The organism is Nocardioides sp. YR527 (assembly GCF_900101045.1).
Classification (GTDB): Bacteria; Actinomycetota; Actinomycetes; order Propionibacteriales; family Nocardioidaceae; genus Nocardioides.
On sequence record NZ_FNFN01000011.1, the window covers coordinates 1 to 55645 of the forward strand.

Below are 55645 nucleotides of genomic sequence, written 5' to 3' on the forward strand. Positions count from 1 at the left end.
CGGATTCGCCTCAGCAACCGCCTCCAGGGAAGTGGTGACCGCGACCACCGCCCCCAGCACAGGGTGTTGGGGCTGTTGCAGCATGGTCATCACGGTCACCTCCCGACGTACGAACTCAAGGGTTTCTGCCCGCGCAGAATCCCGGTTGGTTCGCTGGTCTCGGAGGCCCGGCAGTACGGGCTATTACTTACCCTCGCAGCTCAGCGTGCACGCCCCTGGTTCCCCTGGATTACCCCACACCCGATGTCTCCCGGGTGGATGGGGCACGCCTCTTTCGAGGTGGTCGGCCTTCACGTTTACGCCTGCGCCGAGCCTACCACGCAAAGCAAAACTAGTGAACCCAGTCAGGGACAGGTATCCCAACCAAACCCAGACCGTCGCTGGAAGTCCGCAAGACAGCCAAATGGCACCCAACCCAGACACCCTGCTTCTAAATCTCCCAACCCAGACAACGTATTGGCCCCACCCACGCTGGAAGGCAACCCATTCAGCCAGCCAGCGCAGCCCTGGCCATCACGAGGCGGTCGGCGCAGCGTACGGGCATGGTCTCCCAGTAGTAGGGGAATGTCATCAGCGCGATGAAGAGGGCCCAGCCCCGAGCGCGGAGCCAGGTGGCGTCGTCGATGTCGAGGAGCCCGCGGAACTCGTCGCGGCCGGCGGCGTCGAGGAGCTCCCAGGCGCAGATCAGGTCGACGGTCGGGTCGCCGACGGAGAGGGCCCCGAAGTCGAGTACGGCGGTGAGACTGCCCTCGCGGGACAGCAGGTTCTCGGCGAGCAGGTCCCCGTGGACCCAGCGCGGCTCGGCGTCGGCCGGGGGCAGGGCCATCACCTGCGCCCAGACGGTCTCGACCGCGTCCAGGTCCAGGTCGAGCTCGGCGAGCTCGCGACACTCCTTCAGACGGAACCGCACATCGGCGTCGAAACCGGCGATCGCCTCGCCGCGGTACCAGCGCAGCTCGGGATCCGCGAGCGCCTCCTGCGGCACCTCGGTCCGCCGGAGCCCGGTCACGACCCCGGCCAGGTCCGCGGCGGTCACGTCACCGGCACCCGGTCCCGGCTTCTCGCCCTCGAGCCAGCGCACCACGCTCCAGCGCTCGGGATAACCGAACCCCGGCTCGCCGACCGCCGTCACCTCCGGCGTCGCCACCGCGAGGTTGGCCGCGAATCCGGGAAGCCGGCGGGCCTCCTGTGTGATCGTGGCCGATCCGCCGGGCTGGCGGGGGAGGCGTACGAGATGCTCCTCGCCCAGCCGGAAGAGCCGGTTCGTCGACCCGGTCGAGTCCAGCGGGCGGAGTGGAAGATCTGCGTACGCGGCGAGGTCCCGCCTCAGCAGGGACCGCACCAGGTCCTCGTCGATCGTCAGCTCGTCGTCGTGCATCTCGGCGTTCATCGTCGCTGAGCCAACCACGTCGGCGCCCCGCGGCGCGCATGATTTTCGCGGGCGTCAGACGAGGGTGAGCGAGACGCGGGCGCGGTCGCCGACCTGGAGGTCCTCGCGGCGGCGTACGTCCTTCTTGATCGGCAGCGCATAGCCCTCCTGACCTGGGAAGACCGAGGTCCTCCAGGTGGTCGTGCCGATCCGCGCCTCGACCTTCACCGAGCCGAAGCCGCGAGGCGGGCCGGTCGCGATCGACGCCTCGCGGATCTCCTCGGTGACCTCGGGCGGAGCGGTCACGAAGATCCAGGCGTCTGTCTCGTCCTTCCACGGCCACAGCTCGGCCTCGAACTCCCAGGTCTCCATGCGTCCATCCTCCCCCGGAAAGTGCTGGGTCGCCTGCTCGGTCGCGGACTAGGGTGCGGCCATGGCTGACCCTCGCTCCCTCGCCCAGAGACTCTCCGACACCCGCACCCGTCTGGAGAACGACGTCGACCTGTGGATCGCCTCCGCGCACGACGACCAGCCGTGGCTGGTGCCGATCTCGTTCGTGTGGTGGGAGGGCGAGATCTGGATCGCGAGCATGGGCGGAGCGCGCACCCAGCGCAACCTCACCGCCTCCCCGGTCGTACGTCTGGCCCTCGGCGAGCTGCGCGACGTCGTGATCGTCGACGGTCGCGCCGAGGTCGAGCCGATGGAGCGTACGCCGAAGCGGGTCCTGGAGATCTACGCCGAGAAGCAGGGCGGCGACCCGAGCAGTTGGGCGGACAGCCTGATCCGCGTCCGGCCGACCAAGGTCCAGGCCTGGCGCGAGGAGAACGAGCTCGAGGGCCGCCACCTGATGCGGAACAGCCGCTGGCTGGACGAGGGTGGGTCGGATGGAAGCTGAGGTGCCGCTGACCGAAGACGCCTTCCGGGCGCTCGCCCGATCGTCGCCGTGGCGCTTCTCCGCGCTGCACTTCACCTGGCGGACGCGGGACGACGGCGACGTCGAGTGCTGGTTGCGCAGACCTGGTTGGCTCCGCGTGCGTGACGCCGCCGGGGATCGAGTGGTCAGGGGCGAGGACCCGGTGGTCGATCCGCGGCCGGTCCTGCGGGCCGACGGTCTCGTGGAGAGCCGCCCGCGGGCCTACACCCACGACATCGACGACCCGATGTGGAACAACTACCTGTTCGTGTCGATGCTCGATCCCGAGGAGCTCTCCGCCGACGTCGTGCTGAGCGACCTGCGTTCGGAGGCCCGAGCGGGTCGGGAGACCTGGTGGGCGAGGGCGGTGCCCGGGGAGGAGTACGAGCCGCGGTGCGGTTGTTGTCCGCTGCTGTGGTCCTGGGTCTCCGACCGGGACGAGTACGGCGATGGCGACCCGGGTTGGGAGCCGTCCGCGGGGACGGTCTACCCCGAGGCGTACGACGTCGCGCTGGACGTGGCGACCGGGATCGTCGTGCAGCTGACCCCGGTCGGAGGCTCACGGCCCGATCTCGGCTTCGAGACCACGATCCATGAGGCAGAACTGTCGGTGGTCTCTGTTTAAGTGGGTGGTGAGGACGACATCCGATCCAGACGGAGGAGATGTCATGACCATCAGCACGACCATCGATGAGGAGATCGAGCGGCTCGAGGAGGAGCTCGGCGAGCGGCCTGCCTGTGAGTGCAGCTGCGGCAGCCCGGACAGCGACGCGGAGCCTTGTGGCGAGGTGGCGGCGTACGCCGTGACCGTGCTCTGTCCCGACGACCGGTGCACCCACACCTATCTGTTGTGCCGGGAGTGCCGGGACCTGTGGGTGCAGAACTGTCCACCCCCTCACCAGCTCCGCGTCGTTGCGCTCGGGTGAGGCTCATGCCACCGGCACCACCCAGACGTCGGCGACGGACGGGTCGTAGTCGGCGCCGGTGTCCCGGAACCGGATCCGCACCGAGCCGTCCGCGGTCTGCGCCGAGGGCTCCACCAGGAACTGGTGGGTCATCGTGCCCTGGCCGCCGCCTGTGCGGGTCAGGTCGACGCTGTGCGCGACCTGACCGTCGAGCTCGACGTCGTAGGTCTTGCGTCGCGCACCGTCGAACGTCTCGACGATGCGGACCACGAACGATCGGTCCGTCGGCACCGCGGCGTCGAACTCGAACCAGCCGCCGGGGTAGGAGGAGTGGGTGTAGCGGCGGGTCAGTCCGGCCTCCTGGTTGGTCCCCGACCGCTCGGAGGCGGTCAGTCCGTGCGCTGTTTCCGAGGTCGCCTCACCGAGGTCGACATGATCGGTCGACGCCGACGGTGGCGTCGCGAGTCCGACGGTCACGGTGGCCGCCGCCTGCTCAGCTGCTGTGGCTCCGGTCGCGAGGGTCAGGGACACCGGGCCGGCGACGACGGTCTGCGGCACGACGACGTCGACCTCGACATCAGCGTTCTGACCGGCCGGGATCTCGTAGCCGACCGGCTCCGCGGACCAGCCGGCAGGGCCGGTCAGCGACAGCTCGCCGCGCTGGGTGACGTCGCTGCGGTTGTGCAGCGTGGCGGTGATGGTCGCGGTCCGTCCGCCGTCGACCGACGCCGGCGTGCTCGACGTCGCGGTGATCTGCACCCCGGGTCCGACCATCAGCGTGCCTCCCACCGGGAGCGTGGCGGTGCCACCCGAGCGGCTGTAGGACAGCTCGCCGTTGAGTTCGACGGGCCCGACAGCGGCGTCCTCCGGCACGGTGACCTCATAGGCGTGCTCGACCTGTCCGCCTGTCGGCACGGTGTCGGCGGGCGCGCCGACCGGTTCGGCGGTCCATCCGTCCGGCACCTCGAGCGACGAGGCCACCTCCTTCAGCGACTCCTTGCCGGAGTTGTCGACCCGCACCGACACCTCGACGACATCGCCGGGGAGGACCTCCTCGTCGGGGACCCGCAGGACGGCGACGGCGCCGACCAGCCGGGCCGAAGCCCGCGAGAGACTCTTCTCGATCGCCGTCAGCCGGTCGCGCAGACCTGCAGCGGTCGCTTCGGTGAGCATGCCGTTGTCGGCGTACATCTGGACGGCGCGGTCCAGGTTCGCGGCCGCCGCGAGGGCACGATGGACCGCCTCGGCGACCCGCTCCTCCTCGGCGTCACGAGCGGCGAGATCCCATGCCTTGGCGATCTCGCCGCGCAGCAGAGCCGTCCGCTTCGCGAGGTCGCGCTCGGCGGCACGGCCCGCGGGGCCCTCGAGGCTCAAGGAGGAGACCTGCGCAGCCGTCGCGGCAGCCGCCGCCCGGGCGGCGCCGAGGTCCCCGAGCGCGGGAGCTACCGCGAAGCTGTAGTCGCCGGATCCGACCTCGAGAACGACCACGCCCTCGTCCTCACGCACGAACTCGACGTCCCGCGAGTCCTCGATCGGGGAGCCGCCCTCGGTGACCGCCCAGCGGTTGGCGGCCGGGATCCGCACCTCGGCGGTCGTGTTCGCCGGGACCGTCACCTCGAGGCTCATCGGCCCGTCGTCGGTCGCCCACGCGCTGCGTACGGTGCCGTACGGGGTCTGCAGGCTGAAGTCGACGTCGTCGACACCGTCGCCCGGCTCGGGCGCGATCGTGATCCTGCGGTAGCCGGGCTCAGCGGCCGAGACGCCGGCCATGGTGCGATACATCCACTCGCCGACGGCGCCGTAGGCGTAGTGGTTGAAGGAGTTCATGCCCACGTCGTTGAACGTGCCGTCCGGGTTGATCGAGTTCCAGCGCTCCCAGATCGTGGTGGCGCCCTTGCCGATCTCATAGCCCCACGACGGGTAGTCCTCGTGCTGCAGCAGCCGATAGGCGATGTCGGTGCGCCCGGCTTTGGTCAGCGCCGGCAGCAGCCCGTCGACACCCAGGAACCCGGTCGAGAGGTGGTAGTCACGCCGCTCGAGCGTCTGCACGAACTGGTCATAGACCGCCTCGCGTCGATTCTCGGGCTCGAGATCGTTGGTCAGGGTGAGGATGTACGCCGTCTGGCTGTCGCCCTTGACGGATCCGTCAGCAGCGATGAAGGCCTGCTGGTACGCGGCCCGGATGGCCTCGTAACGAGCCTGGTATGTCGCGGCGTCCTCGTCGTTGCCGACCGCCTTCGCCATCTGCGCGAACTCGCGGGTGCTCTTCGCGACGAAGGCCGTGTCCAGGACGTCCGCGGGTGTCGGGTCGTCGAGGTTGAGCCAGTCCAGGTAGCCGCCGGCGGAGCGGATGTGTCCGGTCGAGTCGGCGTCGAGGAAGTCGACGTAGCGCTTCATCATGTCGTAGTTCTCGGTGATGACGCCGGTGTCGCCGTAGGCCTGCCACAGCGTCCAGGGCACGTGCACGCCCGCGTCCATCCAGCCGGCCGACTCGTAGCCGCCGTCGAAGCGACCCGGGACGACCGGGGCGACGCCGGGCAGCGATCCGTTCGGCCGCTGGGTGTCGCGCAGGTCCTGCAGCCACTTGGTCAGGAACGACTCGGAGTCCATGTTGTAGACCGCGGTCCGGGCGAACACGTTGATGTCGCCGGTCCACCCCATCCGCTCGTCGCGAGCCGGGGTGTCGGTCGGGATGGAGAGGAAGTTGCCGCGCATGCCCCACACGATGTTGCTCTGCAGCCGGTCGACCAGCTGCGAGCTGGTGTCCAGCGTGCTGGCCAGATCGCCGTCGGTGCCGACCACGACGCCCACGATGTCGGAGGCGTCGGGCGCTTCGTCCAGCCCGGAGATCTCGACGTAGCGGAAGCCGTGGAAGGTGAAGGACGGCTCGTACGTCTCCGGCTCGTCCGACCCGAAGGTGTAGGTGTCCGTGGCCTTCGCGCTGCGGAGGTTGGCCGTGTAGAGGGTGCCGTCGGGGTTGAGCACCTCGCCGTGTCGGATCGTGACCGTCCGGCCCTTCTCGCCCTGCAGGGTGAGGCGGACGTGGCCGACCATGTTCTGGCCGAGGTCGTAGAGGTAGACACCGTCGGTGGGCGAGTCGATCCGCTCGGCGGTCTCCAGCTCCTCGGTGACACGTACGTCGACGGCCGTCTGTGGCTCGAGCACGTCGGTCGGCTCGTCCCTGACGGTGACGTCGGCCCAGTCCTGGTCGTCAAAGCCGGCGCGGTCCCAGCCCTCGACCTCGGCCGCTCGGCGGGCGTCGTACCACTCGCCGTCGAGGAGGTCGGCCTCGCGGGTCGGGCCGCCGGTGGTGCGCCAGCTGTCGTCGGTGCGTACGACCTCGCTGGTGCCGTCGGAGTAGTCGACGACGAGCTCGGCGATCACGGAGTTGGCGGTGCCGTAGACGTCGGTGCCGAACATCGCGACCTTGCCGGAGTACCAGCCGGGTGCGACCTCGGCCCCGAAGACGTTCGAGCCTGAACGCACCAGACCGGTCACGTCGTAGGTCTGGTAGTCGATGCGCTTGTCGTACGCCGTCCAGCCGGGCGCCAGCTCGGCGTCGCCGACGCGCTCGCCGTTGAGGCGCAGCTCGTAGACGCCGCGCGCCGAGGCGTAGACGCGGGCGCGGGTGATGCTCTTCTCGCCCAGGTCGACCTCCTTGCGCAGCAGCGGCACCGCGTCGTCGCCGCGCAGCCAGGCCTCGCCGCCGGCGTTGTCGACCCGGAGGCCGTCGGCGGTGACGGTGCCGGCGGTGAAGGTGCGGTCGCCGGTGGGGAAGTCGGTGTCCACGAGGGTGGCGCCACCGGCGCTGGTGACGGTCACGTCGTGGACCAGTCCGTGCTCGGCACCGTTGGTGCGGAAACCCATGACCCCGGGCCCGGCGAAGGTGGCATCGGTGCGCTGGTCGAGCTGCTCACCGTCGATCGTGGTCGTGATCGTGTCCCCCGCGACGGTGATCGCGTAGTCGTGCTCGGCGGCGAAATCGAAGCCGCTCGGGACCGGCTTCGCGGGCAGCACGGAGTAGCCGCCGTTGCGTTTCACGTGGGGACGGAGCGCGTCGTCGGACTCGCTGAACTGCCACATGTAGGCGTTCTCGGTGTTCTCGCCACGGAAGTAGACGCCGAGCGCTCCGCCGATGTCGGAAGCGGTGAACTCGATCGTGTAGTCCGTCCACTCCGCGCCCGGCTCAGCAGTCTCCGCGCCGATCCAGTCCGCGGTCCAGGGCTCCTCGCCGAGACCGGTGGCGAACGTCGCCGGATCGCTCCACGCCGAAGCGACGCCGTTGTCGTCCCAGACCCGCACCGACCACACGTAGTCCGTGCGCGGCTTCAGCGCGGGCCCGGCGTACCGGACGTCGACGGACTGCCCGGAGCGCACCTTCCGGCTGTCCCACACATCGGGCGTCCGGAGCTTCCGCTCCGAGGACGCGACGCGGATCTGGTAGGCCTTCTGGGTCACCCCGCGCCGGTCGGACTCGAGCTGCCAGCCCAGCGTCGGGGCGGTCGTGGCGATGCCGAGCGGATCGGCCAGTGCGTTCGTACGCAGCTCGTCGACGACCGGGACGGCGTCGACCTTCCCGCTCACGGGCGGTTGGACGGCACCCGCGGCGAGTGGTGGCAGTGAGGGGACGAGGACGACGGCGAGGGCGGCCGTGATCAACCCGGCGACATGAGGGCGCACGCGAAACTCCTGAGGTCGAGGAATTGAAACGCTTCAGGGAGTATGGTGTGCGTCACGCTTTGCGTGCAGTGAAATGGCCTCATCCGGCCACGGACAACGATTCAACGGCCGTGGGTTGGCCGCGAGCTCAGGAGGTGAGGTCGCCGAGGGAGTCGGCGTCGACGATCCGGTACGCATAGCCCTGCTCGGCCAGGAAGCGCTGGCGGTTCTGGGCGAAGTCGGCGTCGACGGTGTCACGGGAGACGATCGTGTAGAAGTGCGCGGTCTTGTTGCCGTCGCCCGGACGCAGCAGGCGCCCGAGCCGCTGGGCCTCCTCCTGGCGGGAGCCGTAGGCGCCGGAGACCTGGATCGCGACCTCGGCCGAGGGCAGATCGATGGAGAAGTTGGCGACCTTGGAGACCACCAGCAGGTCGATCTCGCCGGAGCGGAAGGCGTCGAAGAGACGTTGGCGTTCCTTGACCGACGTCTTGCCCTCGATCACCGGAGCGTCCAGCGCGGCGGCGATCTCGTCGAGCTGCTCGAGGTACTGCCCGATCACCAGGGTCGGCTTGCCGGCGTGGGACGCGACGATCTCCTTGACCACGTCGATCTTGTGGTGCGTGCACGAGGCGATCCGGTAGCGCTCGTCGGGCTCGGCGGTGGCATAGACGAGCCGCTCGTCGGCGGGCAGCGTCACGCGCACCTCGACGCAGTCCGCCGGGGCGATCCAGCCCTGCGCCTCGATGTCCTTCCAGGGTGCGTCGTAGCGCTTGGGCCCGATCAGGGAGAACACGTCACCCTCGCGCCCGTCCTCGCGTACCAACGTGGCGGTCAGGCCGAGCCGGCGGCGGGCCTGCAGGTCGGCGGTCATCCGGAAGATCGGGGCGGGAAGGAGGTGGACCTCGTCGTAGACGACCAGCCCCCAGTCGCGGGCGTCGAGCAGCTCCATGTGGGGGTAGGCGCCCTTCCTGCGCGTGGTCAGCACCTGGTAGGTGGCGATCGTGACCGGCCGGATCTCCTTGACCGATCCGGAGTACTCGCCGATCTCGTCCGGGGTCAGTGAGGTGCGGCGTACGAGCTCGTCCTTCCACTGCCGCGCGGAGACGGTGTTGGTCACGAGGATCAGGGTCGTGGCCTGAGCCAACCCCATGGCGGCGGCTCCGACCAGCGTCTTGCCGGCGCCGCAGGGGAGCACGACGACCCCGGAGCCGCCGTGCCAGAACGACTCGGCCGCCTCCGACTGGTAGGGACGCAGCGTCCAGTCGGTGGTGTCGAGCGCGATCGGGTGCGCCTCGCCGTCGACGTAGCCGGCGTAGTCCTCGGCCGGCCAGCCGAGCTTGAGCAGCGCCTGCTTGAGGTTGCCGCGCTCGGAGGGGTGCACGACGACGGTGTCCGCGTCGAGCCGCTCGCCCAGCATCCCGGCGACCTTCTTCGCACGGATGACCTCCTCGAGCACCGCCCGGTCGGAGGAGACCAGCACCAGCCCGTTGGCCGGGTTCTTCTCGAGACGGAGGCGGCCGTAGCGGGCCATCGTCTCGGCGACGTCGACCAGCAGGGAGTGTGGGACGGGATAGCGGGAGAACTCCAGCAGCGTGTCCACGACCTGCTCGGCGTCGTGCCCGGCCGCGCGCGCGTTCCACAGTCCCAACGGGGTCAGCCGGTAGGTGTGGATGTGCTCCGGCGATCGCTCGAGCTCGGCGAACGGCGCGATCGCCTTGCGGCACTCACCCGCCCGGGCATGGTCGACCTCGAGCAGCAGCGTCTTGTCCGACTGGACGATCAGGGGGCCGTCGTTCACCGAACCAGCCTACGGGCCTGAGGTTCAGGCGGCGCGGTCTCCGGCCCGCCACTCCCGCGGGGTGACGCCGTAGGCCCGCCGGAAGGCGCGGGTGAAGGTGAGCGGGTCGTTGAACCCGCAGACGTACGCGACGGCGCCGATGCCGCCCGGAGGCTGACGCGCGGCCGAGAGCATCTCGGCCGCGGCGGCGAGGCGTACGGAGCGGAGATAGGCCGCTGGTGAGCTGCCGGACTCCTCGAAGACCTGGTAGAGCCGCCGCCTGGAGACGCCATGGCGGCGGGCGACCTCGTCCATGGTCAGCGTGCGGTCCCCGGCGTGGTCGCGCAGGTGCTGGCGCACGGTGTGGTGCAGCCCGGCGGTCGTGTGCGGGGTGACCGGAGCGCTGGTGAACGCGGAGTGGATCATCACCGCGGCCAGGTCACGGACCACGGTCGCCACCTCGGCCGGGCTCTCCGCCTCCGGGAGCGCGGCCGCATAGGAGAAGAGGGCACGCGCCGCCGGTGCCTCCTGGACCCGGGGGAGCGCGACCCGGTCCGCGGCCTCGCCGAGCATCCCGCTCGGCAGCCGCATCGACGATCGCGAGACCTGGACCAGCAGCTGCTGCTGGTGGGGCGCGGAGTAGTCCACGAGATAGGGGGCATCGACCCGGTAGACCGAGACCGACCCGGGGCGTACGGCGACGGTCCGGGAGCCGGAGGAGACCGTGCCGGTGCTGGAGCGCTGCAACGAGAGGTGCAGGTCGTCCCCGCCGGCGCCGCGGGCGAGCCTGGCGGTGCGGGTCGAGCTGTGGCCCGAGGACGTCGCGAGCGCGATCGCGATGCCGTCGTCGAGCTGGGTGTGCTCCATCCGGCCGGTGAAGCCGGGCTCGACGTCGTTGCAGGCGAGAGGCACGAAACAGTTGCTCACGACCGACTGCCAGGCGTCGGCGCTGTCGACCTCGACCACCGCGCTCATCGGGCCACCTCCGTCGCGCAAGCGCCAGAATACGGACGCGGCCCGATGAGAGCTTCATTGCTCGCTCGCTGACGCTCGCTCATCTCGTCCTCCTCCCGGGCCTGACCAGAGCCTACGGAACGTGATGCCGGTCACGCTCGGATCTGCCCGGCGCCGTGCACAAATCGTCGGTTCAGGCGACGCCGACCCACCGTAGCGTCGACGCGGCAACAGCCACCAGAGGCTGTCGCCGCCAGATGTAGACGAGGGAGTGGGATGGGTTTCTTCGACCAGGACCAGTGGACCGGCAGGGCGTACGTCGGGGGCTGGGTGAGGCTGAGCGGGACGCTGGAGGTGTCCGAGCCGGCGACCGGCGAGACGATCGCCACGGTCGCGTCCGGAGAGGCCGCCGACGTGGACCAGGCGGTGAGCCTGGGGGTCGAGGCACAGCGGGAGTGGGCGGCACGACCGGCCGAGGTGCGCGCCGAGGTGATGCGCCGGGCCGCCGCGATCCTGGCCGAGCACCAGGAACTGCTGGTCGACTGGCTCGTCCGCGAGGCCGGATCCGGGCAGGGCAAGGCCGCCTTCGAGGCCGGGCTGGTCGCCGCCGAGCTCCACCAGGCCGCCGCGACCGCGCTGATGCCCTACGGCCAGCTGCTCCAGTCCTCGCACCCGCGGCTGAGCGTCGCCCGGCGTCGTCCGGTCGGCGTCGTCGGCGTCATCTCACCCTTCAACTTCCCGGCGATCCTGGCCGCCCGATCGGTCCTCCCGGCGCTCGCGCTGGGCAACGCCGTGATCCTCAAGCCCGACCCGCGCACCAGCATCGGCGGCGGGCTGTTCCTCGCCGCGCTCCTGGAGGAGGCCGGGCTCCCGGCGGGGCTCTTCGCCGTCGTCCCGGGACGGGTCGAGGCAGGCTCGGCGCTCGTCGAGCACCCCGACGTCCCGGTCATCTCCTTCACCGGCTCGACCGGGGCGGGACGGGTCATCGGTGAGCGCGCCGGGCGCCTGCTCAAGCGGGCCCATCTCGAGCTCGGCGGCAACAACGCCATGATCGTGCTGTCCGGCGTCGACGTCACCGCCGCGGCCTCCGCCGGCGCCTGGGGCTCCTTCCTGCACCAGGGCCAGATCTGCATGACCACGGGCCGTCACCTGGTCCACGCCGACATCTACGACGAGTACGTCGCGACCCTGGCCGCCAAGGCCGCCGGGATCCCGGTGGGTGACCCGACCAGCGGCGTACCTCTGGGTCCGGTCATCGACGCGGGGCAGCGCGACAAGGTGCACGCCCTGGTCACCGGGTCGATCGCGGCCGGGGCGAGGCTGGAGACGGGCGGGACGTACCAGGGCCTCTTCTACCAGCCGACGGTGCTGTCCGCGGTGACCCCGGAGCATCCCGCGTTCGCCGAGGAGATCTTCGGGCCGGTCGCGCCGGTGACCCGGTTCGAGACCGTCGACGAGGCGATCGAGCTGGTCAGCCGCAGCGACTACGGGCTCTCGGTCGGTGTCCTCACCACGGACCCGTTCGCGGGCTACGAGCTCGCCGACCGGATCCCCAGCGGGATCGTGCACGTCAACGACCAGACCGTCGACGACGAGGCGCAGGCGCCCTTCGGGGGCATCGGCGCCTCCGGCACCGGTGCCCGGTTCGGCGGCCACGAGGCCAACATCGACGCCTTCACCGAGACCCAGTGGGTCACGGTGCAGTCGCAGATCCAGGCGTACCCCTTCTGAACCCTCTCGGGCCCCACGCAGATCCACGCAGATCCACCTGAGACAAGGACTGACTACGCATGATGAGAACGAAGCGGATGTACGCGGCGCTGGCCGCGGGAGCGCTGCTGCTCGCCGGCTGCGGAAGCGAGAGCGGCGGCGGGGGCGGTGCGAGCGCCGAGGCCGACGTCGAGGCCGCGAAGGCCTACCTGGAGCCGTGGAACGGCGAGGGTGAGAAGGGCCTGCTGATCGACGAGCCGCTCTCCAAGCCGATCGCCGCGGGCACCAAGGTCGTCTACCTCGACGTCGGGACTCCGGTGAGCGCGGTGATGTGGGGCAACCTGCAGGCACCGGCGAAGCTGCTCGGCCTGGAGCTGGAACGTGTCGAGGTGGGAAGGGATGCGCAGAGCATCAACGCCGCGATGAACACGGTGGTCGAGAAGAACCCCGACGGCGTCATCAACATCACCCTCGACCCGGTCTTCTTCGAGTCGCAGACCAAGGCGCTGGAGGAGAAGGGGATCCCGATCGCCTCCGGGTCGGTGATGAACACGGTCGAGCACGGTCTGCCCGAGGCGTTCAACGGACCGGACTGGATGAAGGCCAACGGCGCCGCGCTGGCCGCGGCTGCGGTGGTGCGCTCGGAGGGCGCGAGCGAGTACGTCTTCTACAACGTGCCCGAGTTCCCGTTCTCGCCGCTGGAGCTGGAGGGCGCGAAGGCGAAGATGAAGGAGCTCTGCCCCGACTGCACGCTGCGCACCGTCGACATCCCGATCGCCGAGCTGGGCTCCACCGCGGCCGACCGGGTGGTCAGCGACCTGCAGGCCAACCCGGACACGGAGTACTTCATCGCCGCCGTCGACGAGGTCCAGATCGGCCTGCCCCAGAAGCTGAAGCTGGCCGGCATCGACACCAAGGGCATCGGGATGTGGACCTCGCCGCCCAACTACGAGCAGATCGGCTCCGGCGACCAGGACGCGACCCTCTCGGTCGACCTCAGCCTGATGATGTGGACGGTCCTGGACCAGCTGCTGCGGGAGATGAACGGCGACGAGTACGAGTGGCCCGCGACCGAGGTGCGCGCCTCGACCCTGACCCGGGTGACCGACGCCGAGAACCTCCCGGAGGACGCCACTGTCGGCTACCAGGCCGTCGAGGACCTCGAGACGCTCTTCGCCAAGACCTGGCTGGTCGACTGAGTCATGTCAGCCGAGATGTCGGGCGGCGACCCGCTGCTGCGGGTCACCTCCCTGGTGAAGGACTTTCCGGGCCTGCGGGCGCTCGACGACGTCTCGCTCGAGGTGCGCAGCGGCGAGGTGGTGGCCGTGCTCGGCCACAACGGCTCCGGGAAGTCGACGCTGGTCAAGGTTCTCGCGGGCAGGTACGCCGCCGACGGTGGCACCGTCGAGCTGCCCGCGTCGGCCGGCGAGGAGGCAGCCGAGCTGCACTTCATCCATCAGGATCTCGCGCTGGTCGGTGCGCTGACCGCGGTCGAGAACCTGAACCTGATCGGCTCGGCCCGACTGCACCCCCATGACAGTCGGGCCGAGCGTCGCCGGGCCACGGAGCTCGTCTCCCGTTTCGGGGAGGCGTTCGACGTCACCGTGCCGGTCGCGTCCCTGACCCCCGGCCAGCGGGCGATCGTCGCGATCGCCCGGGCCCTCGACGGCTGGACGCACCCGCGCAACGTGCTCGTCCTCGACGAGCCCACCGAGTCGCTCCACGGCGCCGAGGTGGAGGTCCTCTTCTCGGCGGTCCGCCGTCTCGCTGCCGACGGGGCAGGGGTCATGTTCATCTCCCACCGTCTCGACGAGGTCCTGGCGCTCGCCGACCGGGTCGTGGTGCTGCGTGACGGACGAGTCGTCGCCGCCGAGCCGGTCGACGGCCTCGACCATGACCGGCTCGTCGAGCTCATCACCGGCGTCACCCCGGCGGAGATCGAGGCCCACCAGCCCCAGGACGTACGCAGCACCGACCCGGTCCTGAGCGTCCGTGGCCTGCGGGGCGGCGCCATCGAGAACCTCGACCTCGACCTGCACGCCGGTGAGGTGGTCGGCGTCGCCGGCGTGCTCGGCTCGGGCCGGGAGGCGGTGCCGTCGCTCCTCTTCGGTGCGGTGCCGTCCCACGCGGGGAGCTTCACCGTCGGCGGAGCGGTCGTCCTGGCGCCCACCCCGGCGACCAGCATCCGGCGCAAGGTCGCCTTCGTCCCGGGCGATCGCGCCAGGCACGGCTCCACCGCGCAGATGAGCGCCCGGGAGAACCTCACCCTGCCGCAGATGCGCACCGTCCGAGGCGCGGGTGGGGCGATCAGCACCCGCCGGGAGCGGGCGGAGGCGGAGCGCCGGCTGGCGGCGTACGACGTACGTCCGCATCGCACCGAGCAGAGGTTCGGCCTGTTCAGCGGGGGCAACCAGCAGAAGATCGTGCTGGCCAGGTGGCTGCGCGACGACCCGCTGGTCCTGCTGCTCGACGAGCCGACCCAGGGTGTCGACATCGGTGCCAAGACCACCATCTACGAAGCGGTCGGGCAGGCCGCGGCCAACGGGACCGCGGTGCTGGTGAGCTCCTCGGACACCAAGGAGCTGCTGCGGATCTGCGACCGCGTGCTCGTTCTGCGAGACGGCCGTCTCGTCGCCGAGCTGGCGGGCGAGGCGCTCACCGAGCATCGCCTGCTCGTCGAGGGCTACGGCCTGACGCCCGACAACCCTGAGATCCAGACGAACCAAGGACCATCGTGAACCTGCGTGCACTCTCCTTCCGCAACATCAGCGCCGTCTACATCTTCGTGGTGATGTTCGTCGTCTTCTCGATCTGGATCCCGGACCGGTTCCTCCAGGTCGGCGTGTGGCGCTCGATCCTCGACGCCGAGGCGCTCACCGGGCTGGCCGCTCTAGCGGCGCTGATCCCGCTGGTCACCGGCTCGCTCAACCTGGCGATCGGGGCGCAGGTCGGCTTCACCGCGATCCTGTCGGGCTGGCTGCTGGCCAAGGCAGGTCTGCCGATCGCGGTCCAGCTGCCGCTGGTACTGGTCGTCGGGGCGCTGATCGGCTGGGTCACCGCGGTCGTCATCACCAGGCTGCGGGTCGAGCCGATCGTGGCGACCCTGGCGATGAGCTCGATCCTGCTCGCCGGGATGGCGTGGGTCTCCGGCAGCCAGCAGATCCTCGACCTCGGTCCCTCCTACCGGACGCTGGCCACGACACAGTGGGCGGGCGTCACGGTGCCGGTCTACATCCTGTTCGCGGTCGCCCTGGTGAGCTGGTACGTGCTCGAGCGCACGCCCGTCGGCCGCCGGATGTACGCCTCCGGGTTCAACCCCGACTCGGCCCGGCTCGCCGGCGTCGGCGTGACCCGGATCCAGACCGGCGCGCTGATGGCCGGCGGCGCGATCTCCGCGCTGGCCGGTGCCCTCCTCACCAGCCGTCTGAACGCCGGCGACCCGACCGTCGGGCCGTCGTTCCTGCTCCCCGCGCTGACCGCGGTGTTCCTGGGGTCGACCCAGTTCCGGGGCGGGCGGTTCAACGTCTGGGGCACCCTGGTGGCGATGTACGTCCTCGCCGTCGGCATCAAGGGCCTCCAGCTCGGCGGCTCACCTCGCTGGGTCAACGACCTCTTCTACGGCGTCGCGCTCATCCTCGCCGTCGCGCTCTCCCAGTGGGAGTCCCGTGGCCGCATGCTCTGGCGCGGCCGCCGGAGGTCCGGGGAGCCCGAGGAGCCCGCAGAGGCCGAGCCGAAGGTCACGACCCCGGCCGGACACTCCTGATCCGGGACAGCGCGAAGGAACGTACGTCCTCCTCGACCCTGGCCGCGAGCGAGCCGCCGTCGATCCCCAACGGCTCGACGCGAGCCTCACCGGCGACCCCGCGGCCGTCGACGTAGGAGATCACGACCTGCTCCCCGGCGTCGATGGCCTCGTGCAGGATCGCCATGGTGGAGGCCGGCTCGGCCGGTGCCGGGCGGGAGGCGGCGGTCTCGTCGCCCGCCTTGATCCGGGCCGCGACCGCTGTCGCACGAGCGGTGAGGTGGGCCTCCTGGGCGCCGGCCGGGCGCTGGCCGTTGCGGGCCTTGGCGCGCTTGGTGTCGGAGCGCGCCACATGGACGGATCCGTCGGGGGCCTCGACGACCGGGGCCAGGCCCAGCTCGCGCAGCCGGGGGAGGAGCGAGTCGAGCGCGACGGTGCTGACGACCACCGTCGGCGCCAGCCGCCGCAGTCCCAGGGATTCGGCCGCCGGATGGGCCAGCAGCTCGGCCAGCGCTGCCTCGTCGTCGCTGCGCAGATAGGCGGCGGCGAACCCGACCCGGACCGTCCCGAACGTACGCGCGGTGTCGTCGACCAGGTAGGTCAGCGCCTGCGGGACGGGGGTGCGGGAGGCGGCGGTGAGGAACGCGTGGATCTCGGTGGCGGTCCAGCCGCGGTCCATGGCCCGGCGTACCGACTCCTTGGTGAACCGGTAGACCGTCGCCCCGCCGTGCGACTCCACCGTGGCCACCACGGCCAGCGTGCGGGCCAGCGCGGGCTCCAGCGGCCCCGGCGCGACCGCGGTCAGGTCGCCCTGGAGCAGCACGTGGTCGACCGGCTCCGGCAGCAGCCCGGCCAGGGTCGGGACCGGGTCCTCGCCGGCCACCAGCAGCCGACCGTACGCAGCCAGCCCTCCGAACGCGGCGAGCCCGAGTGCCTGCGCCTCGGTGAGCGTCCAGTCCACCAGTGCCTCGCGGGACTCGGTGCGGGTGCGCGGCCGGCGCGGTCGCTCCCAGGCGAGGCGGGTGACGACCGCGGCGGGGCCGGTGCCGGCGGCGAGGACCTCGCCATCCGGCAAGGCGGCGAGCAGGCCCAGGGTCTGTCGCCGCGTCGCCACGGCCGAGGCTCCGGCCAGATCAGGGGCCAGCGCGTTCCAGGTCTTCCCGGCGGGGTCGCGCTGGCCGACGAGCCCGGGAAGCCGTGGAGAGGCCAGCCAGGCGCCGGCCACGTGCGCCCAGCGGGCCGCCAGGGGCTGCTGGAGCCACTGGTCGAAGAGCTCGGTCGGCATCCAGGACGGATCGCCCTCCTCGTCGGTGCCCAGCGCGAGCAGGCCCGAGGCCCAGGCGACCTCGATCAGCAGCGCCGCGGCCGGCTCGGTGACATGGAGCCGCTCGGCGGTCGTCTTGAGGTCGCGGACCGTCAGCCCCGCCCCGCCACGCAGCGACCGGGGTGGCACCGCGCTCCAGGCGTCGAGGAGCAGCTCGAGGTTGCGTACGAGCTCGAAGGCGGCGCCCGCGGCCGCCCGGTCGACCAGCGTGGATGCCCGCGACGAGGTCGGCAGCGGCGGCGGGACGTCCACGGGGGCGAGCGTCGTCCGCCCGCCCCGCAGTGTGATCCCGACCTCGCCGGGCAGGGTCAGCATGCCGTCGCCCGAGGACACCAGCAGCCCGTGGGCGATCAGCTCCTCCGCCGGTCCGGTCGCCTCGGCCACGGATACGCCCGGGCGCGCGCGGGAGGAGGAGGCCTGGCCGCCGCCGGCGTCGACGGCCTCCAGCATCGCGCGCGCCTCGGCGGAGACAGCAGGCAGGCTGCGTACGCCTTCTTCCTGGTCAGCGGCGAACGGCTGCAGCCCGGAGGTGCCGGGCGAGCCCCGCAGCAGGGCCGCGACACCGGTCACCGCGCGCAGGCCGTCGAGGGAGTGCCACACCAGGCAGGTGTCCTCCAGATGAGAAAGTGCCCGTGTCGCGGCGTCCACTTCGGCATTCACCATGGAAGATAAGTGGGCTTTGGTGGTTTGATTCGCGAGGACAACGGCATCAAGCACGATCAGCTCGAGATGGTTAAGGTCATCCATCGCGTAGTGCAAGGATGTGCGAGTGGCTGCTCGGGCGGCGAGTTGGCCGGAGTCATGAGGGGACGGCGTGGCGAGATCAGGACGAGCAAGAAGCAGGCGTGAGATGCGCTCTGTGGGCCAAGAGCGCAACTGGTCTGCGAGTGAGCGGAAGCCTGTGTCCATCGGCATCACGCTATCCCGGCAGGCCTAGGGGGCGAGATGTCCAGGAAAGTAGTGATCGCGCACGGGGCCGCGACAGATGTCGGCCAGGTGCGGAAGGTCAACGAGGACTCCCATGTGGCCGAGCCACCGGTCTTCGTCGTCGCGGACGGTATGGGCGGCCACGACGGTGGTGACATCGCCAGCGAGATGGTGATCCAGGAGTTCGCCAAGCTCGGTGGCACCCATTACGTCTCCGAGTCCGGCAGCCAGGCGATGGTCGAGGCCCTCCAGGCGGCACAGGACCGGATCGTGGCCTTCGCGCTCGAGCAGCGCTCGCGCGGGGCCTCGGACTACCAGTCCGGCACCACCTGCGCCGCGGCTCTGATCGCCGACGGCGGAAGCAGCCCGTTGTGGATCCTGCTCAACGTCGGCGACTCGCGCATCTACCGATACTTCGACGGCACGCTGAGCCAGCTCAGCCGCGACCACAGCCTGGTCCAGGAGCTGGTCGACTCGGGGCAGATCACCCGCGAGCAGGCCGAGCACCACCCCGAGCGCAACGTGGTGACCAGGGCGCTGGGCGGGATGGCCCCGGCGGTCCCCGACATCTTCCAGGTGACCCTGCCCGTGGGCGCCCGGCTGATGCTGTGCTCCGACGGCGTGAGCGGAATGATCTCGGATGCTGAGATCGCCGACATCCTCGCCGCGGAGGACACCGATGCCCGCGACACGGCCGAGAAGCTGGTCGCCGCCGCGGTCGAGGCGGGTGGCCGGGACAACGCCACCGCCGTCGTGGTCGATGTGATGGGATTGACCGAGGAGAACCCGTATGACTCGGAGCAACAAAGGGTGAGTATGGAGCAGAAGCTAGGAGTGCTGCCATGAGTGAGCCAGCAACCATCGCAAGCACGTCCTACATGCCGGGCACATGGTTCGGCATCATCGGTGAGAGCGCCACGGTGCTGCTCCCGCCCTCGGAGAAGAGCCGTGCGGGCGCGCTGTGGGCGCTCGTCGACGACGGTGCCGGGTTCGACGAGGTGCTCGACGCGCTCGTCGCGACCGGGCTGAGCTCGTTGCCGGGCTTCGTCCTCATCTCCGGGGACGTGACGCCTGACGGCGGGAGCGTACGCACGGTCGTGCGCGGCCCGTCCGTGGTCTCGTTCGAGGCCGGCGAGGGCGCCGTCGAGGTCGACGGCTCGTCGTCGAAGACGTGGGTCGAGCGCACCCTCGAGGGCGTCACCAGGATGTCCGTCTCGCTCGGCGAGGAGGGTGCGACCGGGGAGCCGATGACGGCGCTCGGTGGCCTGCTGCGGGTCTCGGGTCTCGAGGTTCCGCCGCCGGCCCCGGAGTCCACCCAGGACGACTCGCCGGAGAGCCGCGCCGGTTTCGTCGCCGCCCCGGTGGCGGTCGAGGAGGGCTCCGACGACGGCGTCGACGAGCCGGCCCAGGCCGACCCGCTCACCGACCCTCTTCCCGAGGAGACCTACACCGACTCCGACGACGTGGACTCCGCCGAGGAGCAGGGCCTCGACGAGGACGAGCCGGTCGCGACTCCGCCCTCGCTCTCGGTCGTTCCGCCGATCCCGGTCTCGGGTGACCTCCCCGGTCTCGAGGCCGACTCGGAGTCGGAGACCGACTTCGAGGCCGACCTCGGCCCGGACTCCGACTCCGACTTCGACGCGGACTCCGAGGACGAGCCGATCTCGGTCAACCGCGGCGACGAGTCCGGCGAGGCCTCCGCGCCGCGTCACGACGACCTGACCGAGCCGACCGAGGCGTTCGAGATGCCGGCCGCCTCCCAGGACGCCGACGACCAGGACTTCCCGGAGCCCGCTGCCGGCGGTTACGAGGACGACTACGCCAGCGACGAGCACGCCGCTGCCGTGGCGTCCTCCTTCGGTCCCTCCGCGGTCTCCCCGGAGCCGGTGGCCGACATGGACGACGTCGCCCCCGACGCCGAGACCGAGGTCCTCGAGGCCGTCGACGAGCAGTCCTACGACGAGCCCGAGTCCTACGACAAGCCCGAGTCCTATGACGGGCCCGAGTCCTACGACGAGCCCGCGTCTGCCCAGGCGCCCGGCTTCGGCCCGCCGTCGATGCCGCCTCCGCCGCCGCTGACGACGCCTCCGCCGCCTCCGGTGGACGCGCCTCCGGCTCCCTACGAGGAGGCGGCCGAGGGCCTGATCGATGCTGCGCCGAGCGACGCCCCGATCGAGGCACCGTCCTTCGACGGCCCGCCTGCCGACGCCCCGCTGACCGACATCCCGCCGGCGCCCCCGGCCCCGCCCGCGTTCCCGGCCCCGCCCGCGCCGCCGGCTCCGCCCGTGGCTCCCATCCCGGAGACCCACGACGAGCCGGTCTGGGAGGAGCCCAACCCCGATGAGGACGACCACGACGGTCTGACCCGCATCGGCGTCGGCGAGGACCTCAACGCCGGTCTCGCCGGGATCCCCGGCCAGCCCGAAGCCCCGAAGGTGACCGCCTACCCGGTCGCGCGCCTGGAGTTCTCCAGCGGCGACCGCGTCGAGGTCGACCGGGTCGTGCTCGTCGGCCGCGCGCCGGAGGCGAGCCGGTTCACGCCCACCGAGCAGCCGATGCTGGTGACCGTGCCGAGCCCCCACCAGGAGATCTCCTCGACCCACTGCGAGATCCGTCCCGGTGCCGGGGTCGACCACGGTGCTGCGGTGGTCACCGACCTCGGCTCGACCAACGGCACCGTGCTGGTCCAGCCCGGTCTCGGCCCGGAGGACCTGCGCCCCGGCGTACCCGTCCAGCTCATGCCGGGTGCCGTCATCGACCTCGGTGACAGCCTGACGATCCGGGTGACCAACCCGTGATCCATGTGCTCTCGCTGATGCCGCCGTCCTCCATCGTGGGGGCGGCGGCATGAGCGTGGCGGGGCTTCAGGCCCCAGCGGTCGAGGCTGCCATCGCGGAGCCGGACCGCCGGTTCTACGCCTTCGCCATCGACCGGGTGATCGCGTGGGCGATCTTCGCCGCAGCCGGCTTCCTGGCGTGGCTGATCTTCTTCCGCAACGACGAGCCCCTGCTCGGGGTCGCTCTGATCGCCAGCGTGGTGCTGGCGGTCTGGCTGGTCGGCACCGTACTCACCGGCTCCGGGGGCAAGACCCCCGGAAAGATGGCCCTCGGGCTCCGCGTGGTCAGCGATGACTCCGGAGCCGCGGGCCGCCCGATCGGCGTCGGCAAGGCGTTCGTACGCCAGGCCCTGCTCGGCCTCTGCACGATCCCGACGCTCGGCATCGGGACCGCCACCTTCGCCTGGGTCGCCGCGATGGACGACCGCGGCCGGCGCCAGGGGTGGCACGACCGTCGTGCGGGCTCGGTCGTGGTCGACGTACGTCCTCCGGTGGTCGTCGAGGCCGAGGAAGAGGCACCGGCGCCGCGCCGCATCGTCAACCTGACCACCATGCGCCTGAAGCAGGCCGAGGCAACCCCGGAGCGGGCCGATCGGCCGCAGACCCCGGCCGCCCCGACCCAGAGCGCAGCGGCTCAGGCCGCGGCCCAGTCTGCTGCCGCTCAGGCCGCGGCCGAGGCCCAGGCGGCGCAGACCATCGTCCCGGGGATGATCCCCCGTCAGACGCCTGCGGCTCCGATGCCGCCGACGCCCGTCGCGCCGACTCCCGCGCCCCCGCCTCCTCCTCCGGTGGCGCAGCCGGCTCCTCCGCCGCCTCCCGCGCCCGCCCCGCAGGCCGCGGCGACGGCCCGCTGGCGGGTCACGTTCGACACCGGCCAGAGCTTCGTCGTCGAGGGTCTCGCCATCGTCGGTCGCGGCCCCGAGCCGCGTCCCGGCGAGGAGGTCGCCCACCGGGTGGCCCTCTCCTCGAGCGACATGTCCCTGTCCAAGACCCACGCTCAATTCCAGATCGCAGCTGATGGCACCCTCGTGGTCATGGACCGCGGCTCGACCAACGGCACCACCCTGATCCGCCAGGGTGCCGCACGAGCCCTCGGCGCCCGCCGCCCCGCGGCTCTCGTCGACGGCGACAAGGTCAAGTTCGGCGACCGCACGATGGATGTGGTCCGCGAAGCCTGACCGCCGAGAGGTCACCCGCGCCGGCCGAGACGTCACGCTGTTGACGTCTCGGCCGACGCATGTGACGCCACGGCCGACGTGCGTGACGGCTCGGCGAGGTCAGTCGACGGAGTCGAAGGTCTCCGGGCGGCGCTCGAGGCCGAAGCGGTCGGTGGGCCAGAAGACGACGGCGACGCGGCCGACGACGTCGGAGACGGGTACGAACGCGTTCGAGCAGGCCTCGTCGCCCGACTTCTGACGTTCGGGGCTGCACAGATGGAAGGACGAGTCGGCGGAGTTGGCGCGGTTGTCACCCATCACGAAGAGGCGGCCCTCGGGGACGACGGCCTTCCAGCCCCGGCAGCCGCCCTGGACGTACGTCCCGTTGTCCTGCGCCATCGGCCCGTCACAGGTGTCGGTGGGAGCGATGAAGGAGGACGCGTCCACGGGCGTGCCGTTGACGACGACGCGACCCGACTCGCAGCACTCCACGGTGTCGCCCGCGACTCCGATGACCCGTTTCACCAGGTGGTCGCCGGTCGGGTAGAGCCCGATCTTGGCGAGCACGGCCCGGAGGCCGGTCGGCGCAGGCGCGATCTGGTTCGCGGAGAGCCAGCCGCCGGGATCGGTGAAGACGACGACGTCGCCGCGCTCGGGCGTCCCGCCCATCCAGTAGGACGGCTTCTCCACCAGCACGCGGTCGTTGACCTCCAGACCGGGCTCCATCGACTCCGAGGGGATGTAGAACGCCTGGGCGAGGAACGTCTTGATGAGGACGGCGAGCAGGATCGCCGTCACCGCGATGATCAGGATCTCGGCGAGCGACCCCAGAACTCCCCGCTCCCGTCGGCCTGACCCTGCCGACGCCTCCCGCTCTGCCCCCATGGTGAGACCCTATCCAGAGGACGGGTCGGGCCCGGACGCTATCCAGAATTCACGGGCGCGCGCCGTCGCTCCTGTCCTAGGGTTCCTCACTCAGCCGGACCCGAGAGGGCGTCATGACCGACACACTCGAATCCCCGACCCATGAACGCGCCAAGAAGGGCACGTGGGCGATCTGGACCGTCCTGGCCCTGGCCGTCATCGTCGCCGTCCTGGCGGGAGCCCTCGGTTACCTGGGGGTCTCCCGGGCGACCAGCCAGTCGGGACCCGGTGAGCGGACCGAGACGCTCGCCGAGGCTCTCCCGGAGACCTTCGACCTCGCGGTCAACCTGTCCTTCGAACGCGACGCGATGATGGCCGGCGTACCTCCCGTCGTGCTCCGGCCGCTGCAGCAGATGACCGACGAGTCGGTGCTGGCCTGGCGCGCTCGGGCCCAGGAGATCGACAGCGGCGACAAGGAGCTCGACGCGACGCTCACCCGGATCTCCGAAGGGCTCGATGGCATCGACGAGCTGCGTACGCAGATGCGGGACGATCGCGCGAAAGGGACCGAGAGCTATACGGCCCTGACCAACGACCTGGTCAGCATCGTGGACGAACTGCCGAGCACGGGCGGTGGCCAGGCCGCTTCGTCCATCGAGGCGATCGGCCACATGCCCCAGGCATGGGAGGCGCTGGGCCAGGAGCGCGCGATCATGACAGCCGTGCTCTCCAGGTCACCGTTGCCTGGCAAGAAGCAGATCAGCGACACCGAGATCGCGGCGCTCACCGAGGCCGAGGCCGGACTGCGGCGCTCGCTCGCTGCTTTCTACGAGGGGTCCTCGGGGGACCAGCGCAGGGCGCTCGACGAGCTGACCGACGGCACGGCCGCGGAGGGCGCCACCGGCGTCCCTGCCCATCAGGGCGTCAACGAGATCATCGCCGGTGGCGACACTGCGCTGACCCCGGCGACGTATGTCGCGTCCAGCACCGACTTCATACGCGGCCTGCAGGAGGTGCTCACCGCCTCCGCCCAGGAGATCGTCGAGCAGGCGCAGGCCGATCGCGACGAGGCAAAGCGCACCGCGCTCGTCGCGGTCGTTCTCACGCTCGCGGTGGTCAGCGTCCTCGTCGTGGTCGTGATCGTGCTCGTGGTCCTGCTGGCGGTCCTGGTCTCCCGGCGCCGATCCACCAACACGCGTGGAGCGCGCGGATAAGGTCGGAGCGTGTCCGACCTCGACCAACGGCTCAACGCTCTCGAAGCGGATCTCAAGACGCGGGGAAGCGTGCTGGTCGCCTTCTCCGGAGGCGCCGACAGCGCCTTCCTCCTGGCGGCCGCGACCAGAGCACTGGGCAGCGACGACGTCGCCGCCGCGACCGGCTACTCGCACAGTCTCCCGATCGCGGAGAGGGACCCGGCCGCCGAGTTCGCCAGAAGCCTCGGCGTACGTCTCGTCACCCCGCGGACCCACGAGATGGAGCGGGAGGGCTACCGGGCCAACGGCACCGACCGGTGCTTCTTCTGCAAGGCGGAGCTGCTCGACACCCTCGTGCCGCTGGCCCGTGAGCTGGGCCTGGCCCATGTGGCCACCGGCACCAACGCCGACGATGCGATCGAAGGCCTCAACGGGCTGAGGCCGGGCATCCGCGCGGCCGCCGAGCGTGGCGCGATCACGCCGCTCAGGGACGCCGGGCTGACCAAGGCGCAGATCCGCGAGGCCTCGCGCCGCTGGGGGCTGCCGACCTGGGACAAGCCGGCCGCCGCCTGCCTCTCCAGCCGGATCGCCTACGGCCTCGAGGTCACGCCGAGGCGCCTCGCGCGCGTGGAGCGAGCAGAGCAGGGCGTACGCAGCGTCCTGGCCGCCCGCGGCCACGACGCTGCCAGAGTGGACCTGCGCGTGCGCGACCACGGGGAGAAGGCCACGGTGGAGCTGTCGGCTACCCTCCTGCCTCTCGACCCCCACCATGCCGACGAGGTGCTCAGGACCGTGACAGACGCAGGATTCCCCGCCGCGGAGATCGACCCACGGGGCTTCCGCTCCGGATCGATGAACCAGAAGGCGGCGAAGTGAGGGAGTTCTGGGACACGATCACCGCGACCCAGACCGTTCCCGAGGCACCCTGGCTGATCGGCGCCGGGCTCGTCGCCCTGGTGCTGGTCGTGTGGCGTGGCACCTGGCGCACCGTACGCCTCGGCGTCACCGTCGTCCACGAGGCCGGGCACGCGGTCGTGGCGGTCCTGGTGGGAAGGCGCCTGGCCGGGATCAAGCTCCACTCCGACACCTCGGGCGTGACCCTCTCGCGCGGCAAGCCGTCCGGTCCGGGGATGGTGGCGATGCTCGCCGCCGGCTACCTCGCCCCGGCGCTCCTCGGCCTGTTCAGCGCGACCATGCTCGCCGCGGGTCACGCCCTGGGGCTGCTGTGGCTCCTGGTGGCGGCGATGCTCGTGCTGCTGCTGTGGGTACGCAACGGCTACGGTCTCGTCGTCGTCCTGGTGCTCGGTGCAGCGCTGGGCGCGATCAGCTGGTACGCCGACGGCCGCCTTCAGACCATCGTCGCCACGCTCGTCACCTGGCTGCTCCTGCTCGCCTCACCGAGGCCGCTCCTGGAGCTCCTCGGCCGCGGCGAGCGAGGTCGTCGCGGCTCCGATCCCGACCAGCTCGCCGGTCTGACCGGCATCCCGTCGGTGCTCTGGATCCTCGTCCTGCTGGCGGTGAACGTCGCTGGCCTCGTGGTCGGCGTGCAGACCCTGATCCCCGACCTGAGCTGGATCTAGAGTTCGAACTCGTCGGCGATCTGGCGCAGCGCGGGGGAGACCTTCTGGCCGAGCTCGCGGGTGGGCGGGCGGCCCTGGGCATAGCCGTCGCGGATGTCGTCGAGGAGCTTGATGACGTTCTCGACGATCAGCTCCATCTCCTCGGGCTTGCGGCGCTTGGCGGCGCGCTGGCGCCCGGCGACGGAGGGGGAGCGCTCGAGGATCGTCACCGAGAGCGCCTGCTCACCGCGGCGCCCCTGGGCGATGCCGAACTCCACCCGGGTGCCGGCCTTCAAGGTCTTGGCAGCGCCCTCGGGGAGCGCGTCGGCGTGGACGTACACGTCCGGACCGTCGTCCTGCGACAGAAACCCGAAGCCCTTGGTGGCGTCGAACCACTTGACCTTGCCAGTAGGCACGGCAGCTTGCCCCTTCCTCGCGCATCAGCGCTTCAAACGTACGTCGCCCGGCGACTGTGACGGCCGACGCGGGAGAGCCTAGTCCTCAGCGCCCAGGGACGCGTGAGGTATTCCCCGCTCCGGCATCGACGGCATCCACGGACGGGTCGCCGTCTCGTCCCTCGGGCAGGTGGGGCCTATACTCCGCCTACCCCTCCATAGATTTGCAAATGATTTCGTACACCATTGGTAATCGAGACCAGTTATGACGTAAGTTTACGTCGCCAAAGACTGCAGACAGGTACGCCCGGGTGCCAGCAGACTTCGCGGCGGGGGACTGGGGTGTGCGCCACAGAGGGTGCACACCTCTCGGGAATGATGTGACATGGCCACGAGAGGGAGTAATGGCCGAGCCATACGCAAGCACAACCCACCGTCCGGAACGTAAGCCCTGGCAGGGAATTCGAGCGCGCCTCATCTTCGTGCTGCTCATCCCGACCATCGCGGCGATGGTGTTCGGCGGGTTGAGCATTTCGAGCGCCCTCTCAGCCCAGGCGGAAGCACGCCAGGCCGAGACTGTCGCCCAGGCACTGCCTGACACCTACCAACTCGCGATCAACATCCTGTTCGAGCGTGACGGTGCGCTCGCGGGCGTTCCTGAGGTCGTCATGCGGCCGCTCCAGCAGAAGACCGACGAGTCGATCGAGGCCTGGAGCGCCAAGGCGAAGGAGATCGACGCCGGCGATGACAAGGACCTCGAGAACAGCATCGTCGAGATCCAGCAGGCGCTGAACGGCATCGACGACCTGCGTTCGCAGATCCAGGAGAAGGACACCCAGGTCGAGGCCCAGCTGGCCTACACGACCGTGATGAACAACCTCTTCGGCATCTCGGCGCAGATGCCGACCCTCGAGAACGACGAGGTCTTCTCCAAGATCTCCGCGATCAGCAACGTGCGTCCGGCGTCCGAGGCCATGGGTGTCGAGCGCATCATCATGATGACGGCGCTGAGCAAGAAGGCCATCGCCGAGTCGCAGGGAGCGACCAACCCGGACGTCCTCAGCGACGAGGAGTTCGCCGAGCTCGCCCGCGCCGAGGCGAAGTGGCGTCTGTCCACCGCGGACTACTACGCGAAGACGTCAGACGAGATCCGCGGGCAGCTCGACGAGCTGACCAACGGCACCACCGACCAGGGTTCGGTCGGGGCGCCCGCCCACCGGGTCGTCAACCAGGTGATCTCCAGCGGCAGCATGGACCGGGTCAAGATGACCCCGGACCAGTACACCCAGGCCAGCACGGAGTTCATCCGTGGTCTGCAGAAGATGATCGTCCAGACCGCTCAGGAGATCAGCGACGACGTCGAGCAGATCAAGAGCGACGCGACCCGCGAGGCCATCGTCATCGGTCTCCTCGTTCTCGGTGTTCTGATCTTCGCACTCGCCGTCGGCCTGGTCGCGGCCCGTTCGATCCTGTCGCCGCTGAGCCAGCTGCGTCGTCTGGCCTACAACCTGGCGAACCACGACCTGCCCGAGCGAGTCGCCTACATGAACCAGGCCGAAGGCCCGGTGGACACCCATGTGGAGCCTCTGGACATCGCGCGTCGAGACGAGATCGGTGACGTCGCGGACGCGTTCGACGCGGTCCACGTCGAGGCGATCCGGCTGGCGGGCGAGCAGGCCGAGCTGCGAACGAACGTCGACAAGATGTTCATGAACCTCTCCCGTCGTTCGCAGAGCCTCGTCGAGCGTCAGCTCCAGCTCATCGACCAGCTCGAGGCCAACGAGCAGGACCCCGACGACCTCGCGAACCTGTTCCGCCTGGACCACCTCGCCACCCGAATGCGCCGCAACGACGAGTCCCTCCTGGTCCTCGCCGGCGGCGAGATCGGCCACGCGGCTCGTGGTCCGGTCCCGGTCCTCGACGTGCTCCGTGCCGCCGCCTCCGAGATCGAGCAGTTCGCCCGGGTCGACATCGACTCCGACGAGAACGCCGAGTTCGAGGGCGCGATCGCGGGTGACCTCGTGCACCTGCTCGCGGAGCTGATCGAGAACGCCACCAACTTCTCCCCGCCCGACACCGCGGTCACGATCCGCACCTTCCGCGCCGGCCCCGCCGCGCCGCTGCTGGTCGAGATCGAGGACCTCGGTATCGGCATGACGCCGGAGGAGCTCGACGCGGCCAACATGAAGCTGCGCCGTGCGACCGGCCTCGACGCCGACGTCGCCCGGATGATGGGTCTGGTCGTGGTCGCGCGCCTGGCGGCGCGTCACGGTCTCTACATCGAGCTCGTTCCCAACCGCCCCCGCGGTGTGGTCGCGCGTGTCGAGATGCCGGTCACCACGATCGTCGGCGCTCACGCGGAGGCCCCGTCCGGCCAGCAGCAGGGCTTCGACGCCTACGCCTTCCAGCAGGGTGGCTACGGCCAGCAGACCGGCGCCTACCCGACCACCGGCGAGCTCCCTTACGAGATGCAGTACGGGATGCCCGCCTACGACGCCCAGCCGTACGCCGGTGGCAACCCCTACGACGTGCCGGTCGGTGCTCTTCCGGCGCCCGAGGCGCCCGCGGCCTCCGCGGCAGCGCCCCCGGCCCTGCCGAGCCGTACGCCCGGTGCGTCCAACCACCCCAACCTCTCAGGTGGCGGTGCTTCGGCCTTCTCGCAGCAGCCTGCCAACGGCCTCTCGGGCCAGCACAACGGCTTCGGTCAGAGCGGGCCGCAGACGGGCCAGCAGCCCTCGTTCGGTGGTGTCCCGCCGATGCCGGGCGATCCGGGCTTCGAGGGTCCGGGCGCGCGCACGGGCAGCTTCCCGGCGCAGCCGCAGCAGTTCAGCGGTGGCCAGCCGCAGTACGGGGGAGACCCGTTCGGCGGCGACCCGTTCGGCGCCAACCAGCCGCCGGCCCCGCAGCAGAACCCCAGCGGCCAGCAGCAGAACTTCCTCTCCAACATGCTGCCGGTTCGCAAGGCCGAGGACCTGGCCGCGCGCTTCCCCGACGGTCGTTTCGACCCGAGCACCGAGACCGGCGAGCTGCCGCGTCGCGACCCGGGTATCCAGGGCGGCAGCCCGTTCGGCACCGACACCGGCGCGTTCCGCACCTTCGAGCGCCCCAACGAGCGCACCGTGCCGCGTACGCCGCCGCCGGGCTTCGGTCCCGACGACGACCCGTTCGGTCCTGCCGGTGACGCGATCGCCCCGGGCCCGATGGGCCCGATGGCTCCGGAGCCGACCAACTCGCCGAACCCGCTCGACTCGACCACCGAGGTGCCGATCCTCGACGACGAGGGCAGCTCGATCTTCGACGACCTGCAGTCCGAGTGGTTCACCCGTCGTCGCCCGCTCGGTGCGCGCCGGGCGATGGAGTCCAAGGGCGACCCGCTCAGCGACCCGATCGCCCCCGCCGCCAAGGCCGGCCCGGGACCCAACCTCGACGAGGCCCGTCCGGCGGCCGCCCCCGCGGGCGACCCGGTCGACGAGCCCACGGTCGCTCAGGACGACGAGCCGACCACGCCGGTGAGCTGGTCCTCGCCGGGCGACGAGGGCTGGCGCCGTGCCCAGGAGCTGGAGCACCTGCAGGAGCAGGAGCCGGCGACGATCACCCAGGGTGGCCTCCCCGTCCGTGTCCCGGGTCAGAACCTGATCCCAGGCGCGGCACCTGCGGTCACACCACCGTCATCAGGTCCGCGTAACATGGACGCGCGCCGCACCCGTGGCATGTCCAGCTTCCAGAAGGGCGTCAGCCGCGCCCGCAACAACCCCGCTGATGCGGAAAGCAACCCCGAAGGTGAGGAGCAGCAGTGACAACGGCCCCCGCAGGACTGGACTGGCTTGTCGACAGCCTGACCCAGCGCACCCCTGACATCGCTCACGCGATCTTGGTGTCGGCTGATGGCATGCCGATGGCCAGCTCCGTCGACTTCCCCCCGGACCGGGCCGACCAGCTCTCGGCGATCGCCTCCGGTCTCACCAGTCTTACCCAGGGAGCAGCTCGGTGCTTCGCGGCGGGTAATGTCCAGCAGATGGTCATCGAGATGGACGGTGGCTATCTGGTCCTCATGGCGGTTGGTGAGGGTTCCAGCCTTGCTGCCCTCGCCGCCCCCGACTGCGATCTGGGACAGGTTGGCTACCAGATGCAGCTGTTGATCTCGCGTGTTGCCACCGCCCTCACCCCCGATACCAGAACTGGCGCCTGACCGCGCCCGACCTTAGGACCGAGATCGTGAGCAACCACGCATCCGAACCGCCGCCGCTGGTCAGGCCGTATGCCCTGACCCGTGGCCGCACGCAACCCAAGCGCGTCTTCCCGATGGAAGCCCTGGTGATCACCGACCGCTACGTGATCGACGGCTACGTCCGGTCGCCGGAGGAGCGGACGATCGCGGAGCTCTGCCGCGAGAGCCGTTCCGTCGCTGAGGTTGCGGCTCTCATCCGGGTGCCCCTGGGTGTCGCCCGAGTCCTGATCGGTGACCTTGCGGAGCGCGGCGTGGTGCAGGTGCACGCCAGCAAGGTCCCGGACGCCCCGGACACCGCTCTCCTCGAGCGCGTGCTGTCCGGCCTGAGGAAGCTTTGACAGGAGTAATGCAGTGACCACCGACTCCAAGCAGGCGACGATGTCTGCGAAGATCGTCATCGCCGGCGGGTTCGGCGTTGGCAAGACGACCTTCGTGGGCTCCGTCTCGGAGATCGTCCCCCTGACGACCGAGGCCGTGATGACGCAGGCGACCGCCGGCGTCGACGACCTCTCCGCCGTGCCCAACAAGAAGACGACCACGGTCGCGATGGACTTCGGTCGAGTCTCCCTCGACTCGGACCTGATCCTCTACCTGTTCGGCACGCCCGGTCAGAACCGGTTCTGGTTCATGTGGGACGACCTGACCCAGGGCGCCATCGGCGCTGTGGTACTCATCGACACCCGTCGACTCGCCGACTCCTTCGGCGCGATCGACTACTTCGAGTCCCGCAACGTGCCGTTCGTCGTGGCCCACAACGTCTTCGGCGCCAATCAGGCCTACAAGCCGGAGCAGATCCGCGAGGCCCTGGCTCTGCGCCCGGACATCCCGATCGTCACCTGTGACGCTCGCGACCGTCAGTCGACCAAGGCGACGCTGATCTCGCTCGTCGAGTACGTCCTCTCCATGGTCTCCACGCGCGCTCTTCAGTAGCCAAGCGTCACCAACACCCGCCGCAGCCCCGCTCCGGCGGGTGTTGGCGTTTCAAGGGGTGCCGTGACTGTGCAGTAGAGGCGTACGTCTGGGAGGATCACGCGTTGTGCGGAAGTTCAGGTTGTGGTGGCGCAAGGTGACCCCGAAGTGGCACCTGAGGCGCATGTGGGTGAAGATGTGGTCCGTGATCACGACCCCGTACGCCGATGCGACGGCCGTCGCTGCCGTCGACGAGGCCCGCGCCGCGCTCCTGTCCGACGTGCCAGCCGGTGACGTCGGAGAACATCTCGGCCATGTGGTCGAGAAGGGTGCTGGCCCGGGCGTCGTGACCCACCTGTTCGCCTGCAGCCGCAAGGGCTACGTCGGCTGGCACTGGTCGGTCACGGTCGTCTATGTCCCCGTCCTCGGCGACAAGACCGAGCTGACCGTCAACGAGGTCGTCCTCGTCCCCGGTGACGCCGCCATCGTCGCGCCGGCCTGGGTGCCCTACCGCGAACGGATCAAGCCGGGCGACCTCTCGCCGGGTGATCTGCTCCCGGTCGATGACGACGATGCGCGCCTGGTCCCGACGTACGCCTTCGGCGACGACCCGCTCGACGCCGACGAGAAGGCTCAGGTGCGTGAGGTCGCCAAGGACCTCGGACTCGGCCGTGTCCGGACCCTGTCCACCTCCGGCTTCGACGCCGCCGCCGAGCGGTGGTACGCCGGTGACGGCGGCCCCGACGCGCCGCTCGCGCAGGCAGCTCCCGACCAGTGCCACAGCTGCGGCTTCCTGGTCCGGCTGACCGGTCACCTGGCCACGAGCTTCGGTGTCTGCGCCAACGGCGACGCCAACGACGACGGCAAGGTGGTCAGCCTCAACCACGGGTGCGGTGCGCACTCGGAGGTGCGGCTGGCGAAGAAGCACGAGCCGCAGCCGCTGCCGGACCCGGTCTTCGACACGATCAGCATCGACTTCGAGGCCCTCTAGTCGAGCACTGCTGGTCGAGCACCGTTAGGCGAGGCCCTCGGCACGTAGCCGGCGGGCCTTGCGGCGGCGGGTCAGCTCGATGCCGATCGCTCCGATGCCGAAGGCGGCCAGGCAGGTCCAGATCCACCAGGTCCAGCCGCGGTCGTTGAGCAGGCCCCAGAAGGGGAGCAGGGCCACGAACCCGACCAGCCAGCCGAGGGTGGCGAGCTCGAAGGCGCGGATGCCGTCCTGGTCGACGAGCTCGATCTTCGGCTCCGGGACGGCCTCGGCCGGCTCCTCGACAGGCGGCTCGTCGTAGCCGTAGTTCTGGGGGTAGCCATGCCCATCGTCGGACTGAGTCTCGGCGTAGTAGTCGCCGTCGTACCCGTCGTACTGCTGCTCCGGGTAGGTGCCGGAATAGTCGTCGTCGCGGTACTGGTCGCTCATGGGACCTCATCCTATGGGGCGCCACCAGCCGGTAGGGTGGTGAGGAACGCTGACGACTCTGGAGGTCCCTGATGGCTTCGCTCCGCTGCCCCTGTGGCACCAACTTCCGCACGGAGACCGACGACGAGCTGGTCGAGAAGGTGCAGGAGCACCTCGCGGAGGCTCACCCCGGCCGCACCTACAGCCGCGACGACATCCTGATGCTCGCCGCGATGTCCTGACTCTGTGACGGCGCCCTCACCAGGGCGCCGTCTCTTTCCGGAATAGTTAGCGCCGGTAAGCAGTTATGCTTACCGACATGCCTACCGCACATCCCGCTTCCGCGCCCGACGCGGCCTCCGACATCCCCGAGGTCGCGTCGGTGCTGCGCACCTCTGTCATGCGGATGCGCCGCCGCCTGGCCAACGAGCGCCACCCCGACAACGACCTATCGCTGGGGTCGATGGCGGTGCTCGGGGCGTTGTACGCCAACGATGAGATGACTCTCGGCGCCCTCGCTGCGCGCGAGCGCGTGCAGCCGCCGAGCATGACCAGGATGGTCAACTTCCTCGAGGAGGGCGGCTTCGTCGTCCGCCGCCAGGGCGAGACGGACCGCCGCCAGGTGCTCGTCTCGATCACCGACGAGGGCCGCCGGACCGTACGCAAGGACCGGCTGAGCCGGGACGCCTGGCTCGCCCAGCAGCTCGTCGACCTCGATGCGGACGAGCTCGCCGCCCTCCGCACCGCCGCTTCGATCATGGAGAGAATAGCCACCAGTTGAGTCCCACGTTCCGTTCCCTGCGCAGCCACAACTACCGCCTCTACCTAGCCGGCAGTGTCGTCTCCAATGTCGGCACCTGGATGCAGCGCATCGCCCAGGACTGGTTGGTCCTGAGTCTTGGCGGCGGGGGAGCGGCACTCGGTATCACCACCGGCCTGCAGTTCCTGCCCATCCTTCTGCTCAGCCCCTACGCCGGGGTCATCGCCGACCGCTTCCCGAAGCGCCGCCTGCTCCAGGTCGCCCAGGGCTGGATGGCCCTGATGTCGTTGCTTCTCGGTGTGCTGGCGGTGAGCGGCCACGCCGAGGTGTGGATGGTCTACGTGATCGCGTTCCTCTTCGGCACCGGTGCCGCCTTCGACGGTCCGGGCAGGCAGTCGTTCGTCTCGGAGATGGTCCACCCCGACGACCTCACCAACGCCGTCGGCCTGAACTCGGCCTCGTTCAACCTCGCCCGACTGATCGGGCCGGCGCTGGCCGGGCTGCTCATCGGCTCGCTGGGGAGCGGCCCCGAGGCGACCGGCTGGGTGATCCTCGTCAACGCCGTCTCCTACCTCGCCGTGATCGGCCAGCTGCAGCGGATGAACACCGCCGAGCTGAGCTCGCCCGACCCCGTCGCCCGGCGGAGCGGGATGCTGCGTGAGGGCATCGGCTACATCCGTACACAGCCCAAGATGCTGATGGTTCTGGTGATCATCTTCTTCGTCGGCACCTTCGGGGCGAACTTCCCGATCACCTCGGCGCTGATGGCGACCGAGGAGTTCGGCAAGGGTGCCAGCGAGTACGGACTGCTCGGCACCGTCCTGGCCATCGGCTCGCTCTCCGGCGCCCTGCTCGGCGCCCGCCGCACCCGGATCCCGCTCAAGCTGATCGTGCTGGCGGCGACCGGGTTCGGCCTCACCGTCATCGTGTCCGGGATGATGCCGACGTACGCCCTCTTCGCCCTGGTCTCGCCGGTGCTCGGCTTCTTCACGATCACGACCCTCAACGCCTGCAACGCCACCATGCAGACCGAGGCGGCCCCGGAGTTCCGCGGCCGGGTGATGGCGATCTACATGACCGTCCTGATGGGCGGCACCCCGCTGGGTGCCCCGCTCATCGGCTTCATCGGCGAGCACTTCGGTGCCCGCACGACCCTGTACGCCAGTGGCGCCATGGTGCTGTTGGGTACGCTTGCGGGGGTGCTGCTCCTCGCCGCACTCAGAGGTGGTATCCGGGCCGTTTTGACCCCCTCTCAAGCCGCCGGGTAGCCTCTGAAGCGTGTCTGGGACAACCAGGCCGTCGCGCGTGCTCGGAACAAGTTCGAGAAATGGGTCTCGGACCCGGGTTCGGCGCCCTCAAGTGGGAATTCGGTTCGAAAGATCCGTCTTCGTGCTGTTGAGGTAAGGGCGACACGCCCGACCTCGGGGGCGAGGCGGGACCAGTTGGTATCGCACCACCTGGACGCACAAACATTGGATCCTTCGCGGCAGAGCGCCGCGTAGTGAGAGCAGAAAAGAAGGGGAACCACCGAGGTGCCCACCATCAACCAGCTGGTCCGTAAGGGCCGCGAGGACAAGGCGACGAAGTCGAAGACGCCTGCCCTCAAGGGATCGCCGCAGCGCCGTGGCGTCTGCACGCGCGTCTACACCACCACCCCGAAGAAGCCGAACTCCGCCCTCCGGAAGGTCGCCCGTGTGCGCCTCTCCTCCGGCGTCGAGGTCACCGCTTACATCCCGGGTGTGGGTCACAACCTTCAGGAGCACTCCATCGTGCTCGTCCGCGGCGGTCGTGTGAAGGACCTCCCCGGTGTGCGTTACAAGATCATCCGCGGCACGCTCGACACCCAGGGTGTCAAGAACCGCAAGCAGGCCCGTTCGCGCTACGGCGCGAAGAAGGAGAAGTGACATGCCTCGTAAGGGTCCCGCTCCCAAGCGTGCGCTCGTCGTCGACCCCGTCTACGGCTCGCAGCTCGTAACCCAGCTCGTCAGCAAGGTCCTCCAGGACGGCAAGAAGCAGGTCGCGCAGCGCATCGTCTACTCCGCGCTCGAGGGTTGCCGTGAGAAGACCGGCACCGACCCCGTGGTCACGCTCAAGCGCGCCATGGACAACGTGAAGCCGGCCATCGAGGTCAAGTCCCGCCGTGTCGGTGGCGCGACCTACCAGGTTCCGATCGAGGTCAAGGGCACGCGTGGCACCACGCTCGCGCTGCGCTGGCTCGTCGGTTACGCCCAGGACCGTCGTGAGAAGACGATGGCCGAGCGCCTCATGAACGAGATCCTCGACGCGAGCAACGGCCTCGGTGCCGCTGTGAAGAAGCGTGAGGACACCCACAAGATGGCCGAGTCCAACAAGGCCTTCGCGCACTACCGCTGGTGACGTACGGCGGGGTGCCCTTCGACAAGCTCAGGAACCACCTGCCGCACAATGTGGGCACCCCGCCCATCCAGACCGAAGACAATCTCTTTAAGGAACGCTGAAGACAGTGGCCGTCGACATCACCACGGACCTCAATGTGGTCCGCAACATCGGCATCATGGCGCACATCGATGCCGGTAAGACCACCACCACCGAGCGCATCCTGTTCTACACCGGTATCTCCTACAAGATCGGTGAGGTCCACGACGGCGCTGCCACGATGGACTGGATGGAGCAGGAGCAGGAGCGCGGCATCACGATCACGTCCGCCGCGACGACCTGCTGGTGGAAGGACCACCAGATCAACATCATCGACACCCCCGGGCACGTCGACTTCACCGTTGAGGTCGAGCGCTCGCTGCGCGTCCTCGACGGCGCCGTCGCCGTCTTCGACGGTGTCGCCGGTGTCGAGCCGCAGTCGCAGACCGTGTGGCGTCAGGCGAACAAGTACGCCGTCCCGCGGATGTGCTTCGTCAACAAGCTCGACCGCACCGGTGCCGACTTCTACATGGTCGTCGACTCCATCGTCGACAAGCTGCACGCCACCCCGCTGGTGCTGCAGCTGCCGATCGGTGCCGAGTCCGACTTCATCGGCGTCGTCGACCTGGTCGAGATGCACGCCAAGGTCTGGCGCGGCGAGACCGAGATGGGCGAGGACTACGTGATCGAGGAGATCCCGGCCGACCTCGCCGACAAGGCTGCGGAATACCGCGAGAAGCTGGTCGAGACGCTCGCCGAGGCCGACGACGACATCATGGAGGTCTACCTCGAGGAGGGCGACGTCTTCGACGTGCCCACCCTGAAGGCCGCCATCCGTCGCGCGACCCTGGCCGACAAGCTCAACCCGATCCTCACCGGCACCGCGTTCAAGAACAAGGGCGTCCAGCCCCTGCTCGACGCGGTCGTCGACTACCTGCCCTCGCCGCTCGACGTCGAGTCGATCATCGGTCACGACGTCAAGGACGAGGAGATCGAGGTCTCCCGGAAGCCTTCCGACGACGAGCCGTTCTCCGGCCTGGTCTTCAAGATCGCCTCCGACCCGCACCTGGGCAAGCTGTTCTACCTGCGCGTCTACTCCGGCAAGGTCGAGGCGGGTGCGACCGTGGTCAACCCGATCAACGGCCGCAAGGAGCGCATCGGCAAGATCTACCAGATGCACGCGAACAAGCGTGAGGAGATCAACTCGGTGGGCGCCGGCCAGATCGTCGCGGTCATGGGTCTGAAGGACTCGAAGACGGGTCACACCCTCTGCGACCCGACCCACCCGGTGGTGCTCGAGTCGATGAGCTTCCCGGCCCCGGTGATCGAGGTCGCCATCGAGCCGAAGACCAAGAGCGACCAGCAGAAGCTCGGCACCGCGATCCAGCGGCTCACCGAGGAGGACCCGACCTTCACGGTCAAGTCCGACGAGCAGACCGGCCAGACGATCATCGCCGGTATGGGCGAGCTCCACCTGGAGGTCTTCGTCGACCGGATGAAGCGCGAGTTCAAGGTCGAGGCCACCGTCGGCAAGCCGCAGGTCGCCTACCGCGAGACGCTTCGCAAGAAGGTCCAGAACCACAGCTACACCCACAAGAAGCAGACCGGTGGTTCGGGTCAGTTCGCGAAGGTCGTCATCTCCGTCGAGCCCAACATCGACGAGGAGACCGGCCTCGGTGCGGGCTACGAGTTCGCCAACAACGTCACCGGTGGTCGCGTGCCGAAGGAGTACATCCCTTCGGTCGACCAGGGTGCTCAGGACGCCATGGAGTTCGGCATCCTCGCCGGCTTCCCCATGGTAGATGTGAAGGTCTCGCTCGAGGACGGCGCCTACCACGACGTCGACTCCTCCGAGCTCGCCTTCAAGATCGCCGGAAACCAGGCCTTCAAGGAGGCCGCGCGGATGGCGAAGGCCGTTCTGCTGGAGCCGATGTTCGCGGTAGAGGTGACGACCCCCGACACCTACCTCGGCACCGTCATCGGCGACATCAACTCCCGCCGCGGCCAGGTGTCCTCGCAGGAGGAGCGCCACGGCGACATGGTCGTCCAGGCTCTCGTCCCGCTTTCAGAGATGTTCGGGTACGTCGGTGACCTGCGGTCCAAGACCAGCGGTCAGGCGTCGTACTCGATGGAGTTCGACTCGTACGCCGAGGTTCCCACGAACGTCGCCGACGAGATCATCAAGAAGGCCCGTGGCGAGTGACCTTCGGGTCGCCCGTCCAGGGACTTCGGCAGCAACACATTTCAGTACGAGTCAGTAAGAAAATCACACCAGGAGGAGCCCACAGTGGCTAAGGCGAAGTTCGAGCGGACGAAGCCGCACGTCAACATCGGCACCATCGGTCACATCGACCACGGTAAGACCACCCTTACCGCGGCGATCTCGAAGGTGCTGCACGCGAAGTACCCGGACCTGAACCCGGAGTTCGCGTTCGAGGACATCGACAAGGCCCCCGAGGAGCGCCAGCGCGGGATCACGATCTCGATCGCGCACATCGAGTACCAGACCGAGTCGCGTCACTACGCTCACGTCGACTGCCCGGGTCACGCGGACTACATCAAGAACATGATCACCGGTGCCGCGCAGATGGACGGCGCGATCCTCGTGGTCGCCGCCACCGACGGCCCGATGCCGCAGACCAAGGAGCACGTGCTCCTGGCCCGCCAGGTCGGCGTGCCCTCGATCGTCGTCGCGCTCAACAAGTGCGACATGGTCGACGACGAGGAGCTCATCGAGCTCGTCGAGATGGAGGTGCGCGAGCTCCTCAGCGAGTACGAGTTCCCGGGTGACGACATCCCGGTCGTGCGCGTTGCCGCCTACCCCGCCCTGCAGGGCGAGGAGAAGTGGATGGACTCCGTCGCCGAGCTCATGCAGGCCGTCGACGACTACATCCCGACCCCGGCTCGTGAGACCGAGAAGCCGTTCCTGATGCCCGTCGAGGACGTCTTCACGATCACCGGTCGTGGCACCGTCATCACCGGTCGTATCGAGCGCGGCATCGTCAAGGTCGGCGAGGAGGTCGAGATCGTCGGCATCCGCGAGGGTTCGCAGAAGACCACCGTCACCGGCGTCGAGATGTTCCGCAAGCTGCTCGACGAGGGCCAGGCCGGTGAGAACGTCGGTCTGCTCCTCCGTGGCACCAAGCGCGAGGACGTCGAGCGCGGCATGGTTGTCATCAAGCCGGGCACCACGACCCCCCACACCAACTTCGAGGGCTCTGTCTACATCCTCTCGAAGGAGGAGGGTGGCCGTCACACCCCGTTCTTCAACAACTACCGTCCGCAGTTCTACTTCCGGACCACGGACGTGACCGGCGTTGTGACCCTCCCCGAGGGCACCGAGATGGTCATGCCGGGTGACAACACCGAGATGTCGGTCGAGCTCATCCAGCCCATCGCGATGGACGAGGGTCTGAAGTTCGCTATCCGTGAGGGCGGTCGCACCGTCGGCGCGGGTCGGGTTACGAAGATCACCAAGTGATCGTCTGATCCAATGTGAAGGGCCCCCGGAGCCGCAAGGCGAAGGGGGCCCTTTGCATTGGTCAGACGCTCGAGCAAGCGCTGACTCGGCGCAAACGGACCGCAGCGAAGCGAGGACCGGATTGCGCCGCGTCGGCGCGCCACGAGACCAAGGCAAGAAGAGATGACAGACCCAAACCACCCAGTCCGCCCCGCAAGACCCCACCAGAAGCTCCTGGACGACGGCCGCACCGTACGCGAGGTGCTCACCTACACCCGCCGAGGCAGCCGCCTGGACGCCAAGCAGCAGAAGGCCTGGGACGCGTACGCCGAGGAGTGGGTGATCCCGGATGAGGCGGTGGACGATCCAGGGTTCTCGTTGGAGACCTGGTTCGGTCGCAAGGCGCCCCTGATCGTGGACATCGGCGGCGGCGTGGGAGAGGCGACCGCGGTGTTGGCGGCCAACCGTCCCGAGGCCGACATCCTCGCGCTGGAGGTGTGGCGGCCCGGCGTCGCGGAGAGCCTCGCCCGCGTGGGTGCCGCGGGCGCTACGAACGTGCGGTTCTGCAGCGTCGACGCGCTCTGGACGCTCGAGAACCTCCTCGCCCCGGGGTCGGTCAGCGAGATCTGGACGTTCTTCCCCGACCCGTGGCACAAGACCCGCCACCACAAGCGGCGCCTGGTGACACCCACCAACGCGCGGATGATCGCGGAGCGGCTCGCGCCCGGTGGGACCTGGCGGCTGGCGACCGACTGGGTCGAGTACGCCGAGCAGATGGTCGAGGTCCTCGACGCCGAGCCGCTGCTGAGCGGTGGTGTCGTCGAGCGTTGGGATGAGCGCCCGGTGACCAAGTTCGAGCGCAAGGGACTGGCCAAGGATCGGGTCATCACCGACCTGCTCTACCGACGTTGATCCGAACTACCCGTGTCGTGACTGATCTGTAGGCGCGGAACCGTCAAGATCAGCGGCATGAAGTTGTACGCCGACAGGCCCCCGCGCCTCGCCTTCCAGCTGTTCGTCGACCTGCTGACGGTGGCGTGGATCGCCGGCTGGGTTCTGGTGGGCAGGTTCGTCCACGAGATGGTCTCGGCGCTCGCCGTTCCCGGCGAGAAGATGGACGACGCCGGCACCTCGCTCTCCGCGAAGCTGCTCGAGGCGGCCGGGAAGGTCGATGACCTCCCGCTGGTCAAGGACGGCATCGCGGTCCCGTTCGAGGGGGCCGCGAAGGCCGCCGACCAGCTCCGTGCGGCAGGGGAGGCGCAGGTCGAGGCCGTCTCCACCATCGCGATCTGGCTGGCCGTCGGGGTCGTTGTCGTCCCGGTGCTGATGTGGCTGATGATCTACGTGCCGCTGCGGTGCCGGTTCATCCGCAACGCCACCTCGACCCAGAGGTTCCTGGAGGCCGGCACCGCGGCCGATCTGGTGGCACTGCGCGCGATGGCGACCCAGCCGCTGCACAAGCTGGTCAGGATCAGCGACGACCCGGTCGGAGCCTGGCGCGACGGCGACGCGGACGTGGTGGCGAGGCTGGCCGAGCTGGAGCTGAAGGCGGTCGGGCTGAGCGCCAAACGACTGAAGCCGGCGAAGGGTTAGCCGGCCGCGCACGCTTCACGGAGCCGTTCCCGAAAGGCCAGGCCGCTGATGCCCGGGGGACCGAGTGTGCTGCCACCGTGCAGCGTATGAATCTCTCTCGCGGCGTACGCCGTATCTCCGCTGTCATCGCCCTGCTCTCTGTCGGTGCCACGGCCGGGACGATGCTCACCGCGTCCAGCACGCGGACCGTCGCCCTTGCCGCGGACGAGGGCGACGCGTTCCGGGTCGGTGGTCCCGGCCACGGGGGCGCCACCGCCGCCGAGCGCGCCTACCGCGACCTGCTCGACCACGGCCCGAAGGCCAAGATCCTCACCGCCGCTCACCGTGCCCAGTGGCGCAAGGCGCCGGAGAACTCGATGCCGTCGATCGTGCATGCCTTCGACGACGGTGCCGAGATCGTCGAGCTCGACATCCAGCTGACCAAGGATCGGGTGCCGGTGCTGATGCACGACACCACCGTGGACCGCACCACCAACGGCTCCGGACGGGTGGACTCGCTCACCCTGGCCGAGATCAAGCGGCTGCGCCTGAAGAAGGGGCTCGGCGGGGCGCAGGCGGCGCTGACCGGCGAGCAGGTCCCGACGCTGGCCGAGGCGCTGGCGGTGATCAAGGACCGGGGCCTGGTCAACCTCGACAAGGGCTGGCCCTTCCGCGAGGAGATCTGGCAGGCGCTCGTCGAGACCGACACCGTGCGCAACGGCATCTACAAGTCCGATGCGCCCGTCGCCGACGTGCAGGCCTTCCGCGAGAGCCACCCGGGTGCGGTCTACATGCACATGGTCACCGACGCGAACATGGCCGTCGTCGACCAGTTCGGTGAGGATCAGCCGGTCGCCTACGAGGTCAACTTCGACTCCGTGGCCGACGCGGTCGCCCGATCGTGGTTCCTGGACAAGGTCGCGGCACGGGCGAGGGTCTGGCACAACACGATGTGGTACGGCCTTCCCGAGAGGATGACCGACGAGGCGTCTCTGATCGACCCGCGGCGTGGCTGGGAGACGCTGGTGAGGTCCTACCGCACGACGATCTTCCAGACCGATGACACGGTCGCGCTCGAGCGCTGGCTGCGTACGGGGGTGGGGGACCCGGTACCGCGTGGTGGCGTCCGGGTGCAGGCCGAGGACTTCCGGCCGGGTCAGGACGTCGGCTACCACGACAACGACGCCGGCAACCGCAGCAACCTGCAGCTGCGTCCCGGCGAGGACGTCGACATCCAGGACACCGACGGTGCGGTCAGCCTCGGGTGGCTGCGTGGCGGTGAGTGGCTGACGTACGAGGTCGACGTGCGCACGGCGGGGCGCTATGAGCTGGCCCTGCGGGCATCCTCGCCCTATGACCCGGCCGGCGCCTACACGTTCTCCTTCGACGGCGGTGCGGAGAGCGGGCCGGTGGCGGTGGAGAACACGACCAGCCACAACAAGTACGCCCTCCAGCCCAGCGGCCAGGTCGCCGAGCTGAGCGCGGGCAAGCACATCGTGAAGATCTCGCTGCCCGCCGACGGCTACCAGAACTGGAACCTCGACTACCTCCAGCTGACCCCGGTCCGTTGAGCGCGGACTGATTCAGGAGCGCGCGGTGAGGCGGGTCCGGAGCTCACCGTCCCGGGCCAGCCTCGCCGCGTCGCGATCGCGTCGGGTGGCGAGCACGGCGGCCAGGTAGGCCTCGGGTGGTGTGCCCGGAGGTGGGCCCGGGGCGACGTACATCTGCATGTGGGTGGCGAGACGCTCGGCGAGAGCGTGGCGGCGGACCGGGTCGGTGTAGGTGCCGACCTCGCCGGAGAGGAACCGTCGCACCGCCAGGCTGAGGCCGACGGGGATGGTCGCGACATCCGCGCGGGAGGCCCAGGCGGCGAGCCCTGGGGGCATCTGGATCGGTGCCGGCGGACGGAGCGGCACCCGAACGCGGATGACGTACGTCCCGGCCGCGATGTCGCCGAGCCGCTTGCCGCGGGGGTGGATCATCGCGCTGAGGAAGGCGACGGCGCCGCTGGTGGCGTAGATCTCGACGACGCCGATCAGGGCGCGTACGAACGCGTGGTGGAAGCTGATCGCCCCGCCGTCGTCACGTACCGTGCGTAGGCCGAGCGCGAGCTTGCCGAGCGAGCGGCCGCGGGTGAGCGTCTCGAGGACCGTGGGGAAGACCACGAGGACCGAGGCGGTGGCCGCGATGTAGGCGGCCCAGGCCAGGGCCTCGTCGGTCGCGGGAGCGGCGGTCATGAAGACGAACAGCGTCACGATCAGCAGTGCCATCACCACGACCACATCGATGAGGCCCGACAGGAGCCGCATCCCCAGCCCGGCGGCCGGCAGGTCGAGGGCGACCGCGTCCCCGGTGATCAGGTCGTCGTCGGTGAGCAGCTCCCGCTCTTGGGGGCGTTGCTCCTGCGGGCGTCGCTCGGGCGATTGCGGCGCGGAGGTCATGGCCGTCAGCGTACGCTGCGGGCGTGGATCTCGATGCGTATCTGGCCGCTACCGCCGCCGACCGGACCAGGCTCGAGCAGCTGCTGGCCGAGCGCCGGCTGAGCGGCGCGCAGGCCGACGAGCTGGTCGAGCTCTATCAGCGGGTGAGCACCCAACTCTCGGTGGTGCGCAGCAACGCTCCCGACCCCACGGTCGTCCAGCATCTCTCGGTCCTGCTGGCCGCGGCCCGCAACCGCACCACCGGCACCCGGACGAGCACGTGGTCCGGCTTCCTGCGGTTCTTCACCCACCGGTTCCCGGCCGCGCTCTACCGGCTGCGCTGGTGGTGGCTGGGGATGATGGCGGCCAACGTGGTGGTCACCGCGGTCATGATCTGGTGGCTGCTGCGCCACCCGGAGGTCGAGCAGTCGTTGCTCGGACCGGAGCAGGTCAAGCAGCTGGTCGAGCACGACATCGAGGGCTACTACAGCGAGCACGCGGCCTCGTCGTTCGCCACCCAGGTCTGGGTCAACAACGTCTGGGTCTCGTTCATCTGCATCGCCCTGGGTGTGCTCGGGCTGCCGGTGATCTACTCGATGTTCCAGAACATCTCCAACCTGGCGATCCTCGGCACCCTGATGCACCGCAACGACCGGGGCGGCCTCTTCTGGGGCCTGATCCTTCCCCACGGGCTGCTCGAGCTGACCGCCGTCTTCGTCGCCGGCGCCGTCGGCCTGCGGATCTTCTGGTCCTGGATCGACCCCGGCTCGCTGACCCGTGGGCAGTCGATGGCCCGCGAGGGCCGCACCGCCGCCGGCATCGCCCTCGGCCTCATCGTCGTGCTCCTGATCTCCGGCATCATCGAAGCCTTCGTCACCCCCTCGCCCCTGCCCACCTGGGCCCGCGTCGGTATCGGCGTCCTCGCCGAGCTCGCCTTCTTCGCGTACGTCTTCATCGTCGGCCGTGCCGCGGCCTCCCAGGGCGAGACCGGCGACATCGACGACCGTCTGCTCGAGGACCGCGTAGCCACCCAGGCTTGACCTAAGACCGACGAGACAAAGCCTGGTTGAGTGAAGTCGTACCCGATCACCTCCCCAGGAGCGCTCATGCCCACGACCGACTACGACGGCCCCATCCACCGCGACTACGCCCGTGGCCGGGCGCTGAAGGCGGAGCAGTACGCGGCCTGGGCCGATGCCTTCGGCCAGCACCTCCCGGGGCGCCGGCCGCTCGACGGACTGGACCTCGGATCGGGTACCGGGCGGTTCTCGCCCATGCTCGCCGACAGTTTCGGGCCGGTCGTCGGGGTCGAGCCCTCGACCGGGATGCGCGAGACGGCCGAGCGGTCCTCGGCACATGAGGACGTCCGCTACCTACCCGGCAGCGCCGAGGAGATCCCGCTCGAGGACGCAGCGGTCGACTACTGCCTGCTGTTCCTGGCCTGGCATCACGTCACCGGCCGTTCGCAGGGAGCCGCGGAGATCGCGCGGGTGCTCCGGCCCGGGGGCGTACTCCTGTGTCGTGCGCAGTTCAGCGACTTGATGCCGGACCTGTGGTGGCTGCGGCACTTCCCTCACGGCGCCGAGGTGGATGCGGCGATGTACCGCCCGCTCTCCGAGGAGATCGAGACGTTCTCGGCGGCCGGGTTGGTGCCGTGGCCCGGGCTCGTCCGCGTGGAGATGCCGTCTGCGGAGACCAAGGGTGAGGTGTTCGAGCGACTCCGCCTTCGTACGCTCTCGACGCTGGTGCGGATGCCCGACGCCGACTTCCGCGCCGGGATCGCAGCTCTCGAGGCCGAGGTGGAGCGGGACCGAGACGTGCCGGTGCCGCGGGAGTCGATCACGATGCTGGTGATGTCGAAGCCTGATGAGGCCGCGTACTGAAAGACATCAGAGCTGGCCGGTGGCCTTGAGCTGCAGGTAATGGTCGGCGAGGGCCGGCGGGAGGGACTCGGCGTCGGCGTCGACGACGTCGACGCCGAGGGTGCGGAGCATGGCGGCGGTGTGATCGCGGCGGCGGAGGGTCTGCTCGGCGGCGGCTGCGGCGTAGACGTCCTCGATGGTGTCGCGGGATGCGGCGGTGGCCTCGAGCTCGGGGTCGCGGACGGAGGCGATGACGACGCGGTGGTGCTGGGTCAGGACCGGGAGCACGGGGAGGAGCGACTCCTCGATCGCGTGCGGGTCGAGGGGAGTCAGCAGGACGACGAGCGCGCGGTGACGGCCGAGGCCGGCGACCGCGCCGGCGAGGTTGGACCAGTCGGCCTCGGCGATGACGGGCTCGAGGTCGGCCATCGCCTCCTGCAGTCGCTGGGTGACGTCGCGCTGGCCGGCGAGGCGGACGCGGGAGCGTACGCGCAGGTCGCCGGCGATGAAGTCGATCCGGTCGCCGGCCCGGGAGGCGATGGCGGCGAGCAGCAGCCCGGCATCCATCGCGGAGTCGAGCCGCGGCACCCCGCCGTCGGCGCCCTCGATCCGGCCGGCCGAGGTGCGGGAGGTGTCGAGCACCAGCACGACGCGACGGTCCCGCTCCGGCTGCCAGGTGCGGACCACGACGGTGCGCGAGCGGGCGGTGGTGCGCCAGTCGATGGAGCGTACGTCGTCACCGCGGACGTACTCCCGCAGCGAGTCGAACTCCGTGCCCTGCCCGCGTACCCGGACCGCGGCTCGGCCGTCGAGCTCGCGCAGGCGCTGAAGCCGCGACGGCAGGTGTTTGCGCGACTCGAAGGCGGGCAGCACCCGCACCGAACCCTCTAGCGGGATGGTGCGCTGCCGCGCGCCGAGACTGAGCGGCCCGAAGGCACGCACGGTCACGCCCAACGCACGCAGGTCTCCGCGGCGGCGCGGTCGCAGCGGCGTACGCAGCCGGGTGGTGTCGCCTCGGTCGAGCCGGATCCGGTGGCGGTTCCGAGTGGCACCGGCGGTGGGTTGCCAGGCGTCGCGGACCAGCGCCCGGAAGCGCCGGGTGGGGGAGCGAACCAGAAGCTCCGAGGTCGCCGACTCGCCCAGCCGGAACCCGCCCAGGCGCACCCGGCTGATCTCGAGGCTCGCCGGCTTCGGGGCCAGGAGCACGTCGAGAAGCGCCAGCACCACCACGAGCAGAATCCAGAGCGCAGCAGTGCCCGCTGCTGGACGGAGGATGACAGGGACGATGCCGGCCACCATGAGCAACGGGACGCGCCAGGTGATGGTCATCGGCACGACCTCGGGCGGGCGCGACAGGTGACGTCTCGGCCGACAGAACTGACGTCTCGATCGACCGAACTGACGTCTCGGCCTGCAGAAGTGACGTCTCGGCTGGGGGTGGTCATCGGGGGACGGGGACGGCGCCGATGGCGGAGGAGAGGACCTGGGAGACCTGTACGCCCTCGAGCTCGGCCTCGGGGCGCAGGGCCAGGCGGTGGGCGAGGGTGGCATGGGCGAGGGACTTCACGTCGTCGGGGGACACGAAGTCGCGGCCCGCGAGCCATGCCCAGGCGCGCGCGGAGCGGAGCAGGGCGGTGGCGCCTCGCGGCGACACCCCGGCCGACAGTGACGGGGACTCGCGGGTCGCCCGGGCGATGTCGACGATGTAGCCGGTGACCTCGGGGGACACCTGGACGGAGCCGACGTGCTGCCGGGCGGCCTCGATGTCGGCGCCGGAGGCCACGGCGGTGACCCCGGCGCCGGCGACGTCGCGCGGGTCGAAGCCGGAGGCGTGCCGGTTGAGGATCTGCACCTCGTCGGAGCGTGAGGGCACCGGCAGGACGACCTTCAGCAGGAACCGGTCCAGCTGGGCCTCGGGGAGCGGGTAGACACCCTCGTACTCGATCGGGTTCTGGGTCGCGGCCACCAGGAACGGGCGCGGCAGCGCGCGGGTGACCCCGTCGACCGAGACCTGGCCCTCCTCCATCGCCTCGAGCAGCGCCGACTGAGTCTTCGGCGGGGTTCGGTTGATCTCGTCGGCCAGGAGCAGGTTGGTGAAGACCGGCCCCTCCCGGAAGGTGAGCTCGCCGTGGGACGACTCCACCACCATCGACCCGGTGATGTCGCCAGGCATCAGGTCGGGGGTGAACTGCACCCGGCGGGTCTCCACCGAGAGTGCCGCCGACAGCGACCGCACCAGCAGGGTCTTGGCGGTGCCGGGTACGCCCTCCATGAGCACGTGGCCGCCACAGACCAGCGCGACCAGCAGTCCGGAGACCGCGGCGTCCTGCCCGACGACCGCCTTGGCGACCTCGGCCCGGACCGCGGTGAGCCGCTCGCGTGCGCCGTCGGGCGACACGTTGGCGATGGTCTCGGATTGGGTCATGGGTGTCGTACCTCTTCCTCAAGGGCCGCCAGCGCGTTGGCCAGCGTGATCAGGTCTTGGTCGTTCTCGATCGGGGCATCGGTGAGCAGCGCGGAGACCTCGAGATCGGGGCGTCCGGTGTGCTGGGCGACGGCGCGTACGACGGCCTCGGCCGAGGTGTCGCGGCCCAGCCGCAGCCGCCGGGAGAGGCGGGTGCGGGCAGCCTGCCGCAGCGTCGCCGCGGCGTGCGTGCGGTCACCGGAGCGGCGGTAGAGCCGGCCCAGGCTGCGCGTCGTCTCCCCGGCACGGACGTGGACCGGCAGCGGCTCGACCGCCAGCGGACCCAGCCGCCGACCGCGGGCGATGGCGAAGGCGATGACCGCGACCAGCAGGAGCCACAGGGCCGGCTTGATCCAGCGTGGCAGCAACGAGCTGGGGGAGTGCGCCTCGTCGGGGGCGAGGTCGTCGAAGGAGGGGACGTACCAGACCAGATGATCGCTTCGGCCCAGCAGCCGCAGCGCCACCGCGGCGTTGTCCGCCCGCAGGATCTGGTCGTTGGTCAGCACCTGTGGCGCACCCCAGACGGTGAGCCCCTCCGCGGGCGCGAGCACCGCGCCGGCCTCGTGCGGGAAGCAGGAGCCGGCGTCGTACGCGGTGACCGCGTCGGCCTGGATGCTGAGCCCTTCCCAGCGCGCGTCGTCGCACCCCGCCTCGACGGCGTCGGACGTCTGGCTGACCGCGTAGGGGATGCCGAGCATCGCCGACACGTAGGGAGCGGGCTCGGCCAGGATCAGGTCGGCGGCGCCGTCGGTGCGCTCACGCAGCCGGGAGGCGGTCTGCTCGCCGAGCGCGTCGGTGCCGGTCACGAAGACGGTCGTGTCCCGCCGGATCTCGGTGCTCTCCAGACTCTTCGACGAGCGGACGATCTCCACCTCGACCCCGTGGTCCTCGAGCACCTGGACCAGCGCCCGGGTGCCGTCGGGGTCGGGACTCTCGGGGTCGTGGGCGGCGAAGGCCTCGCCGCCCTTCGGAGTCGCGACGTACGCCAGCACGACCGCGATCATGAAGGCCAGTGCGACGATCAGGATCGGCCGGTTCCGTCGGAACCAGCTCAGCCGTCCGGCGGTCGGGTCGGCCGGGCTCGTCGGGGTCTGCGTGGTCATCGCACCACCGCCAGCTCCTGCTCGAGAGCGAGTACGCCCTCGGCCTGCTCACGCGTGGCGGGGTGGTCGCCGTAGAGGACCTCGTTGAACAGCTCCGCGGCCTGCCCGGCGCGGCCCTCGAGCGACATCTCCCGCTCCAGGCTCGCCGCGACCTCGGCGGCGGTCAGCCCGGGATCCTCGGCCAGTCGGCCGCGCTCGACCTGCCGCCTGGCCAGGGCCCGGAACCCGTCGACCACCGCGGCGCCATGATCCCCCGAGGCGTACGCAGCCTCGGCCCGCGCCCGGAGCGCGGCCGCGGAGAGCGACTCGTCGGTGAGAACGTCCCCGTTGCGGTCGCGGGCGACCCGAGGACTGCGCCGGGCCCGCGAGACCAGCAGGCCGATCCCGACCAGGAGCGCCGCGAAGACGACCATCGCGGCGACGGTCTGGGCCCAGGGCAGGTCGCCTGCGGAGGGGATGCCCTCGGACAGGGTGCGCTCGATCCAGCGCAGGATCCGCTCGACGAGGTCGAGGTCGTGGTATTCCGGTCCGGCCAGCTCGCGCTGGAGCCAGGAGCGACCCTCCTCGGGCGTCGGGGTCAGAGGAGGAGTCTGTTGGAGGAGGATCATCTGCTCAGCAGCCCGGCCTGCTCCATCAGCTCGACCTCGTAGGACTCCTTGCGGATCCGCTGGTCGAGGTACTGCAGGTTGGTCACCGCGCCGCTGAACGGCGCCACGATCGCGGCGGAGACCACGGTCGAGACGGCGCTGCCGGCGATGGTCGCGAGGAAGTAGAGATCGGGCTGCGCGATGCCGACGATGCTGGCGACCAGGCTGATCGGGAAGGCGACGACCTGAGAGGCGAAGCCGACGATGATGGCAGCCAGCAGCCAGATCCCGAAGAGCCGCCAGAACTGTCTCGCCGACAGCTGCCAGGCCCGCTTGATGGCGCCGAGGACACCGGGGCTCTCCAGCATCAGCGCGGGCACCGCGAGCAGATAGAGCCGCACGGTCAGGAAGAGGCTGGCCACGATCAGCAGCAGGAACATCAGGATGCCGACCAGGATGGCCGGGACGGGACTGTCGACGACGATCGCGAGGACCACCACGGGAGTGGCCGCGACGGCCAGGACCAGGGTGAAGACCACCCCGCTCAGCAGCGCCAGTCCGATCAGCCGCCAGCGGTTGCCGTGGGTCGCCGCCCACGCCTGCGCGAGGGTGAGCTTGCGGCCGATCGCGGCGGCGTGGGCGACGTGGGAGATCATCCCGGCCACCAGGATCGCGCCGATCGCCTGCAGGACCGAGCCGAGGAAGAAGGAGCCGAAGGCCACCAGCATGCCGATGATCTCTGATCCACCAGGCGAGTAGTCGGGGTCCTCGAGGCCGGTCCCGAGCGCGTCCAGGCTGTCTCCGGTGAAGGTCATCGCCGCGGTCACGCCCAGCGGGATGGCCATCGCGACCGCCGCCACCAGGACCGAGGCGCCCACGGTGGCGCCGGGGTTGAAGCGTACGAGCCGGAAGGCGCCGTCGAGCATGTCGCCGAGGCCGAGCGGCCGCAGCGGGATCGCTCCGGGCTTGTGGGCCGGCGGCAGCGGCTGCGCCCACGCCGGTTGCGCCGGGTGCGGCTGCAACGGGTGAGGCTGCACCGGCTGGCCCGGCGGGGGCGGGGTCGACGGGGTCGTCGGGCCCTGCTGAGGTTGCTCACCCGGTGGGGGCGGCCACACTCCTGACATCTGGATGCTCCTCGTCGCGACGACCGGCGAACTCGCTCGGTTGGGGGCATCCTCTCAGAGCGATCCAGACGACATCGTTGATTTGGAGCCACCTGCGTACGCGTGACAAGATTCTCTGGTTGCTCCAGTGAACTGTTCGCTGGGGTGTGCACACCTTGACTACTGAATCGCGTCACCTGAGCAGGCTTTTCAGCCTGTCGGATGTGGTCTGTGGTCGTCGTGTGCCCATCCCGAAGGCGTGGTTCCAGTGAAGCTGATGGTGAAAGTCCCGTCGAGAAGTCCGGCGTCTGCTTGTGAAAAATAAGCGACACGCCCGACCGCGGGGGTCGGAGCCAGAGGTGAGCAACCGGGCCGACTCAGCCGGAGGAAGCCTGTAGCACGCGGCACGCTGACCAAGAAGGACGAGAGAGACAGATGGCGGGACAGAAGATCCGCATCAGGCTCAAGGCCTATGACCACGAGGTGATCGACACCTCGGCGCGAAAGATCGTGGACACGGTCACCCGTACGGGTGCCAAGGTCGCCGGCCCGGTGCCGCTGCCGACCGAGAAGAACGTGTACTGCGTCATCCGCTCGCCCCACAAGTACAAGGACTCGCGCGAGCACTTCGAGATGCGCACCCACAAGCGCCTCATCGACATCATCGACCCGACCCCGAAGACTGTTGACTCCCTCATGCGGCTCGATCTGCCTGCTGGTGTCGACATCGAGATCAAGCTCTGAGGTTGACGACATGACGATCGAACGCAACGTGAAGGGTCTCCTGGGCACCAAGCTCGGCATGACCCAGCTGTGGGACGAGAACAACGTCGTCGTCCCCGTGACCGTCATCGCGGCGAACACCAACGTCGTGACCCAGGTCCGCACCCCCGAGGCCGACGGCTACAACGCCGTGCAGATCGGCTACGGCGAGATCGACGGCCGCAAGGTGAACAAGCCGGGCGCCGGCCAGTTCGAGAAGGCCGGCACCACGCCGCGCCGCCACCTGGCCGAGATCCGCACCGCCGACGCCGCGTCGTACTCCGCCGGCCAGGAGCTCCCCGTCGACACCTTCGCCATCGGCGAGGAGATCGACGTGACGGGCACCTCGAAGGGTAAGGGTTTCGCGGGCACCATGAAGCGTCACGGCTTCTCCGGTGTCGGTGCCTCCCACGGTGCCCACCGCAACCACCGCAAGCCGGGATCGATCGGCGCTTGCGCCACCCCGGGTCGCGTGTTCAAGGGCGTCCGCATGGCCGGTCACATGGGTACTGACACCGTCACCACCCAGAACCTGACCGTGCACGCCGTCGACACCGAGAAGGGCCTCATCCTGGTCAAGGGCGCCATTCCTGGCCCCAAGGGTGGCCTCGTGGTCCTCCGCTCGGCTGCTAAGAAGCTGGAGGCCTGATCATGGCTATCAAGACTGTCAAGGTCGACTTCCCGGCTGAGATCTTCGATGTTGAGGTCAACATCCCGCTGATCCACCAGGTCGTCGTCGCGCAGCAGGCCGCTGCGCGCCAGGGCACGCACTCCACCAAGACCCGCGGCGAGGTCCGCGGCGGTGGACGCAAGCCCTACAAGCAGAAGGGCACCGGTCGCGCCCGTCAGGGTTCGACCCGCGCGCCGCAGTTCGCCGGTGGTGGCACCGTCCACGGCCCGCAGCCGCGTGACTACAGCCAGCGCACCCCCAAGAAGATGAAGGCCGCCGCCCTCCGCGGTGCCCTCTCCGACCGGGCTCGTGCCGGCCAGATCCACGTGGCCGAGTTCGCCCTCGAGGCGCCCTCGACCAAGACCGCGCTGACCGCCCTCAAGGCGATCTCGGACGTCAAGCGTTACCTCGTCGTCCTGGACCGCTCCGAGTCCGTCGCCGCGCTGAGCCTGCGTAACGCCCCCGAGGTGCACCTGCTCTGGGCCGACCAGCTCAACACCTACGACGTCCTCGTCTCCGACGACGTTGTCTTCTCCAAGCCGGCCTTCGAGGGCTTCATCTCGGGCAAGCCGGCCGTCGCCGCCAAGGAGACCGTCACCATCGGTGAGGTCGAGAAGGATGCGATCAAGGAGGCTGCCGTCGAGCCCGCCAAGGAGTCGGACCTCCCCGAGGGCGCAGTCGCGCCGCTCGAGGACGGCTCGGCCCCCGAGGGCTTCGACATCAAGGGCAACGTCAAGGGCAAGGACAAGAAGTTCCACGCCCCGGGCGGCCGTTGGTACGAGTCCACCAAGGCGGAGTTCTACTTCAAGTCCGCCGAGGACGCTATCGCGGCTGGTTTCGTTGAGGCCGGCAAGAAGAAGGCTGAGTCTGACGAGGAGGCTAACAAGTGAGCACGCTGCACTACGACCCCCGCGACATTTTGATCGCGCCGGTGGTCTCCGAGAAGAGCTACGGCCTCCTCGACCAGAACAAGTACACCTTCATCGTTCGCCCCGACGCGAACAAGACCGAGATCAAGATCGCGGTCGAGAAGGTGTTCGACGTCAAGGTGACCTCGGTCAACACGATCAACCGCAAGGGCAAGGCTCGTCGTACGCGTTACGGCCTGGGCAAGCGCCCCGACACCAAGCGCGCGATCGTCTCCCTGGCCGAGGGCGACCGCATCGACATCTTCGGCGCGTGAGAAGGACTGACTGAACATGGCTATTCGTAAGTACAAGCCGACCACCCCGGGCCGTCGTGGCTCGTCGGTGGCCGACTTCGCCGAGATCACTCGGACCACGCCGGAGAAGTCGCTGACCAAGCCCCTTCCCAAGAAGGGTGGCCGCAACAACCAGGGTCGCATCACGACCCGCCACATCGGTGGCGGTCACAAGCGTGCGTACCGGATCATCGACTTCCGTCGCTACGACAAGGACGGCGTGCCGGCCAAGGTCGCTCACATCGAGTACGACCCGAACCGCACCGCCCGTATCGCCCTGCTGCACTACTTCGACGGCGAGAAGCGCTACATCCTCGCGCCCGTCGGCGTCAGCCAGGGCACCGTCGTCGAGTCCGGCCCGACCGCCGACATCAAGCCCGGCAACAACCTGCCGCTGCGCAACATCCCGGTTGGTACCACCATCCACAATGTTGAGCTGCGTCCTGGTGGCGGCGCGAAGATCGCCCGCTCCGCCGGTATGAGCGCCCAGCTGGTCGCTCGTGAGGGCTCCAAGGCCACGCTCCGTATGCCTTCGGGTGAGATGCGCTTCGTCGACGTGCGCTGCCGCGCCACCGTCGGCCAGGTCGGCAACGCCGAGCAGTCGAACATCAACTGGGGTAAGGCCGGCCGCATGCGGTGGAAGGGCGTTCGCCCGACCGTCCGCGGTGTCGTCATGAACCCGGTCGACCACCCGCACGGTGGTGGTGAGGGTAAGACCTCTGGTGGCCGTCACCCGGTCAGCCCCTGGGGTAAGCCCGAGGGCCGTACGCGTAAGCGCAAGGCCTCTGACTCGCAGATCATCCGCCGCCGTAAGAGCGGGAAGGGTAGGAAGTAAGCAATGCCTCGCAGCCTGAAGAAGGGCCCCTTCATCGACGACCACCTTCAGAAGAAGGTGGACGCCGAGAACGAGAAGGGCACCCACAACGTGATCAAGACCTGGTCGCGCCGCTCGATGATCGTGCCCGAGATGATCGGTCACACCATCGCGGTGCACGACGGTCGCAAGCACGTCCCGGTCTTCGTCTCCGACTCGATGGTCGGTCACAAGCTGGGCGAGTTCGCCCCGACCCGCACGTTCAAGGGTCACATCAAGGACGACCGGAAGGGACGCCGTCGATGACCACCACCGAACGGCAGCGCATCAGCGCCCGCCGCGACTCCCTGCTCGGCGACCAGCCGGGTGCCTTCGCGAGTGCCCGCTTCGTGCGGATCACCCCGCTGAAGGCACGCCGCGTCGTCGACCTGGTCCGCGGTCTGCCCGTCGACGAGGCTCTCTCCCTGCTGCAGTTCGCGCCGCAGGCAGCCTCCGAGACTGTTTACAAGGTTCTCGAGAGCGCCATCGCCAACGCGGTGTCGACCGAGGGTCTGGACCGTGACGACCTCGTCGTCTCGGTCGCCATGGTCGACGAGGGTCCGACCATGAAGCGCTGGCGCCCCCGCGCCCAGGGTCGTGCGACCCGCATCAACAAGCGGACCTCGCACATCACCCTGGTCGTGCAGCCGGCCGACGTCGTCGAGAAGGGCGGTAAGAAGTAATGGGTCAGAAGATCAACCCGAACGGCTTCCGCCTGGGCATCTCGACCGACCACAAGTCGCGTTGGTACGCCGACAAGCAGTACAAGGAGTACGTCGGCGAGGACGTCAAGATCCGCAAGCTGCTCAGCAAGGGCATGGAGCGGGCCGGCATCGCCAAGGTCGAGATCGAGCGCACCCGTGACCGCGTGCGTGTGGACATCCACACCGCGCGTCCCGGCATCGTCATCGGTCGCCGCGGCGCCGAGGCCGACCGCCTCCGCACCGAGCTGGAGAAGCTCACCGGCAAGCAGGTTCAGCTGAACATCCTCGAGGTCAAGAACCCCGAGGTCGACGCTCAGCTGGTCGCCCAGGGTGTCGCCGAGCAGCTCAGCGGTCGCGTGCAGTTCCGTCGCGCGATGCGCAAGGCCATGCAGACCACCATGCGCTCCGGTGCCAAGGGCATCCGGATCCAGTGCTCGGGTCGTCTGAACGGCGCGGAGATGTCGCGTACCGAGTTCTACCGCGAGGGTCGCGTGCCGCTGCACACCCTTCGCGCGGACATCGACTACGGCTTCTACGAGGCCCGCACGACCTTCGGCCGCATCGGCGTGAAGGTCTGGATCTACAAGGGCGAGGTCTCCGGATCGCGCGCCGAGCGTCAGGCCGCCCAGGCCGCCCGTGCGGGCGTCCCGGGTCGCGGTGGCAACGACCGTCGCGGTGGCCGCGGCGACCGTCCGTCGCGTGGCTCCCGTGGTGACCGCCCGAACCGCGCTGACCGCGCGGCGAAGACTGAGGCGCCGGCTGCCGCTGAGGCTCCCGCCGCCGAGACCACGTCCCAGGAGGGCTGACCCATGCTGATGCCCCGTCGCGTCAAGCACCGCAAGCAGCACCACCCGAACCGCCGCGGCGTGGCCAAGGGTGGCACCAAGCTGGCCTTCGGTGACTACGGCATCCA

54 protein-coding genes (1 of these 54 cut by a window edge) are annotated in these 55645 nt (G+C 69.7%); 39 read left to right on the forward strand and 15 right to left on the reverse strand.

Translation table 11 applies throughout. The features are described 5' to 3' along the window. Positions 1-487 precede the first annotated feature (487 nt). Together BLT25_RS26220 and BLT25_RS26225 are read right to left on the reverse strand one after the other, a co-directional pair. A complete protein-coding gene (locus tag BLT25_RS26220; protein ID WP_091052315.1) occupies positions 488-1390 on the reverse strand; it encodes an aminoglycoside phosphotransferase family protein in 903 nt (300 codons plus the stop codon). Positions 1391-1444: 54 nt separating this feature from the next. Next, on the reverse strand, positions 1445-1741 hold the full coding sequence (locus tag BLT25_RS26225) for a DUF1905 domain-containing protein (protein WP_091052317.1): 297 nt from the start codon (positions 1739-1741) through the stop codon (positions 1445-1447). Between the two features lie 61 nt (positions 1742-1802). On the opposite strand from BLT25_RS26225, the gene BLT25_RS26230 reads away from it, so the two are divergent. From BLT25_RS26230 to BLT25_RS26240, 3 genes are read left to right on the forward strand one after another with little or no spacing between them, the layout of a single operon-like run. Further along, complete coding sequence (locus BLT25_RS26230) at positions 1803-2264, forward strand: pyridoxamine 5'-phosphate oxidase family protein (RefSeq protein ID WP_091052318.1); 462 nt, start codon at positions 1803-1805, stop codon at positions 2262-2264. Next, a complete protein-coding gene (locus BLT25_RS26235) occupies positions 2254-2907 on the forward strand; it encodes a hypothetical protein (RefSeq protein WP_143033873.1) in 654 nt (217 codons plus the stop codon). The genes BLT25_RS26230 and BLT25_RS26235 overlap by 11 nt, the downstream gene beginning before the upstream one ends. Positions 2908-2950: 43 nt before the next feature. Then, positions 2951-3208 (forward strand): hypothetical protein, encoded by a 258-nt coding sequence (locus tag BLT25_RS26240; protein ID WP_091052322.1) that lies wholly within the window; start codon positions 2951-2953, stop codon positions 3206-3208. A gap of 3 nt (positions 3209-3211) precedes the next feature. On the opposite strand, the gene BLT25_RS26245 is transcribed toward BLT25_RS26240, so the two are convergent. From BLT25_RS26245 to BLT25_RS26255, 3 genes are all read right to left on the reverse strand, one after another. Beyond that, positions 3212-7867, reverse strand: a complete 4656-nt coding sequence (locus tag BLT25_RS26245) for a family 78 glycoside hydrolase catalytic domain (RefSeq protein WP_256328804.1) — start codon at positions 7865-7867, stop codon at positions 3212-3214. Between the two features lie 127 nt (positions 7868-7994). Beyond that, entirely contained in the window at positions 7995-9644 is a 1650-nt protein-coding gene (locus BLT25_RS26250; protein WP_091052324.1) for a DNA repair helicase XPB, read from the reverse strand. A 24-nt stretch (positions 9645-9668) separates the two neighbouring features. Then, on the reverse strand, positions 9669-10598 hold the full coding sequence (locus BLT25_RS26255; RefSeq protein WP_091052326.1) for a helix-turn-helix transcriptional regulator: 930 nt from the start codon (positions 10596-10598) through the stop codon (positions 9669-9671). Positions 10599-10853: 255 nt separating this feature from the next. Here BLT25_RS26255 and BLT25_RS26260 point away from each other — a divergent pair, with 255 nt between their 5' ends. Genes BLT25_RS26260 through BLT25_RS26275 form a run of 4 tightly spaced genes read left to right on the forward strand, consistent with a single transcriptional unit; the run spans position 10854 to position 16050 of the window. Beyond that, on the forward strand, positions 10854-12308 hold the full coding sequence (locus BLT25_RS26260; protein ID WP_091052328.1) for an aldehyde dehydrogenase family protein: 1455 nt from the start codon (positions 10854-10856) through the stop codon (positions 12306-12308). A 59-nt stretch (positions 12309-12367) separates the two neighbouring features. Next, positions 12368-13486, forward strand: a complete 1119-nt coding sequence (locus BLT25_RS26265) for a sugar ABC transporter substrate-binding protein (protein WP_091052330.1) — start codon at positions 12368-12370, stop codon at positions 13484-13486. 3 nt (positions 13487-13489) lie between these two features. Further along, complete coding sequence (locus BLT25_RS26270) at positions 13490-15025, forward strand: sugar ABC transporter ATP-binding protein (protein ID WP_091052331.1); 1536 nt, start codon at positions 13490-13492, stop codon at positions 15023-15025. Next, positions 15022-16050, forward strand: coding sequence for an ABC transporter permease (locus tag BLT25_RS26275; RefSeq protein WP_091052333.1), 1029 nt, complete (start codon positions 15022-15024; stop codon positions 16048-16050). Before BLT25_RS26270 ends, BLT25_RS26275 begins: the two co-directional genes overlap by 4 nt. Here BLT25_RS26275 and BLT25_RS26280 read toward each other — a convergent pair. Next, positions 16025-18016, reverse strand: coding sequence for a helicase-associated domain-containing protein (locus BLT25_RS26280; RefSeq protein WP_256328805.1), 1992 nt, complete (start codon positions 18014-18016; stop codon positions 16025-16027). The genes BLT25_RS26275 and BLT25_RS26280 overlap by 26 nt on opposite strands. Before the next feature lie 282 nt (positions 18017-18298). On the opposite strand from BLT25_RS26280, the gene BLT25_RS26285 reads away from it, so the two are divergent. Genes BLT25_RS26285 through BLT25_RS30090 form a run of 3 tightly spaced genes read left to right on the forward strand, consistent with a single transcriptional unit; the run spans position 18299 to position 22294 of the window. Continuing rightward, complete coding sequence (locus tag BLT25_RS26285) at positions 18299-19126, forward strand: PP2C family protein-serine/threonine phosphatase (RefSeq protein ID WP_091052335.1); 828 nt, start codon at positions 18299-18301, stop codon at positions 19124-19126. Further along, positions 19123-21078 carry an FHA domain-containing protein gene (locus BLT25_RS26290; protein WP_143033874.1) on the forward strand — a complete coding sequence of 652 codons (1956 nt, stop codon included), beginning with the start codon at positions 19123-19125 and terminating at the stop codon, positions 21076-21078. The genes BLT25_RS26285 and BLT25_RS26290 overlap by 4 nt, the downstream gene beginning before the upstream one ends. A gap of 49 nt (positions 21079-21127) precedes the next feature. Beyond that, the gene (locus tag BLT25_RS30090; RefSeq protein ID WP_091052339.1) at positions 21128-22294 is read left to right on the forward strand and encodes an RDD family protein; all 1167 of its coding nucleotides are present in this window, start codon (positions 21128-21130) and stop codon (positions 22292-22294) included. A 99-nt stretch (positions 22295-22393) separates the two neighbouring features. Here BLT25_RS30090 and lepB read toward each other — a convergent pair whose 3' ends face one another. Next, positions 22394-23158, reverse strand: coding sequence for a signal peptidase I (lepB, locus tag BLT25_RS26300; protein ID WP_091052340.1), 765 nt, complete (start codon positions 23156-23158; stop codon positions 22394-22396). Positions 23159-23271: 113 nt separating this feature from the next. Between lepB and BLT25_RS26305 the strand changes: the two genes are divergently transcribed. From BLT25_RS26305 to BLT25_RS26315, 3 genes are read left to right on the forward strand one after another with little or no spacing between them, the layout of a single operon-like run. Next, positions 23272-24351, forward strand: coding sequence for a nitrate- and nitrite sensing domain-containing protein (locus BLT25_RS26305; protein ID WP_091052342.1), 1080 nt, complete (start codon positions 23272-23274; stop codon positions 24349-24351). Positions 24352-24360: 9 nt separating this feature from the next. Next, the gene (locus BLT25_RS26310) at positions 24361-25206 is read left to right on the forward strand and encodes an ATP-dependent sacrificial sulfur transferase LarE (RefSeq protein WP_256328806.1); all 846 of its coding nucleotides are present in this window, start codon (positions 24361-24363) and stop codon (positions 25204-25206) included. Then, complete coding sequence (locus tag BLT25_RS26315) at positions 25203-25910, forward strand: M50 family metallopeptidase (RefSeq protein ID WP_091052343.1); 708 nt, start codon at positions 25203-25205, stop codon at positions 25908-25910. Before BLT25_RS26310 ends, BLT25_RS26315 begins: the two co-directional genes overlap by 4 nt. On the opposite strand, the gene BLT25_RS26320 is transcribed toward BLT25_RS26315, so the two are convergent. Further along, entirely contained in the window at positions 25907-26305 is a 399-nt protein-coding gene (locus tag BLT25_RS26320; protein ID WP_091052345.1) for a cold-shock protein, read from the reverse strand. The two genes, BLT25_RS26315 and BLT25_RS26320, sit on opposite strands and share 4 nt — an antisense overlap. Positions 26306-26766: 461 nt before the next feature. Here BLT25_RS26320 and BLT25_RS26325 point away from each other — a divergent pair, with 461 nt between their 5' ends. From BLT25_RS26325 to BLT25_RS26345, 5 genes are all read left to right on the forward strand, one after another. After that, positions 26767-30081 (forward strand): sensor histidine kinase, encoded by a 3315-nt coding sequence (locus tag BLT25_RS26325; protein ID WP_176884300.1) that lies wholly within the window; start codon positions 26767-26769, stop codon positions 30079-30081. Next, positions 30078-30473, forward strand: a complete 396-nt coding sequence (locus BLT25_RS26330) for a roadblock/LC7 domain-containing protein (protein ID WP_008360946.1) — start codon at positions 30078-30080, stop codon at positions 30471-30473. Before BLT25_RS26325 ends, BLT25_RS26330 begins: the two co-directional genes overlap by 4 nt. Positions 30474-30499: 26 nt before the next feature. After that, complete coding sequence (locus tag BLT25_RS26335; RefSeq protein WP_008360948.1) at positions 30500-30850, forward strand: DUF742 domain-containing protein; 351 nt, start codon at positions 30500-30502, stop codon at positions 30848-30850. Positions 30851-30890: 40 nt separating this feature from the next. Beyond that, entirely contained in the window at positions 30891-31442 is a 552-nt protein-coding gene (locus BLT25_RS26340) for a GTP-binding protein (RefSeq protein WP_084101379.1), read from the forward strand. 163 nt (positions 31443-31605) lie between these two features. Further along, positions 31606-32412, forward strand: a complete 807-nt coding sequence (locus tag BLT25_RS26345) for a DUF3027 domain-containing protein (protein ID WP_091052565.1) — start codon at positions 31606-31608, stop codon at positions 32410-32412. Positions 32413-32436: 24 nt separating this feature from the next. Here the strand turns inward: BLT25_RS26345 and BLT25_RS26350 are convergent, their stop codons facing one another. Then, positions 32437-32838, reverse strand: a complete 402-nt coding sequence (locus BLT25_RS26350; protein ID WP_091052349.1) for a DUF2530 domain-containing protein — start codon at positions 32836-32838, stop codon at positions 32437-32439. A 71-nt stretch (positions 32839-32909) separates the two neighbouring features. On the opposite strand from BLT25_RS26350, the gene BLT25_RS26355 reads away from it, so the two are divergent. The 10 genes from BLT25_RS26355 to BLT25_RS26400 all read left to right on the forward strand — a co-directional run bounded on the left by BLT25_RS26355 (position 32910) and on the right by BLT25_RS26400 (position 42574). Next, positions 32910-33059 carry a DUF1059 domain-containing protein gene (locus BLT25_RS26355; RefSeq protein WP_091052351.1) on the forward strand — a complete coding sequence of 50 codons (150 nt, stop codon included), beginning with the start codon at positions 32910-32912 and terminating at the stop codon, positions 33057-33059. Between the two features lie 77 nt (positions 33060-33136). Beyond that, the gene (locus BLT25_RS26360; protein WP_256328807.1) at positions 33137-33598 is read left to right on the forward strand and encodes a MarR family winged helix-turn-helix transcriptional regulator; all 462 of its coding nucleotides are present in this window, start codon (positions 33137-33139) and stop codon (positions 33596-33598) included. Then, positions 33595-34845 (forward strand): MFS transporter, encoded by a 1251-nt coding sequence (locus tag BLT25_RS26365; protein ID WP_091052354.1) that lies wholly within the window; start codon positions 33595-33597, stop codon positions 34843-34845. The genes BLT25_RS26360 and BLT25_RS26365 overlap by 4 nt, the downstream gene beginning before the upstream one ends. Before the next feature lie 264 nt (positions 34846-35109). Further along, a complete protein-coding gene (rpsL, locus tag BLT25_RS26370; RefSeq protein WP_091052356.1) occupies positions 35110-35481 on the forward strand; it encodes a 30S ribosomal protein S12 in 372 nt (123 codons plus the stop codon). A gap of 1 nt (position 35482) precedes the next feature. Beyond that, positions 35483-35953, forward strand: a complete 471-nt coding sequence (gene rpsG / locus BLT25_RS26375) for a 30S ribosomal protein S7 (protein WP_091052357.1) — start codon at positions 35483-35485, stop codon at positions 35951-35953. Positions 35954-36059: 106 nt separating this feature from the next. After that, entirely contained in the window at positions 36060-38174 is a 2115-nt protein-coding gene (gene fusA / locus BLT25_RS26380; RefSeq protein WP_091052359.1) for an elongation factor G, read from the forward strand. 84 nt (positions 38175-38258) lie between these two features. Further along, positions 38259-39452 (forward strand): elongation factor Tu, encoded by a 1194-nt coding sequence (gene tuf, locus BLT25_RS26385; protein WP_091052360.1) that lies wholly within the window; start codon positions 38259-38261, stop codon positions 39450-39452. Between the two features lie 162 nt (positions 39453-39614). Beyond that, positions 39615-40343: a tRNA (guanosine(46)-N7)-methyltransferase TrmB gene (gene trmB, locus BLT25_RS26390; protein WP_091052362.1), complete on the forward strand. Its 729-nt coding sequence runs from the start codon at positions 39615-39617 to the stop codon at positions 40341-40343. 57 nt (positions 40344-40400) lie between these two features. Next, positions 40401-41024, forward strand: a complete 624-nt coding sequence (locus BLT25_RS26395) for a hypothetical protein (protein ID WP_091052363.1) — start codon at positions 40401-40403, stop codon at positions 41022-41024. Between the two features lie 86 nt (positions 41025-41110). Further along, on the forward strand, positions 41111-42574 hold the full coding sequence (locus BLT25_RS26400) for a glycerophosphodiester phosphodiesterase family protein (RefSeq protein ID WP_091052365.1): 1464 nt from the start codon (positions 41111-41113) through the stop codon (positions 42572-42574). A gap of 12 nt (positions 42575-42586) precedes the next feature. On the opposite strand, the gene BLT25_RS26405 is transcribed toward BLT25_RS26400, so the two are convergent. Then, a complete protein-coding gene (locus BLT25_RS26405) occupies positions 42587-43444 on the reverse strand; it encodes an RDD family protein (RefSeq protein ID WP_091052366.1) in 858 nt (285 codons plus the stop codon). Between the two features lie 23 nt (positions 43445-43467). On the opposite strand from BLT25_RS26405, the gene BLT25_RS26410 reads away from it, so the two are divergent. Together BLT25_RS26410 and BLT25_RS26415 are read left to right on the forward strand one after the other, a co-directional pair. Next, a complete protein-coding gene (locus tag BLT25_RS26410) occupies positions 43468-44463 on the forward strand; it encodes a stage II sporulation protein M (RefSeq protein WP_091052368.1) in 996 nt (331 codons plus the stop codon). Positions 44464-44529: 66 nt separating this feature from the next. Beyond that, positions 44530-45306, forward strand: coding sequence for a class I SAM-dependent methyltransferase (locus BLT25_RS26415; RefSeq protein ID WP_091052370.1), 777 nt, complete (start codon positions 44530-44532; stop codon positions 45304-45306). Positions 45307-45312: 6 nt separating this feature from the next. Here the strand turns inward: BLT25_RS26415 and BLT25_RS30635 are convergent, their stop codons facing one another. The 5 genes from BLT25_RS30635 to BLT25_RS26440 form a co-directional block, all read right to left on the reverse strand. Continuing rightward, on the reverse strand, positions 45313-46614 hold the full coding sequence (locus BLT25_RS30635; RefSeq protein ID WP_091052372.1) for a DUF58 domain-containing protein: 1302 nt from the start codon (positions 46612-46614) through the stop codon (positions 45313-45315). Positions 46615-46726: 112 nt separating this feature from the next. Then, positions 46727-47710: an AAA family ATPase gene (locus BLT25_RS26425; protein WP_091052373.1), complete on the reverse strand. Its 984-nt coding sequence runs from the start codon at positions 47708-47710 to the stop codon at positions 46727-46729. Further along, on the reverse strand, positions 47707-48852 hold the full coding sequence (locus BLT25_RS26430; RefSeq protein WP_091052375.1) for a DUF4350 domain-containing protein: 1146 nt from the start codon (positions 48850-48852) through the stop codon (positions 47707-47709). The genes BLT25_RS26425 and BLT25_RS26430 overlap by 4 nt, the downstream gene beginning before the upstream one ends. Continuing rightward, positions 48849-49460 (reverse strand): DUF4129 domain-containing protein, encoded by a 612-nt coding sequence (locus BLT25_RS26435; protein ID WP_091052376.1) that lies wholly within the window; start codon positions 49458-49460, stop codon positions 48849-48851. Before BLT25_RS26435 ends, BLT25_RS26430 begins: the two co-directional genes overlap by 4 nt. Next, positions 49457-50563: a hypothetical protein gene (locus BLT25_RS26440; protein WP_143033875.1), complete on the reverse strand. Its 1107-nt coding sequence runs from the start codon at positions 50561-50563 to the stop codon at positions 49457-49459. The genes BLT25_RS26435 and BLT25_RS26440 overlap by 4 nt, the downstream gene beginning before the upstream one ends. 414 nt (positions 50564-50977) lie before the next feature. Here BLT25_RS26440 and rpsJ point away from each other — a divergent pair, with 414 nt between their 5' ends. The 9 genes in view from rpsJ to rplP are tightly spaced (at most 16 nt apart) and all read left to right on the forward strand, a layout consistent with a single transcriptional unit that may run on beyond the window. Then, entirely contained in the window at positions 50978-51286 is a 309-nt protein-coding gene (gene rpsJ, locus BLT25_RS26445) for a 30S ribosomal protein S10 (protein WP_008360994.1), read from the forward strand. A 10-nt stretch (positions 51287-51296) separates the two neighbouring features. Continuing rightward, the gene (gene rplC, locus BLT25_RS26450; protein WP_091052379.1) at positions 51297-51953 is read left to right on the forward strand and encodes a 50S ribosomal protein L3; all 657 of its coding nucleotides are present in this window, start codon (positions 51297-51299) and stop codon (positions 51951-51953) included. Between the two features lie 2 nt (positions 51954-51955). Continuing rightward, the gene (gene rplD, locus BLT25_RS26455) at positions 51956-52864 is read left to right on the forward strand and encodes a 50S ribosomal protein L4, sunset domain variant (RefSeq protein WP_091052381.1); all 909 of its coding nucleotides are present in this window, start codon (positions 51956-51958) and stop codon (positions 52862-52864) included. Beyond that, complete coding sequence (gene rplW, locus BLT25_RS26460; protein ID WP_008360999.1) at positions 52861-53157, forward strand: 50S ribosomal protein L23; 297 nt, start codon at positions 52861-52863, stop codon at positions 53155-53157. The genes rplD and rplW overlap by 4 nt, the downstream gene beginning before the upstream one ends. A 16-nt stretch (positions 53158-53173) precedes the next feature. Next, a complete protein-coding gene (gene rplB / locus BLT25_RS26465; RefSeq protein ID WP_091052382.1) occupies positions 53174-54010 on the forward strand; it encodes a 50S ribosomal protein L2 in 837 nt (278 codons plus the stop codon). Between the two features lie 3 nt (positions 54011-54013). Next, positions 54014-54295, forward strand: a complete 282-nt coding sequence (gene rpsS, locus BLT25_RS26470; protein ID WP_008361004.1) for a 30S ribosomal protein S19 — start codon at positions 54014-54016, stop codon at positions 54293-54295. Beyond that, positions 54292-54711, forward strand: coding sequence for a 50S ribosomal protein L22 (rplV, locus tag BLT25_RS26475; RefSeq protein ID WP_091052384.1), 420 nt, complete (start codon positions 54292-54294; stop codon positions 54709-54711). Before rpsS ends, rplV begins: the two co-directional genes overlap by 4 nt. Beyond that, positions 54711-55538 (forward strand): 30S ribosomal protein S3, encoded by an 828-nt coding sequence (gene rpsC / locus BLT25_RS26480; RefSeq protein WP_008361007.1) that lies wholly within the window; start codon positions 54711-54713, stop codon positions 55536-55538. Before rplV ends, rpsC begins: the two co-directional genes overlap by 1 nt. A 3-nt stretch (positions 55539-55541) precedes the next feature. After that, positions 55542-55645 carry the beginning of a 50S ribosomal protein L16 gene (gene rplP, locus BLT25_RS26485; protein WP_091052386.1) on the forward strand. It continues 316 nt past the right edge of the window, so only the first 104 of its 420 coding nucleotides appear in the window; its start codon is at positions 55542-55544; the stop codon falls past the right edge of the window.

Excerpts from the sequence above, each read along its gene's own strand:
- BLT25_RS26220 (WP_091052315.1), bottom strand. The coding sequence starts at position 1,390 with ATGAACGCCGAGATGCACGACGACGAGCTGACGATCGACGAGGACCTG.
- BLT25_RS26225 (WP_091052317.1), bottom strand. The coding sequence starts at position 1,741 with ATGGAGACCTGGGAGTTCGAGGCCGAGCTGTGGCCGTGGAAGGACGAG.
- BLT25_RS26230 (WP_091052318.1), top strand. The coding sequence starts at position 1,803 with ATGGCTGACCCTCGCTCCCTCGCCCAGAGACTCTCCGACACCCGCACC.
- BLT25_RS26235 (WP_143033873.1), top strand. The coding sequence starts at position 2,254 with ATGGAAGCTGAGGTGCCGCTGACCGAAGACGCCTTCCGGGCGCTCGCC.
- BLT25_RS26240 (WP_091052322.1), top strand. The coding sequence starts at position 2,951 with ATGACCATCAGCACGACCATCGATGAGGAGATCGAGCGGCTCGAGGAG.
- BLT25_RS26255 (WP_091052326.1), bottom strand. The coding sequence starts at position 10,598 with ATGAGCGCGGTGGTCGAGGTCGACAGCGCCGACGCCTGGCAGTCGGTC.
- BLT25_RS26260 (WP_091052328.1), top strand. The coding sequence starts at position 10,854 with ATGGGTTTCTTCGACCAGGACCAGTGGACCGGCAGGGCGTACGTCGGG.
- BLT25_RS26265 (WP_091052330.1), top strand. The coding sequence starts at position 12,368 with ATGATGAGAACGAAGCGGATGTACGCGGCGCTGGCCGCGGGAGCGCTG.
- BLT25_RS26270 (WP_091052331.1), top strand. The coding sequence starts at position 13,490 with ATGTCAGCCGAGATGTCGGGCGGCGACCCGCTGCTGCGGGTCACCTCC.
- BLT25_RS26280 (WP_256328805.1), bottom strand. The coding sequence starts at position 18,016 with ATGGTGAATGCCGAAGTGGACGCCGCGACACGGGCACTTTCTCATCTG.
- BLT25_RS26285 (WP_091052335.1), top strand. The coding sequence starts at position 18,299 with ATGTCCAGGAAAGTAGTGATCGCGCACGGGGCCGCGACAGATGTCGGC.
- BLT25_RS26290 (WP_143033874.1), top strand. The coding sequence starts at position 19,123 with ATGAGTGAGCCAGCAACCATCGCAAGCACGTCCTACATGCCGGGCACA.
- BLT25_RS30090 (WP_091052339.1), top strand. The coding sequence starts at position 21,128 with ATGAGCGTGGCGGGGCTTCAGGCCCCAGCGGTCGAGGCTGCCATCGCG.
- lepB (WP_091052340.1), bottom strand. The coding sequence starts at position 23,158 with ATGGGGGCAGAGCGGGAGGCGTCGGCAGGGTCAGGCCGACGGGAGCGG.
- BLT25_RS26305 (WP_091052342.1), top strand. The coding sequence starts at position 23,272 with ATGACCGACACACTCGAATCCCCGACCCATGAACGCGCCAAGAAGGGC.
- BLT25_RS26340 (WP_084101379.1), top strand. The coding sequence starts at position 30,891 with ATGTCTGCGAAGATCGTCATCGCCGGCGGGTTCGGCGTTGGCAAGACG.
- BLT25_RS26345 (WP_091052565.1), top strand. The coding sequence starts at position 31,606 with ATGTGGGTGAAGATGTGGTCCGTGATCACGACCCCGTACGCCGATGCG.
- BLT25_RS26350 (WP_091052349.1), bottom strand. The coding sequence starts at position 32,838 with ATGAGCGACCAGTACCGCGACGACGACTATTCCGGCACCTACCCGGAG.
- BLT25_RS26355 (WP_091052351.1), top strand. The coding sequence starts at position 32,910 with ATGGCTTCGCTCCGCTGCCCCTGTGGCACCAACTTCCGCACGGAGACC.
- BLT25_RS26360 (WP_256328807.1), top strand. The coding sequence starts at position 33,137 with ATGCCTACCGCACATCCCGCTTCCGCGCCCGACGCGGCCTCCGACATC.
- rpsG (WP_091052357.1), top strand. The coding sequence starts at position 35,483 with ATGCCTCGTAAGGGTCCCGCTCCCAAGCGTGCGCTCGTCGTCGACCCC.
- trmB (WP_091052362.1), top strand. The coding sequence starts at position 39,615 with ATGACAGACCCAAACCACCCAGTCCGCCCCGCAAGACCCCACCAGAAG.
- BLT25_RS26395 (WP_091052363.1), top strand. The coding sequence starts at position 40,401 with ATGAAGTTGTACGCCGACAGGCCCCCGCGCCTCGCCTTCCAGCTGTTC.
- BLT25_RS26400 (WP_091052365.1), top strand. The coding sequence starts at position 41,111 with ATGAATCTCTCTCGCGGCGTACGCCGTATCTCCGCTGTCATCGCCCTG.
- BLT25_RS26405 (WP_091052366.1), bottom strand. The coding sequence starts at position 43,444 with ATGACCTCCGCGCCGCAATCGCCCGAGCGACGCCCGCAGGAGCAACGC.
- BLT25_RS26415 (WP_091052370.1), top strand. The coding sequence starts at position 44,530 with ATGCCCACGACCGACTACGACGGCCCCATCCACCGCGACTACGCCCGT.
- BLT25_RS30635 (WP_091052372.1), bottom strand. The coding sequence starts at position 46,614 with ATGACCATCACCTGGCGCGTCCCGTTGCTCATGGTGGCCGGCATCGTC.
- BLT25_RS26425 (WP_091052373.1), bottom strand. The coding sequence starts at position 47,710 with ATGACCCAATCCGAGACCATCGCCAACGTGTCGCCCGACGGCGCACGC.
- BLT25_RS26430 (WP_091052375.1), bottom strand. The coding sequence starts at position 48,852 with ATGACCACGCAGACCCCGACGAGCCCGGCCGACCCGACCGCCGGACGG.
- BLT25_RS26435 (WP_091052376.1), bottom strand. The coding sequence starts at position 49,460 with ATGATCCTCCTCCAACAGACTCCTCCTCTGACCCCGACGCCCGAGGAG.
- BLT25_RS26440 (WP_143033875.1), bottom strand. The coding sequence starts at position 50,563 with ATGTCAGGAGTGTGGCCGCCCCCACCGGGTGAGCAACCTCAGCAGGGC.
- rpsJ (WP_008360994.1), top strand. The coding sequence starts at position 50,978 with ATGGCGGGACAGAAGATCCGCATCAGGCTCAAGGCCTATGACCACGAG.
- rplC (WP_091052379.1), top strand. The coding sequence starts at position 51,297 with ATGACGATCGAACGCAACGTGAAGGGTCTCCTGGGCACCAAGCTCGGC.
- rplD (WP_091052381.1), top strand. The coding sequence starts at position 51,956 with ATGGCTATCAAGACTGTCAAGGTCGACTTCCCGGCTGAGATCTTCGAT.
- rplB (WP_091052382.1), top strand. The coding sequence starts at position 53,174 with ATGGCTATTCGTAAGTACAAGCCGACCACCCCGGGCCGTCGTGGCTCG.
- rpsS (WP_008361004.1), top strand. The coding sequence starts at position 54,014 with ATGCCTCGCAGCCTGAAGAAGGGCCCCTTCATCGACGACCACCTTCAG.
- rplV (WP_091052384.1), top strand. The coding sequence starts at position 54,292 with ATGACCACCACCGAACGGCAGCGCATCAGCGCCCGCCGCGACTCCCTG.
- rpsC (WP_008361007.1), top strand. The coding sequence starts at position 54,711 with ATGGGTCAGAAGATCAACCCGAACGGCTTCCGCCTGGGCATCTCGACC.